General features: G+C 54.3%; 35 protein-coding genes, 1 tRNA gene and 2 pseudogenes. 24 read left to right on the top strand and 14 right to left on the bottom strand.

Translation table 11 applies throughout. The features are described 5' to 3' along the window. Positions 1-1,071: 1,071 nt before the first annotated feature. Positions 1,072-1,962: a methylenetetrahydrofolate reductase gene (gene metF, locus ACMHXE_RS19410; RefSeq protein ID WP_101056402.1), complete on the top strand. Its 891-nt coding sequence runs from the start codon at positions 1,072-1,074 to the stop codon at positions 1,960-1,962. Positions 1,963-2,025: 63 nt separating this feature from the next. On the opposite strand, the gene ACMHXE_RS19405 is transcribed toward metF, so the two are convergent. Further along, positions 2,026-3,873: a methyl-accepting chemotaxis protein gene (locus ACMHXE_RS19405; RefSeq protein ID WP_413733122.1), complete on the bottom strand. Its 1,848-nt coding sequence runs from the start codon at positions 3,871-3,873 to the stop codon at positions 2,026-2,028. 351 nt (positions 3,874-4,224) lie between these two features. Between ACMHXE_RS19405 and slyA the strand changes: the two genes are divergently transcribed. The 5 genes from slyA to ACMHXE_RS19380 all read left to right on the top strand — a co-directional run bounded on the left by slyA (position 4,225) and on the right by ACMHXE_RS19380 (position 8,700). Then, positions 4,225-4,692, top strand: coding sequence for a transcriptional regulator SlyA (gene slyA, locus ACMHXE_RS19400; protein WP_413733119.1), 468 nt, complete (start codon positions 4,225-4,227; stop codon positions 4,690-4,692). A 10-nt stretch (positions 4,693-4,702) separates the two neighbouring features. Further along, on the top strand, positions 4,703-5,761 hold the full coding sequence (locus ACMHXE_RS19395) for an HlyD family secretion protein (RefSeq protein WP_101056400.1): 1,059 nt from the start codon (positions 4,703-4,705) through the stop codon (positions 5,759-5,761). An 8-nt stretch (positions 5,762-5,769) separates the two neighbouring features. Further along, entirely contained in the window at positions 5,770-6,798 is a 1,029-nt protein-coding gene (locus ACMHXE_RS19390; protein ID WP_165564381.1) for a DUF2955 domain-containing protein, read from the top strand. Between the two features lie 288 nt (positions 6,799-7,086). Beyond that, complete coding sequence (locus ACMHXE_RS19385) at positions 7,087-7,641, top strand: c-type cytochrome (RefSeq protein ID WP_224866007.1); 555 nt, start codon at positions 7,087-7,089, stop codon at positions 7,639-7,641. 9 nt (positions 7,642-7,650) lie between these two features. After that, on the top strand, positions 7,651-8,700 hold the full coding sequence (locus ACMHXE_RS19380; protein WP_224865847.1) for a c-type cytochrome: 1,050 nt from the start codon (positions 7,651-7,653) through the stop codon (positions 8,698-8,700). A 223-nt stretch (positions 8,701-8,923) separates the two neighbouring features. Here the strand turns inward: ACMHXE_RS19380 and ACMHXE_RS19375 are convergent, their stop codons facing one another. Next, positions 8,924-9,319, bottom strand: a complete 396-nt coding sequence (locus ACMHXE_RS19375; protein ID WP_413733116.1) for a hypothetical protein — start codon at positions 9,317-9,319, stop codon at positions 8,924-8,926. Positions 9,320-9,961: 642 nt separating this feature from the next. On the opposite strand from ACMHXE_RS19375, the gene ACMHXE_RS19370 reads away from it, so the two are divergent. Next, on the top strand, positions 9,962-10,342 hold the full coding sequence (locus tag ACMHXE_RS19370) for a GFA family protein (protein ID WP_413733114.1): 381 nt from the start codon (positions 9,962-9,964) through the stop codon (positions 10,340-10,342). Further along, a complete protein-coding gene (locus ACMHXE_RS19365) occupies positions 10,339-10,545 on the top strand; it encodes a cysteine-rich CWC family protein (protein WP_101056395.1) in 207 nt (68 codons plus the stop codon). Before ACMHXE_RS19370 ends, ACMHXE_RS19365 begins: the two co-directional genes overlap by 4 nt. Positions 10,546-10,580: 35 nt before the next feature. On the opposite strand, the gene ACMHXE_RS19360 is transcribed toward ACMHXE_RS19365, so the two are convergent. The 4 genes from ACMHXE_RS19360 to uvrA all read right to left on the bottom strand — a co-directional run bounded on the left by ACMHXE_RS19360 (position 10,581) and on the right by uvrA (position 16,856). Beyond that, on the bottom strand, positions 10,581-12,401 hold the full coding sequence (locus tag ACMHXE_RS19360; protein WP_413733112.1) for a DEAD/DEAH box helicase: 1,821 nt from the start codon (positions 12,399-12,401) through the stop codon (positions 10,581-10,583). Positions 12,402-12,570: 169 nt separating this feature from the next. Further along, positions 12,571-13,602, bottom strand: a complete 1,032-nt coding sequence (locus ACMHXE_RS19355; RefSeq protein WP_229839754.1) for a M28 family peptidase — start codon at positions 13,600-13,602, stop codon at positions 12,571-12,573. 73 nt (positions 13,603-13,675) lie between these two features. Continuing rightward, positions 13,676-14,026 carry a hypothetical protein gene (locus ACMHXE_RS19350; RefSeq protein ID WP_146225990.1) on the bottom strand — a complete coding sequence of 117 codons (351 nt, stop codon included), beginning with the start codon at positions 14,024-14,026 and terminating at the stop codon, positions 13,676-13,678. Between the two features lie 7 nt (positions 14,027-14,033). After that, entirely contained in the window at positions 14,034-16,856 is a 2,823-nt protein-coding gene (gene uvrA, locus ACMHXE_RS19345) for an excinuclease ABC subunit UvrA (protein WP_224865855.1), read from the bottom strand. A 221-nt stretch (positions 16,857-17,077) separates the two neighbouring features. On the opposite strand from uvrA, the gene ACMHXE_RS19340 reads away from it, so the two are divergent. The 8 genes and pseudogenes from ACMHXE_RS19340 to selB form a co-directional block, all read left to right on the top strand. After that, the gene (locus ACMHXE_RS19340; RefSeq protein ID WP_101056391.1) at positions 17,078-18,445 is read left to right on the top strand and encodes an MFS transporter; all 1,368 of its coding nucleotides are present in this window, start codon (positions 17,078-17,080) and stop codon (positions 18,443-18,445) included. Between the two features lie 33 nt (positions 18,446-18,478). Beyond that, entirely contained in the window at positions 18,479-19,195 is a 717-nt protein-coding gene (ssb, locus tag ACMHXE_RS19335; RefSeq protein ID WP_226563586.1) for a single-stranded DNA-binding protein, read from the top strand. Between the two features lie 893 nt (positions 19,196-20,088). Further along, a complete protein-coding gene (gene fdnG, locus ACMHXE_RS19330; protein ID WP_413733109.1) occupies positions 20,089-23,103 on the top strand; it encodes a formate dehydrogenase-N subunit alpha in 3,015 nt (1,004 codons plus the stop codon). A gap of 2 nt (positions 23,104-23,105) precedes the next feature. Further along, the gene (gene fdxH / locus ACMHXE_RS19325; RefSeq protein WP_071238702.1) at positions 23,106-24,029 is read left to right on the top strand and encodes a formate dehydrogenase subunit beta; all 924 of its coding nucleotides are present in this window, start codon (positions 23,106-23,108) and stop codon (positions 24,027-24,029) included. After that, positions 24,026-24,667, top strand: a complete 642-nt coding sequence (locus ACMHXE_RS19320; protein ID WP_039033519.1) for a formate dehydrogenase subunit gamma — start codon at positions 24,026-24,028, stop codon at positions 24,665-24,667. Before fdxH ends, ACMHXE_RS19320 begins: the two co-directional genes overlap by 4 nt. Then, on the top strand, positions 24,668-25,582 hold the full coding sequence (fdhE, locus tag ACMHXE_RS19315; RefSeq protein WP_413733106.1) for a formate dehydrogenase accessory protein FdhE: 915 nt from the start codon (positions 24,668-24,670) through the stop codon (positions 25,580-25,582). A 67-nt stretch (positions 25,583-25,649) separates the two neighbouring features. Beyond that, positions 25,650-27,071 (top strand): L-seryl-tRNA(Sec) selenium transferase, encoded by a 1,422-nt coding sequence (gene selA, locus ACMHXE_RS19310; protein WP_071238746.1) that lies wholly within the window; start codon positions 25,650-25,652, stop codon positions 27,069-27,071. Continuing rightward, positions 27,068-28,903: pseudogene (gene selB / locus ACMHXE_RS19305) on the top strand (selenocysteine-specific translation elongation factor); the annotation flags it as partial. The gene selA and the pseudogene selB, both read left to right, overlap by 4 nt. 69 nt (positions 28,904-28,972) lie before the next feature. Here the strand turns inward: selB and ACMHXE_RS19300 are convergent. Continuing rightward, positions 28,973-29,067, bottom strand: a tRNA-Sec gene (locus ACMHXE_RS19300). Positions 29,068-29,208: 141 nt separating this feature from the next. Here ACMHXE_RS19300 and fdhD point away from each other — a divergent pair. From fdhD to ACMHXE_RS19275, 5 genes are all read left to right on the top strand, one after another. Then, positions 29,209-30,045: a formate dehydrogenase accessory sulfurtransferase FdhD gene (fdhD, locus tag ACMHXE_RS19295; RefSeq protein ID WP_071238705.1), complete on the top strand. Its 837-nt coding sequence runs from the start codon at positions 29,209-29,211 to the stop codon at positions 30,043-30,045. Positions 30,046-30,349: 304 nt separating this feature from the next. Further along, positions 30,350-31,564 (top strand): selenium metabolism membrane protein YedE/FdhT, encoded by a 1,215-nt coding sequence (gene yedE / locus ACMHXE_RS19290; protein ID WP_101056387.1) that lies wholly within the window; start codon positions 30,350-30,352, stop codon positions 31,562-31,564. Then, positions 31,564-31,797, top strand: a complete 234-nt coding sequence (gene yedF, locus ACMHXE_RS19285; RefSeq protein ID WP_025010175.1) for a sulfurtransferase-like selenium metabolism protein YedF — start codon at positions 31,564-31,566, stop codon at positions 31,795-31,797. The genes yedE and yedF overlap by 1 nt, the downstream gene beginning before the upstream one ends. Positions 31,798-32,039: 242 nt before the next feature. Then, positions 32,040-33,020: an NAD(P)H-quinone oxidoreductase gene (locus ACMHXE_RS19280; protein ID WP_101056386.1), complete on the top strand. Its 981-nt coding sequence runs from the start codon at positions 32,040-32,042 to the stop codon at positions 33,018-33,020. A gap of 425 nt (positions 33,021-33,445) precedes the next feature. Next, a complete protein-coding gene (locus tag ACMHXE_RS19275; protein WP_071238709.1) occupies positions 33,446-33,850 on the top strand; it encodes a hypothetical protein in 405 nt (134 codons plus the stop codon). Between the two features lie 95 nt (positions 33,851-33,945). Here the strand turns inward: ACMHXE_RS19275 and ACMHXE_RS19270 are convergent, their stop codons facing one another. The 6 genes from ACMHXE_RS19270 to cutA form a co-directional block, all read right to left on the bottom strand. Further along, entirely contained in the window at positions 33,946-34,404 is a 459-nt protein-coding gene (locus ACMHXE_RS19270) for a DUF2391 family protein (RefSeq protein ID WP_373296803.1), read from the bottom strand. Then, on the bottom strand, positions 34,341-35,372 hold the full coding sequence (locus tag ACMHXE_RS19265; protein WP_101056384.1) for an aldose epimerase family protein: 1,032 nt from the start codon (positions 35,370-35,372) through the stop codon (positions 34,341-34,343). The genes ACMHXE_RS19270 and ACMHXE_RS19265 overlap by 64 nt, the downstream gene beginning before the upstream one ends. Positions 35,373-35,404: 32 nt before the next feature. Beyond that, positions 35,405-36,556, bottom strand: a complete 1,152-nt coding sequence (galK, locus tag ACMHXE_RS19260) for a galactokinase (protein WP_413733103.1) — start codon at positions 36,554-36,556, stop codon at positions 35,405-35,407. Between the two features lie 232 nt (positions 36,557-36,788). Further along, the gene (locus ACMHXE_RS19255) at positions 36,789-38,408 is read right to left on the bottom strand and encodes a cation:proton antiporter family protein (RefSeq protein WP_101056382.1); all 1,620 of its coding nucleotides are present in this window, start codon (positions 38,406-38,408) and stop codon (positions 36,789-36,791) included. A gap of 220 nt (positions 38,409-38,628) precedes the next feature. Then, on the bottom strand, positions 38,629-40,437 hold the full coding sequence (locus ACMHXE_RS19250) for a protein-disulfide reductase DsbD (protein ID WP_101056381.1): 1,809 nt from the start codon (positions 40,435-40,437) through the stop codon (positions 38,629-38,631). Next, the gene (gene cutA, locus ACMHXE_RS19245; RefSeq protein ID WP_096141068.1) at positions 40,434-40,766 is read right to left on the bottom strand and encodes a divalent-cation tolerance protein CutA; all 333 of its coding nucleotides are present in this window, start codon (positions 40,764-40,766) and stop codon (positions 40,434-40,436) included. The genes ACMHXE_RS19250 and cutA overlap by 4 nt, the downstream gene beginning before the upstream one ends. Positions 40,767-40,966: 200 nt before the next feature. Between cutA and ACMHXE_RS19240 the strand changes: the two are divergent. Beyond that, positions 40,967-41,524, top strand: a pseudogene (locus tag ACMHXE_RS19240) (FxsA family protein); the annotation flags it as partial. A 341-nt stretch (positions 41,525-41,865) separates the two neighbouring features. Here ACMHXE_RS19240 and ACMHXE_RS19235 read toward each other — a convergent pair. After that, positions 41,866-43,230: an MATE family efflux transporter gene (locus ACMHXE_RS19235; RefSeq protein WP_101056379.1), complete on the bottom strand. Its 1,365-nt coding sequence runs from the start codon at positions 43,228-43,230 to the stop codon at positions 41,866-41,868. Between the two features lie 249 nt (positions 43,231-43,479). Between ACMHXE_RS19235 and ACMHXE_RS19230 the strand changes: the two genes are divergently transcribed. Together ACMHXE_RS19230 and groL are read left to right on the top strand one after the other, a co-directional pair. Further along, a complete protein-coding gene (locus ACMHXE_RS19230; protein ID WP_025010152.1) occupies positions 43,480-43,770 on the top strand; it encodes a co-chaperone GroES in 291 nt (96 codons plus the stop codon). 57 nt (positions 43,771-43,827) lie between these two features. After that, on the top strand, positions 43,828-45,468 hold the full coding sequence (gene groL, locus ACMHXE_RS19225; RefSeq protein WP_039033505.1) for a chaperonin GroEL: 1,641 nt from the start codon (positions 43,828-43,830) through the stop codon (positions 45,466-45,468). Positions 45,469-45,863: the final 395 nt, after the last annotated feature.

Below are 45,863 nucleotides of genomic sequence, written 5' to 3'. Positions count from 1 at the left end.
CCCGCTGGCTTATGAAACAAATTGGCTACACTCAGGACTCGCCAAATGCATCCATGCATAACGGCCAGCTCGCCTTCCTTGGCTCGCGCTCATAAACACACTCGCCACCAGCGAGCATTCGCCCTCAGCCACGTTATTTGCGCCAACGGCTTTCGGCGACACCGAGGGGGAATAGGTGCAACTCTGTTAGTCCTGAGCGGCTTGAAATATTTGAGCGATTTGCAGACATACGCCTATTTCCAGGCACAGGCGGGACTGTGACCGTCGAAAACAAGGATGTTTTCGTCGAGGCTACATGGACGTATTCACGCCGTGTCACAGGCTCGCCTGTGCATAAGCCTGCGGCAGGCAATGGGAGACATCCGTTGCTGGAAGTTCAATCTATGTTATTTGGCTATTTTGAGCTGAAAACAATGATAGCCGCTGTTCCAGCGGCCTAAAGTCGTGGTGTAAATGCCTCCATGCATAAGGGCCAGTTCGCCATCCCTGGCTCTCGCTCGAAAGCACGTTGCTACGCAACTCTCGCCAAACCACACCGGGCAAGGGGCTTTGCTTGTCCAAAGCCCCTTGCATCCCCAAGGACACCCCAACGTAGCCGAAATCCCCGCTGGCTTATGAAACAAATTGGCTACACTCAGGACTCGCCAAATGCATCCATGCATAACGGCCAGCTCGCCTTCCTTGGCTCGCGCTCATAAGCTTGTTGCCTAGCAACATTCGCCTTGCTCGACCTTCGAGCCTCGACATCCCTGTCTCGGCTACGCCAATTTGCAACAACGCCAGCGGCGGCTCCGAAGGGGGAATTGGTGCAATTCTGCAATCATAGCGTTGCTTGAAATTGCTTATATACCTGCAGAGATACGCCTATTTTCCAGGCACAGGATCACCTGTTCGAAAGCTCTCCCCAGGCGTAAAGCCGAGGCTTGCAGAAACACTCATTAGTGGCTTTTATACCGATTAAGATAAATACATCTTTGAAGCCATTTTTGGGCTTGACTTCAATGACAGTTTCTCTAGTATGTGGACATATAGACGTCCAAACGTCCAGATAGACAGTTGAGGGAATTTTCAATGGCTTTTCATCACGCACAACATGCGCACTCGCTGAACCAGAGCTTGTCCGAGCTCAACGGCGACATCAATGTTTCTTTCGAGTTCTTTCCGCCCTCAACACCTGAGATGGAAACTTTATTGTGGAACTCAATTCAGCGCCTGGAGCCACTGAATCCCAAGTTTGTTTCTGTCACCTATGGTGCCAACTCAGGAGTGCGGGATCGCACTCACAGCGTGATCGAGCGGATCCAGCAGGAAACCGAGCTGGTGGCGGCGCCGCACCTGACATTGGTGGATGCCAGTGATGAAGAGTTACTGGAGTTGGCGCGTCACTACTGGAACAGCGGTATTCGTAACATAGTGGCGCTGCGAGGCGATCTGCCGGAAGGCAGCCCCAAGCCGACACGTTTTGCCTCGGATCTGGTGCGTTTGCTGCGCTCGGTCGCCGACTTTGATATTTCGGTGGCTGCCTATCCTGAGGTGCACCCGGATGCGACCAATGCTCAGGCCGACCTTATCAACCTGAAGCGCAAGATTGAGGCCGGTGCCAGCCGTGCCATCACCCAGTTTTTCTTCGATGTGGAGTCTTATCTCAGGTTCCGCGACCGTTGTGTGGCCGCCGGCATTGATGTGGAAATTGTTCCCGGGATATTGCCTGTGGGCAACTTCAACCAGCTTAAGCGTTTCGCCGCCATGACCAATGTGTCTTTGCCGGGATGGCTGCACCGCCAGTTTGAAGGTTTGGATAACGATCCCGGTACCCGGGCGTTGGTGGGCGCCAACGTGGCCATCGACATGGTCAAGGTGCTTTCCCGTGAAGGAGTGAAAGATTTCCACTTCTATACCCTGAACCGCGCCGAGCTCACCTATGCCATCTGCCATACACTGGGAGTGCGTCCAGGCAAGTGATGGCCTCTCAGTGAACCTTTGATAAAAGGAAGCCCACCAACAGGTGGGCTTGTCTTTAGTGAGTTAAACCTTGAATTGGCTGACCAACTGCTTGAGGCGTACCGACAGCTGCGCCAGCTCTTCACCGGCGACGGCTATCTGGGCTGCGCTTTCACTGCCCTGAGCCACGCCATCATTGATATTATTGAGATTGCGATTGATCTCGGCCGAGACGGCGCACTGCTCGTTGGCGGCGCTGGCTATCTGGATATTCATCTGGGTGATGGCGGAAACCGCGGCGCGGATCTCATTGAGAGCCGCATCGGCGTTTTGCACTTCGGCAACACACTTATCCATGGTTTGATTACTGCTCTGCATCACACCGACGGCTGACTGCGCCCCTTGTTGCAGGGTTTCAATCATCTGTTGAATTTCGGTTGTCGATGCCTGGGTGCGGCTCGCCAGGGTGCGTACTTCATCGGCTACCACGGCAAAGCCCCGTCCCTGCTCGCCGGCCCTGGCCGCTTCAATGGCGGCATTGAGTGCCAGCAGGTTGGTTTGATCGGCAATGTTGCGGATCACTTCCAACACTGAGTCTATCGCCTGACTGTCCTGCTCTAGCTGGTCGATAGCTGCCGCGGCGCCGCGGATCTCTGACTCCAGCCCGGCCATCAGCTCAACCACACTGTTGACCACCTGTTTACCTGAATCTGTGGCGGTATCGGCTTGCTCTGCCGAGTCGGCGGCAACAGTGGCATTTTGGGCGACCTCCTGAACCGTGGCGGCCATCTCGTTCATGGCGGTAGCCACTTGTTCGGTTTCCCTTTGCTGCCGCTCGGCGCTGTGGCGGCTGTCGCTGGTGATGCCGGACATCTCTTCGGCCGAGGTTGCCAGTGAGTCCGTGGCTTGAGTCACTTGCTGAATAGTTTGCTGGATTTTGGCGACAAACAGATTGAATGCCCGCGCCAGATCGGCAATTTCATCCTTGCTGCTCACCTCGATACGCTTGGTCAGGTCGCCTTCCCCTTGAGCGATATCTTCCATGGCGCTGGTGGTTTGCGCTATAGGGCGGGTGATGCTGCGGGCGATAAAGAAGGCGATAACGGCGCCCGCCAACAGCGCTATGGCACCAATGGCCACCAACTTGAGTTTGATATACCAGAGGCTGGCTTCCGAGTGGCTGCGATCCATGGCGATCGCCAGTACGCCAATGGGGTTATCGGAAAAGTCAGTCACCTGATGCAGGTAGAGGACATAACTATTGTTATTCAGACTTATCAAAGACTTGTCAGCTTTCCCCTGTTGTACTTTCTGCAGCAGCGCCGCGTCTTTGAAAGCCGCTGTTTCAAAGGTTCCGCCAAAACGGCGGTAACCGCTGCTGTCAGGTGTCAGCAGGGCAATTTCGGCCTGGTAATTCTGTTTGAAGGCATCGAAGAAAGGCTGGCCGAATGACATACCAAACTCCACCGAGCCTGTGTGTTGTCCCTGATAAGTCATAGGAGCCAGGCCACGGATCCCGAGGCCGGCCACCCCCTTCTCGAGCCCCATTATCGGCTGCTTGCTGTTGTTGGTCTGCACTACGGTTTGGCGAAACCCAGAGAGATCGTCACCGAACTTTTCCGGCTTATGTACCCTGAGGAAGGAGGTGGCCGGTGGCAGATGGAATTGAAACTGCTGCACGGCAAAATCCCGCTTCAACGGGACAAACAGTTGTTGGCTGCGGTTGTTGAGTGAATCCCTTTCGCCGAAGGCGAATTCCTGTTGCATTTCCGGGGTATTGGCCACCACAGTGGCCAACGCCTCGGCCAATTTGCCTGAAGAGTCTATTTCAGCAATCGCGGTTTGATATAGCTTATGCAGTTCACGCTGCTCGGCATTATCAATTTGGTCGGAAAATTCCGACAGTACCAAGGGCATGATAAAGCTCATCATGGCGATAAGCACGGCGCAGATCCCCAGCACGATTCGAGTGCCGATTTTTAGATGTGAGAACAAGTTAGCCTCCAGGCATGGGAGTGATGAAACGAGTGCGGCGGCTTGACGTGGCCTGGTAATCGCCACGATCTTGCGCCGGGCTCATTGTACCTTCCCAGGTTCAAACAAGGTTGAATAATTATAGTGAGCCAGGTGTTAAGCAATTGCGACTTATGACAAATTTTTGCTCCGATCCGTTTACTTACTGAGCAGATGTGCGAGGCAGATCGGGTTTATTTTCGATCGGCTATTTACTTAGCAGGCTAAATAAATAAAATGCTTAGCCTGCTAATTAATTAGTGAGTCGAGATGCACAGATATATAGAACAGCTGACCGAGACCTCTCTGGGAGAGCGCTTGGGGCGTTTACACCGTTTATGGCGCATGGTCGCCGACAATGAATTGGCTCCTTTGGGGCTGACCCATCCCCGTTGGACCGCGCTGTGGAAGTTGAGACGCATGGGCGACCACATCAGTCAAAAGCCGTTGGCCGAGTCGCTGGAAATTGAATTGCCTTCTTTGATGCGGACCCTGGGTCAGTTGGAGCAGCAAGGGCTAATCTCCCGCCACAGCTGCGAGCATGACAAAAGGGCTCGCATCGTTTCCATGACGGCTGAAGGTGAAGAAGTTATTCGCTCCATGGAGGCCAGAATCATCCAGGTACGGGCCAAGTTGTTGGCGGGCATAGATCCGAATGAGCTGGCTCATTTTGAAGCTGTGATCACCAGGATTTGCGATAACGCCCAACATCAGCTGCAGCAAGAGCAAGCGAAATGAGAGAGACTTTATGACGCCAGATCAACAATTTGCCAGACTCGTTAAATTTTCCATGGTGGGCTTTGTGCTGGTCTTTGCCTATTTCATGTTGGCGGATCTGGAGATGCCGCTGACGCCACAGGCGATGGCGACCCGCACTGTGGTCAAGGTAGCCCCCCAAGTGAGCGGCCCGGTGCAATCTGTGGCCGTAGCCAACAATCAACATGTAGAGGCCGGGCAGTTACTCTTCGCCATTGACCCGGCTCCTTTTGAGCTCGCGCTGGAGCAAGCCAAACTGGCGCTGGAGCAGGCGGTGCAGGATAACGCCGAGCTGGATGCTGCCATAGAGGCTGCCAGCGCCGATGTCAGCGCCAATGAGGCCATGTTGCAACAGAAACAACGTGAGGCCAGGCGCCTGGATGCCCTCTATGCCAGTAATGGTGTGTCACGCCAGCTCAAGGATCAGGCCGATACCGATGCCAGCTCGGCACAAGCAAAGTTGGTGGCTTCCAAGGCGCAGTTGGCTAAACTCAAGGTTTCCCGGGGAACAGCCGGGACAGAGAACCTCAAGTTACGTCAGGCCCGCAGCCGTTTGGCTCAGGCTGAATTGGATCTGAGTTACACCAAGGTGCTGGCAGAACACGAAGGCATAGTGACTAATCTGCAACTGGCGAGTGGCAGCATGGCCAACAAGGGCCAACCTGTATTGGCCCTGGTGTCGGAGCAGATGGATATCATTGCCGATTTTCGCGAGAAAACTCTCAGGGGAGTTGAGCCGGGCACTGAAGCCTGGGTGGCGTTCGATGCCGAACCAGGCAGACTCTACCCCGCCAGAGTCAGTAGCCGCGATGCCGGTGTCAGCGCCGGACAATTCGATGCTAACGGCATGTTGGCGACGCCGACCGAGTCGGATCGTTGGGTGCGGGATGCTCAGCGTCTGCGATTGCACTTTGAACTTCTGAGTGAAGAACACCCCATGTTGGCCGCTGGCTCCCGTGCTACCGTACAACTGCTGCCGGACAATAGTTTCTATCGTTTCATGGCCAAGCTGCAGATCAAGGCAGTCAGCCTGCTGCACTACATTTATTGAGGTGGCCGATGATCTTGCGTCACCACCCCTTGACTCAGAATGAGCTGCGCCAGTGCCTGCGCATCGCCACAGGTGCCAGTCTGGGCTTTCTGATCTGTAAGCTGATGAATTGGAACTATGGGGTGTTTTACACAGTTACCCCCATGTTGTTGCTGGGGCTGGTGCCAGTGATGAACGGCCATGCCGCGCGCCAGTTGCTGGCCGCGGCTGTTGTCTGTGGGATCGAGGTGGGCATCATAGGCGGTTTGTTTGGCAGCCATCCGGCACTGATGACCTTGATTGTCTTTGTGCTGTTTCTGTATCGCTTTGCCTGTATGTCCCGTGGCGCCCTGTTTCTGTTTGGTGCCAATGGAGTGATCAGCCTCAGCATCATGCTGCATTTTGCCAGTTATCCGGATACCGATCTTAACGATCTCATCTTCGGTAATTTTTGGGCCAGTGTGCTGTCTGTGCTGATAGCTTATTTGATGACAGTGCTGATCCCGGATGTTGAGCCTCGCAGTGCTTATGTGCCCGGGCCCAAACAGCCCCACAGAATGCGCCATGAAGCTTTGATGGGGGCCAGCGTCGCAACCCTGTCGTTTCTGATATTCCAGGCTTTCGATCTGCGCGATTCCATGTCGGCGCAGGCTACTACACTGCTGTTGCTGTTTCCCATGCATTGGAACGGTGCCCTCGACTACGCTCGCAAACGGGCAATGGGCACTGTGCTCGGGGTGGTATACGGGATGGCGGTGCAGCTGTTGCTGTATGACTGGTCAGGTGTGCTTTTGTTGGTTGTACCTATGCTCTGGTTCGGTACTTTGTTGTTTGCCCAGGCTCATGTCAAAGAGGCCAGTGGTTCGGCGGTGGGCTTTGGTGCCATGACCACCTTAGGGATATTGTTCGGTCAATATCTGACTCCGGGTAATGATCTGATCTTCAGTGCCCTGTATCGGGTGAGTAGCATTCTGGTGGCCATAGTCGGTACCCTGTTGGCTTGTTATCTGTTACATCATTTCCTCAATAGCTTTGAGACGACCCGCTTTGGAGAGTAACTACCTCTAAACGAGAATCGTTATCCAATACATTGTTAGAAAAGGGTTTTTTATAAAACTCAAATCGTAAGCAAATATTTCAAAGCTTGGGATTTATTTGAGCTGCAAACCTTATGGCATCTGGATTATGTCCGATCTCTCCGGTTTTTTGATGTTTATCGCAAACTTCTCATATATGTGATTTGGATCTATGCTATAGCACTTACTCATTTTGGGGGATAACAGATGAAATCAATCACGCTCGCCGCAGGTGGTCTGCTGCTGTTGGTTCAGTCCATAGGAACCGCTATGGCAGCAGAGCCGGCTATGCCACCGCAGGCCGCGCTTTGTGGCAGTTGCCACGGCCCTCAGGGACAGGGCGTAGAGCCGTTGGGCCCAAGACTCGCCGGACTCTCAAGCCAATATATTCAACAACAAATCAAGCTGTTTCAGGCAGGAACCCGCCAAAACGCTACCATGATGCCTATGGCCATGACCCTGCAAGGGGATGAGGTTATCGGCCAGGTGGCGGATTACTTCGCGGCCCAGAGTGTCGCTGAAGTCAAACCCCAGCTCAGAGGTGAGCAAGTGGTATTTGCCGATCCGACCGAAAAACTGGTGTACCAGGGCGACTGGACCCGGAACCTACCCGCTTGTGTGACTTGTCATGGCCCTTCCGGCCTGGGTGGCGGCACTTTCCCCAGGCTTGCCGGTCAGCAAGCCAGTTATATCAAGACTCAACTGCACGCTTGGCAGGATGGCAGCCGTAAAGGCGATGTCGATGGCATGATGGAGCATGTTGCCAAACAGCTCAGCAGCGCCGAAATTGACGCTATTGCCAGTTATTTTGCCAATCTCAAGTAAGGACGCAGCATGAAAAAATCTACTCTGTTTATCATGGGTGCTGTGGCCGCAATTACAGCTCAGGCCCAGGCCGAGAATCTGCCCGATCGTCAGGCGCAACTGCCTTCTTCACCCAAGGTTCAAGGGCAGGAATATCTGATCCCCAGACCTCTGGATGCGATTCCGGCCGGTGCTTTTGGTGATAAGGTACGTCAGGGCTATCAGCTGTTCGTCAATACTCAGCAACTGCGCGACAAATACGTCGGCAATGAGTTGAACTGTGTCAACTGCCATATGGATGCCGGTCGTAAGCCCAATGCTTCTCCTATCTGGGGCGCTTACTTCGCTTATCCTGCCTATCGGAAGAAGAACGATAAGGTCAACAGCTTCGAAGAGCGTATTCAGGGCTGTTTTACCTATTCAATGAACGGCAAGGCGCCAGAGAGCGGCAGCCCTGAGTTGGTGGCCTTGTCTGCCTATGCCTATTGGCTTGGGGTAGGTGGCTTGATGGATCAATACGGCGTCAAAGGCGAAGTGCCTGAACTGGCCGATGCCGAGCTTATCAAGGGCGGCAAACGGGAAGACTTCCCCATCCCTGAAGCTATTAAGCAGCAGTTGACGGTAGAGCAACGCGCCAATTTGCCGGGCAGGGGTTACCCTTCAATCCCCAAACCTGAATTGGCTTATGATCCAGCCCGTGGTGAGCAGGTTTATCAGGCTCATTGCCAAGCATGTCATGGCGCCGATGGTCAGGGCCAAGCGATAGCCGGTGTATATGCCTTGCCACCGCTTTGGGGGCCTCAGAGCTTTAACTGGGGCGCCGGAATGCACAGGGTTAACACGGCGGCCTTCTTTATCCACGAGAATATGCCGCTGGGCAAGAGTATGCAGCTAACCACTCAGCAAGCCTGGGATGTGGCCGCCTATATCAACTCCCATGAGCGTCCTCAGGATCCCCGCTTCAAAGGAAAGCTCGAGGAAACCCAAGGCAAGTATCACAAGCATGCCGGTTACTACGGCAAAGAGGTAAAGGGTACCTTGCTGGGCCAGGAGGCTTATCCCATCTTCCCCAAGAAGTAGTAAGGCAAGAGCCTTAATCTATTCGGCGCGCCATCAGGCGCGCTTTTTTTGTTTGGCAGTACAGGGTTGGGAACTTGACTCTGTGGCTTTAGCCCTAGGGGCTGGCAATGGACTGGCTTAAGCCATTAAAAAGTAAAAGGCCGGTCTCAGGGGGAGGACCGGCCTTGGATACAGATGGGCCTCAAATGGAGATGAGCCCAGGTATCACGCTCTGCTTAGATGATCAGAGGTTGTTTTCCAGGTACTGGCGGATAGCTGTGTCGTTGAAGACACAGGCATGGTTGCCGCCGAAACCGACTTCGAGAGCGAAAACGCCATCGCCGATACGCATGTTCTTGGCTTCTTCGGCATTGTCGTTGATGTTCTTTATATGCAGGGTTTTGATCTGCGCAACAATCTCTTCCTTGGCGTCCTGGTCGTTGGCGAGTTCTCTGAACGCGGATTTGACACTATCCAGTGCATAGGTGGGCACGTACATGATCTCTTTGGCGCTGTCGAAGCTGTCCCAGTCAAAGGTTACGTCCAGGTCGGCATCCAGAATGCTTTTTATGTCCTGCTTGAACTCAACCACATACTGCTCTTCGATAGAGCGCTTCCATTGTTTTTCTTGTAAACCCATTATTTCCTTCTCTATAAGTTGAGGAGAGCGCGTACTGGCTACTCAAGCAACCGATTTACGCCCCCAAATCATATCCCTTGGTTTGTTTCCAAGGAGGTAAACCGGGGCCAGTCTACCTATTTTGTGGCATGGGATCCATAGGGTTATAACCGAAAAATGCTTCCTTAAAAATAAATTAAAAACTCAGCTAATCAATGAGATTGGTTGTTGCTGTCTGGTGACAGGCTATTTGTTCGCGAATAGAAACACTCGTTGGCAACTCTCTTGCGGCGATGACAAATCCTCGCTGTTATAGGGGCGGTAAGCAGCTTGGCCGCTATGCTTAGCGTCATACTGAGGCAGTGGTCGCCGCGCCTTATCACTGACTCCTGGGGGGGGAATTCGGCATTGACTTGAGCTGGGGCGCAGTAGATGTGGGCCGCAGTTTGCTCCATTATGATGGGGAGTCTTGGCTATTGGCTGCAGCAATATCGGGGGAAATGCTTACTCTTTGTTGGGAAGATTACTTTCTTTAGCTTGGCAGTTCAGCTGCTGTCTATTGGCAAGCTGCGTACCCTGGGGCAAGATGAATTCAGCCGTATGCCGTTTTGCTCGAATTTTCAGCATAAGCTTGCCCGTTCAATCAGGATTACAAGGATTGTCATGACTCAGACTCACTATATTGCCCGTTGCCATTGTGGCGGGGTTCAGTTGGCGCTCACTTTTCCCGAAGGAGTGAACAATGTTCGCCGTTGTGATTGCTCCATGTGTCGCCGCCGCGGTGCGCCGGTAGCTTCTGTGTCCTTGGCCAATCTCAAGCTGGTTAGCGGTGCAGAGCTGCTCAGCTGTTATCAGTTCAATACCCATACCGCCAAACATTATTTCTGTAGTCGCTGCGGTATCTATACTCACCATCAAAGGCGCTCGAATCCAGAGGAGTATGGCGTTAATCTGGGGTGCATCAACGACTTGGATCCTTTTACCTTCAAGGATGCTCCCGTGATGGATGGCATCAATCATCCCGCTGACAGGGAGGCTTCATGACCGAAAAGTCCGCTGCTCGCTGCCCTGTATGTCAACAAGCCAACCAATGCGCCATGGCGGCAGGTACAGATCCTGCGCTTTGCTGGTGCATGAAGGCTGATTTTAGTTACCTGGAACTGACCCTGCGGGATATTCCCAAGCACAGTTGTATCTGCCGACACTGCTTAATCAATATAAAGAAAAACGCCGCTCACCATGAGTGAGCGGCATTTTTACCGAGTTGATTTAATCCGCTGGATCAGCTGCGGTCATCACGACGACGGGGCTTACGATCCGGACGGCGTTCGCCCGAGTGCTTGCGAGGGCGACGAGCAGGGCGCTGTTCACCTTCGAAGCTCTGGCTACCTGCTTCACGGATATTGATAGGCTTGCCGCATACCCGAACTTTCTTCAGGTGCGCCAGTACGTCTTTAGGCATACCGGCAGGCAGATCGACTGTAGTCAGAGAGTCAAACAGTTGGATTTGGCCTATGTAACGGCTGTCTATGCTGGCTTCATTGGCGATGGCACCCACGATATTGCCCACACCCACTCCGTGCTCACGACCCACATCCAGTACATAACGGCACATCTGCAGATCCGGGTTATCCTTCAGGGAATCGGCCTTGCCGAGATCGCCGGGAACCGGACGAGAGTCACGACGGCGCGAACCACGATCTTCCCGTGAACCACGATCTTCCCGTGAACCACGATCGTCGCGTGAGCTACGATCATCACGGCTGTCACGCTGACGCTCCTGGATCGGAGGCAACTGCAGCGGACGCTCCTGCTGTACTTGTTGCAGCAGTGCGGCCGCCAGAATATCTGTGTCCACTTCCAACTGCTGACACAGTTGAGCCACGGCGCCCTTCATAAAGTCCAGCTCTTCGTTGGCTATGGTGGCAGCTACCTGATCGCCCAAACGTGACAGACGGCGCTCGGCCACAGTCTCAGGGCTTGGAACCTTCATTGGAGAAATACGGCTGTTGGTGGCACGCTCAATGGTGCGCAGCATGCGCATCTCTCTGTGAGTCACAAACAGAATCGCCATCCCGGTACGACCGGCGCGGCCGGTACGACCGATACGGTGTACATAGGCTTCGGTATCGTAAGGGATGTCATAGTTGACCACGTGACCGATACGCTCAACGTCCAGACCACGGGCAGCAACGTCGGTGGCAATCAAAATGTCCAGCTTACCGGACTTGAGTTGATCCACGGCGCGCTCACGGGCCTGTTGATTCATATCACCGTGCAGTGGTGATGAGGCGTAACCGCGGGCTTCCAGCTTCTCGGCCAGTTCCACACAGGAGTTACGGGTACGCACGAAGATGATGATACCTTCGGTGTTTTCCACTTCGAGCACACGTACCAGGGCTTCCAGTTTATTGTGCTGAGACACCTGTACAAAACGCTGCTCAATGGAGTCAACCGTGGTGTGGCTGGCGGCAATGCTGATGGTGGCAGGGTTGTTCAGGTGCTTGTTGGCAACCCGCTTGATCTGCTCAGGCATAGTGGCAGAGAACAGTGCCAGCTGACGCTCGGCCGGAGTATGATCCAAGATCCACTCGATATCGTCGATAAAGCCCATTTTCAGCATTTCATCGGCTTCATCCAGCACCAGAGCCTTGAGGCTATCGAGCTTGAGGGTGCCACGGCGCATATGGTCCATGACTCGGCCTGGAGTACCAACGACTACCTGAGGGCCGCGACGCAGCGCCTGCAGCTGTTGGTGCATGCTTTGACCGCCATAGATAGGCAGTACATGGAAACCTTTCATGAATTTGGCATAGCTTGAGAAAGCTTCAGCTACCTGTACCGCCAGTTCGCGGGTCGGTGCCAGCACCAGAATTTGCGGTGCGTTGAGGTTATGATCTGTTGCATTAAGCAGAGGCAGAGCGAAGGCACCGGTTTTACCTGTACCTGTCTGTGCCTGGCCAAGAATATCCTGGCCCGCCATCAGGGGGGCGATACTCGCGGCTTGAATTGGGGTCGGGTTCTCGTAGCCGAGCTCATCTAGAGCACGCAGCAATGCCTCGGAGAGGCCGAGTTCTCGGAAAGTTTTTTCACTGGATGACATGGGTTGTAGCCTTGTGGACGCGTCTGGATGACGCAGAAAGTTTCACAGACAGAAAATCAACCCCGTGTCGATTTCCCGCACCGAAAACGCCAGATTATAACAGCGAAATCTGCTATTTTCCACGACTAAAGGTGTTTTTATGGCAAATTTAAAGCAAATAGTAGGCCAACTATCGGTTTTGTAGCTGTTCCGATGGCAGTCGCAGCAGCAGATCGGCTGCTTCGGTCACGGCGCCGATAAAAGGATAATCCAGTCTGTCGGGCGTGTCATCACGGGTATGGTACTGGGCGTGGGCGGGAACGCCGAAATAGAGCCAGGGGATCCCAGCCTGGTGGAAGGGATAATGATCCGAGGCCCTGAGCCAGTCGCTGCGCTGCACGCTGCGACCAATAGGGCGCGGATGACTGGGGCGAATGCACAGCCCTGTGCCCGCCATCAGATAGGCGCTGAAGTCATCATAGTGGCGGAAATAGCGGCTGCCTTCGAGGTAGATGGCATAGGGAAGCCCGGGTCTGCCTATCATATCCAGATTGACCGCCAGCGAGATGTGCTCGGCAAAACCGCTTTGTTGCAATGCGCTCACCAAGGCCTTGCTGCCATAGAGTCCGGGTTCTTCGGCGTCACTGGCAATAAATAGCAGGTTATAGCGACTGGGCGCTTGTTTGACTCTTCGGGCTATGGCCAACAAGGCCGCCACGCCAGAGGCGTTGTCGTCGGCTCCCGGATAAAAGCCCGGGCCGCGATCGCCCAGGTGATCATAGTGGGCAATCAGCAGGCGCCACTCAGTGGTCGGTTCGGCAGCCGGCAGCCAGCCCAAAAGGTTGATGCCCCGAGCGTCGGCAAAGCCATCGACATAGTTGAATGAGTGTTGAAAGCCGCTCAGAGTCTCGGCCAGGGGCGGAAATACCGAAGTGAGCGGCTGCAGGCCGATTTGTTCAAAGCGCTCTGTGAGGTACTCGCGGGTCAGCGCAGCGCCTTGGGTGCCGCTGCGCCGACCTTGCAGCCTGGGCGAGGCAAGCATTTCGATATCCTGTTGCAGCTGCTTTGTCTCGGCCCAGTTCAGTTGAATCTCAGCGCCGCAGCGTTCGGGCGAACTGCTGCAACCGGCAGCAAGCATCGGCAATATCAATAGGAGTGCCCACAGCGGAGAGCGAATAGAGAGTGCCCACAGCGGCGGGTGGATAGAGAGTGTCATCGGCATCCTGCCTCCGGCAAGGGTAATCAACTCAAGCTATGTTGCAGTTTATACCATTCTCCGAGACAGGTTTGCCTGCTTATTTCGCGGCTTGTGCCACGCCGCCCTGATAGCCGGGCGGTAGGGGATTGCCGCCATGGCTGGCCGAAGGCGTATCTGCCTCTGCTCGGCCTTTGAGCTTGAATACCTCTATTCCCGATACCAAATGACGCTTGGCGCCTATGGTGACCAGGGTCGCCGGGGGCAGGGCACTGGGTTCAACCAGCGCCGTGCGGCCATCGGGCAGGGCGACGGTAGTGCCATCCGGGCCGGAATGGACCACTTCACCCAAATAGCGTTTGCAGTTGCCTACCAAGGGGTCCAAGGCTGCCAGTAATAAACCCGCCATACAGATAACCAGGGCCAATAACAGTAGTCTGTTGCCTGTCACAGTCACCTCACAGCATAGGTTTAAGGAAGCGGGCGGTATGGGACTCTGGATGCTCGGCTACCTGCTCCGGGGTGCCGGCCACCAGAATAGTGCCGCCACCCGAACCACCTTCCGGCCCCAGATCCACTATCCAGTCGGCTGTCTTGATCACATCCAGATTGTGTTCAATCACCACTATGGTGTTGCCCTGGGACTTGAGTCTGTGCAGTACATCCAGCAGCAGTTGGATATCGGCAAAGTGCAGCCCTGTGGTGGGTTCATCCAGAATATAGAGGGTCTTACCTGTATCCCGCTTCGACAGCTCTTTAGCCAGTTTGACCCGCTGAGCCTCGCCGCCGGAAAGGGTGGTGGCGCTCTGGCCCAAACGTATATAAGACAGACCGACATCCATCAGGGTTTGCAGTTTACGGGCTATGGCCGGCACCGCATCGAAGAACACACGGGCTTCCTCGACCGTCATCTGCAGCACTTCGTGAATGTTCTTACCCTTGTACTTCACTTCCAGCGTTTCACGGTTGTAGCGCTTGCCCTTACAGACATCGCAAGGCACGTACACATCCGGCAGGAAGTGCATCTCTACTTTGATAAGGCCGTCACCCTGACAGGCCTCACAGCGGCCGCCCTTGACGTTGAAGGAGAAACGCCCCGGCTGATAGCCGCGGGTACGGGATTCCTGAGTCGCCGAAAACAGCTCGCGGATCGGGGTAAATATGCCGGTGTAGGTGGCCGGATTGGAGCGCGGCGTGCGGCCTATGGGGCTTTGATCTATGTCCACCACCTTGTCGCACAGCTCCATGCCCTCGATACGCTCATAGGGCGCCGGCTCTTCGGCGGTGGCGCCGTTGAGCATGCGATGGGCAATCTTGAAGAAGGTGTCGTTGATCAGGGTGGACTTGCCTGAGCCGGATACCCCGGTGACACAGGTCAGCAGTCCGACAGGGATCTCCAGATCCACCTGCTTGAGGTTGTTGCCGCTGGCACCGAACAGCTTGATCATCTTGCCGGGATCGCAGGGCACCCGACCTCCGGCCACAGTGATTTTTTTCTTGCCGGACATATATTGGCCGGTAACAGATGCTTCACAGGCCATGATGGCGTTAATGTCACCGTCACAGATCACTTCACCGCCATGCACCCCGGCGCCGGGGCCGATATCAATAATATGATCCGCCATGCGGATGGCGTCTTCATCGTGTTCAACCACAATCACAGTGTTGCCCAAGTCCCGCAGGTGAGTGAGGGTGTTGAGCAGGCGCTCGTTGTCGCGCTGATGCAAACCAATCGAAGGTTCATCGAGTACATACATCACCCCGACCAGACCGGCGCCAATTTGGCTGGCCAGACGGATCCGCTGCGCCTCGCCACCTGAGAGGGTTTCTGCCGAACGAGACAAACTCAGGTAGTTGAGGCCGACATTGACCAAAAAGCCCAGGCGATCGCCCACTTCCTTGAGGATCTTCTCGGCTATCTGTGCCTTTTGCCCCTCAAAGCTCAGGGTGGCGAAGTAGTCGCTGGCCTCGCCAATGGACCAGGTGGTCAACTCCGGCAGATTGATATTGCCGATAAATACGTTGCGGGCCTCTTCGCGCAGGCGTGAGCCGCCACAGCTGGAACAGGCCTGGTTGCTGATATATTTGGCCAGCTCTTCACGCACCGAGTTGGACTCTGTCTCCCGGTAGCGTCTGTCCATGTTATTGAGGATGCCCTCGAACGGGTGGTTGCGAACCACTACATCGCCGCGGTCGTTGATATAACGGAAGGCGACATTCTCTTTGCCTGAGCCATAGAGCACTATCTTCTTCACTTTGGCGGGGAGATCGCCAAAGGGGGTTTCCACATCGAAGCCGTAATGCTCGGCCAGTGAGGTGAGCATCTGGAAATAGTAGAAGTTGCGTCTGTCCCAGCCACGAATGGCGCCGCCGGCCAGCGACAGCTCGTCGTTGGTGATCACCCGATCGGGATCGAAAAACTGCTGTACCCCGAGGCCGTCACAGGTCGGGCAGGCACCGGCGGGGTTGTTGAAGGAAAACAGCCTGGGTTCCAACTCGGCCATGGAGTAACCACAGTGAGGGCAGGCGAAGTTGGCGGAGAACAGTAACTCTTCATTGCTGCCTTCCTCCATGCTGGCTACAGTGGCCACACCGCCGGACAGCTCCAGTGCGGTTTCGAAAGATTCCGCCAGCCGCTGCTGCAGATCTTCGCGTACCTTGAAGCGGTCAACCACCACATCGATATTGTGTTTTACATGCAGATCCAGTGGCGGCGGGTCGGACAGATCGCACACCTCGCCATCGATCCGGGCGCGAATATAGCCCTGGGCCGCCAGGTTCTCCAGTAATTTGACATGCTCACCCTTGCGGCCCTGCACTACGGGAGCCAACAGCATCAGGCGCTCGCCTTCGGGGCGCTCCAGTACCTTGTCTACCATTTGGCTAACAGTTTGTGCCGCCAGCGGCTGGCCGTGAACCGGGCAGCGGGGCTCACCCACGCGGGCAAACAGCAATCTGAGATAGTCGTAGATTTCGGTAATGGTTCCCACGGTAGAGCGCGGGTTGTGGGAAGTGGACTTCTGTTCAATCGAGATCGCCGGGCTCAGGCCTTCGATATGATCCACGTCCGGTTTTTCCATCAGACTCAAAAATTGGCGGGCATAGGCCGACAGGGATTCCACATAGCGCCGCTGACCTTCGGCGTAGAGGGTATCGAAGGCGAGAGAAGATTTACCCGAACCAGATAAGCCTGTAATAACAATGAGTTTGTCTCGGGGAATGGTCAGATTGATGTTCTTGAGATTGTGGGTTCTGGCACCGCGGATGTCTATCTTGTCCATCAGTCTCTACTTTGGCTAATCACTGGAGAAAAAGAGCACAAGTATCACATATTTTGCGCTGTGCCGATAGCGGCGGCGCATTTGTCCTACTGACAGCATACTGTCAGTAACAAGCCCTCAGTCGTGGGCTGAGGGCGACTTGGGTTTTTCTCTTTGAGCTGTTCAAAACCTTCGTGGTAACATGCGCTCCCTTAAAAAATTCTTAATCCAGGGCATAAACTATGGCCAACGGTGGACTTTCCGGCACAGAAAGAAAAGTCGCGTTCTCATTAGCCAGTGTATTTGGGCTGCGCATGATGGGCTTGTTCATGATCATGCCTGTCTTCGCGCTCTATGGACAAGATCTCAAAGGCTTCTCACCTCTGTGGGTGGGTATTGCCATCGGCGCCTATGGTCTGACTCAAGCGATACTGCAGATCCCCATGGGGATACTGTCAGACAGAATTGGCCGCAAGCCGGTTATCCTCGGCGGCCTGTTGGTGTTTGCCCTCGGCAGTGTCCTGGCGGCTATGTCCGACAGTATTTACGGCGTTGTCGCCGGCCGTGCTCTGCAGGGTATGGGCGCCATCGCCGCCGCGGTGCTGGCATTGGCGGCGGATCTTACCCGGGATGAGCAACGCACCAAGGTGATGGCTATCATAGGTATGTGCATAGGTTTCTCCTTTGCCTTGTCGCTGCTGGTGGGGCCTGTGGTGGCGCAGCATCTTGGGCTATCGGGCTTGTTTGCCCTGACTGCTGGCCTGGCGCTGCTGGGTATGCTGATAGTGCAACTGCTGGTGCCCAACCCTGTGGCCCATGCGCCCAAGGGCGATACCATGGCGGAACCGGGCAAGCTGAAAAATATGCTTAAAGATCCGCAGTTGTTTCGCCTCGATGCCGGTATTTTTATTCTGCATTTGGTGCTGACGGCGGTATTCGTGGCATTGCCGCTGGACTTGGTGGACGCAGGTCTTGTTAAAGAAAAGCACTGGATGCTGTATTTTCCGGCCTTTGTCGGCGCCTTCTTTTTGATGGTGCCGCTGATCATCATCGGCGTGAAGCGCAACAATACCAAGGGGATGTTTCAGTTTGCTTTGTTGATCATGCTGGCCTCTTTGCTGGCGATGGCGCTGTTTTCCCATAGTCTTTGGGTGTTGGCGTTGGCCATAGTGGCCTTCTTTACCGGCTTTAACTACTTGGAAGCCTCGCTGCCCAGCCTGATCGCCAAATTTTGTCCCGTGGGAGCCAAAGGCTCTGCCATGGGGGTGTATTCCACCAGTCAGTTTCTCGGCGCCTTCTGTGGCGGTTTGCTCGGTGGTGGCGCCTATCAAATCATGGGCGCTGCCGGAGTGTTTAGCGTGGCAGTGGTGCTGCTGATTATCTGGCTGGCATTGACCCTGGGAATGAAAAATCCTGTGCTGCTCAAGAGTTATACTCTAGAGGCCCAAGTGAGTGGCCGTGAGCAGGCGCAGAAGATGGCCGCCGAGCTTTCTCAATTGCCGGGGGTTGCCGAAGCCATAGTGGTTTTGGAAGAAAGAGTCGCTTACCTCAAGGTGAACGATCAATTCGATTTAAGACAAGCCAGAGCTGTGTTAGGCTCTGTCAATTAAGCTAAGTTTAAGTGAAAATCGCAGGAGATTTCGATGGCCAGTCGTGGTGTTAATAAGGTAATTCTGGTGGGCAATCTGGGGCAGGACCCAGAGGTGCGCTACATGCCAAACGGCAACGCCGTAGCGAATATCACAGTGGCCACCAGTGAGTCATGGAAGGACCAACAGGGCCAACAGCAAGAGCGTACCGAGTGGCACAGGGTTGTCATGTTCGGCAAGCTGGCTGAAATTGCCGGTGAGTACCTGCGCAAAGGCTCACAAGTGTATCTGGAAGGCAAGCTGCAGACCCGCAAGTGGAAAGATCAGAGCGGTCAGGATAAGTACACCACTGAAGTGGTTGTCGATATGGGCGGTACCATGCAGATGCTGGGTGGCCGTAACCAAAATCAAGGTGGTATGAGCCAGGGCGGCAATCAGGGCGGTATGAACCAAGGTGGTATGAACCAAAACCAAGGTGGTTACGGCGGTGGTCAGGCACAGTCTCAATACAATGCGCCACAGCAGTCCGGCGGCTATCAGCCCAAGCCTGCTCAGCAACCACAACAGCCGCAGCAACCACAGCAGCAGTACAACGCGCCGCAGCAGCAAAGCTATGGTCAGCAGCAGAACTCAGGTTATGCGCCCAAGCCACAGCAGCCAGCGCCACAACAGGCGGCTCCACAGCAGCGTCCGGCACCACAGCCTCAGCCACAACAGCAGAACTACACGCCGGATCTGGATGACGGCTGGGATGATGATATCCCATTCTGAGGTCTATTGGAGATAGGCACTTGTGCTTGATACCAGAAAAAGCCACTGCAACTGCAGTGGCTTTTTGCTTGGCGCCTCTCGAGCGATAGGTGCTGTTCTTTTGCGGTAATAGTTTGAAGCTCGAAAACGGGCCATTGCTTGTTTGGCTCCGTCTCCTTGAACCTGACCAGGCCTTTAGCAATATCATCCGCAGCCGAGGACGGTTTACTGAGATGCTTTCCTGATAGGTACAGATGAGCTTTGGGTCTCAAGTCAGTGCCCGCTATGCCTGATTCGCCAATAGCGGCAGGATATTTTTGATAAAAATTGACAATCTTTACATTTGTGAGTGGCTTATCTGTTGTTTAGTGTTTGATGGTTTTTTAGGCGGTGGGTCAATTTGACTTGATGGCGGTTATTCTGCTCCCCCGGTTGGCTACTGCAGATAGTGTAAAGGTGTTACTGATGTAATACTTTGTTTTATCTGTTATATTCGTTCATTCAGTTATTTCCCCTTGTCTTAGTTGTCGGCTTTTTTAGCACTATCCTTTTCTCTTTCCCGTCGATTGAACCTCAGTTAATGGTGCTTTATCCTGCCTTTTTCGCTGTTGGGACAAAATTTACCTATATGTTTGGACAAAATGTCTTTTGGTGTATTTTTTGTTCGTTTTGGTGGTATAGGCTATTTCTTGTTTGATTTTTGGGTTTTAATTCTGATCTTTATTATGTTTGTGGTTCAATTTGTCATAGCTACCCCTTTGTGATCTTGGTCTCGTGTCATTATTTGTTATCCTGAGTGTCTTTAAGGATAATCTTACACAGAGTGTGGTCTTTGATTCGACTGCACTTGGCTGGTCGCAGCCAAGGGTTGCGACCCCAATCAAAACTCATAACGACAAGAGTGTGAGGACGCTATGAACAGACGTCAGTTTTTCAAACTGTGCGCTGCCGGGGCGGCAACTTCAGCCATATCTGCGCTGGGGTTGTTGTCCGAGAAGGCTTATGCTGCAGTTCGGGAATTCAAACTACTCAGAGCTAAAGAGACCCGCAACAACTGCCCGTATTGCTCGGTGGGTTGTGGCTTGCTTATGTATAGCCAAGGCAGCGGTGGCAAAAACTCTGAACATGCCATTTTTCATATTGAAGGTGATGCCGATCATCCGGTAAACCGTGGGGCGCTCTGCCCTAAAGGCGCAGGCCTGGTGGACTATGTCAACAGTCCGCACCGTCTGCAGTACCCTGAGTATCGCGCTCCGGGCAGTAATGAATGGAAGCGCATCAGTTGGGGCGAAGCTTACAAGCGTATTGCCCGTTTGATGAAAGACGACCGTGATGCCAACCTGATTGAGAAAAACGCCGATGGCGTAACAGTCAACCGTTGGTTGACCACAGGGATGATGACCTCATCCGGAATGGCGAACGAGAGTGGTTTTGCGACTCAAAAGTTTGCTCGTTCTCTTGGCTTAGTCGCCATCGATACCATTGCACGTAACTGACACTCCCCAACGGTAGCAAGTCTTGCTCCAACATTTGGGCGCGGTGCCATGACCAACCACTGGATCGACATCAAGAACTCTAATGTAGTGATCATTATGGGCGGTAATGCTGCAGAAGCGCACCCTGTCGGTTTCGGCTGGGTCACGGAAGCTATGCAACATAACAATGCCAAATTGATTGTGGTTGACCCTCGTTTCAACCGTAGTGCTGCTTTGGCCGATCACTATGCTCCTATCCGCTCAGGCACAGACATTGCGTTCTTGCTGGGTGTGATCCGCTATCTGATCTCCACCAACCAGATCAACTTCGATTATGTGAAGGCCTATACCAACGCCAGCTATCTGGTGCGGGAAGACTTTGAATTCCACGAAGGTCTGTTCTCAGGTTTTGATGAAGAGAAGGGCGACTACGATAAAGAATCCTGGTTCTATCAACTCGACGAAAACGGCTATGCCAAGGTGGATGAATCCCTTGAGCATCCACGTTGTGTGTGGAACCTGCTGAAACAGCACGTAGAACGTTACGACTTTGCCACTGTCAGCAACATCACAGGGACACCGGTAGACGACTACCAAGTGGTCTGTGAGGCGATTGGCAGCACTTACACCAAAGACAGGGCGGCGACCTTTATGTATGCCCTGGGCTGGACTCACCATAGTAAGGGTGCGCAGAACATTCGTACCATGGCGATGGTGCAGTTGCTGTTGGGTAACATTGGCCAGTTGGGCGGTGGGGTTAACGCCTTGCGTGGTCACGCCAACGTTCAGGGCTCGACCGATATGGGTCTGCTGTGTCAGAGCTTACCGGGCTACCTTAAGCTGCCCAATGATAAAGACGTCAATCTGCAGACTTATCTGGGCCACTATACGCCTAAGCCGTTGCGTCCGGGTCAAACCAACTATTGGCAAAACTATCCCAAGTTCTTTATTTCGCAAATGAAGGGCTTCTGGGGCGAGCATGCCACAGCTGAAAACGACTTTGGTTATGACTGGTTGCCTAAGTGGGATCAGATGTATGACTTTGGCCGCTATCTCGACATGATGTATCGCGGTCAGATCAACGGTTGTATTGTGCAGGGGGTTAACGCGATTAACTCTATGCCTAACCGCAACAAGAACCTCAAGGCGCTGAGCAAGCTCAAGTACCTGATCGTATTGGATAACTTGGCATCTGAAACTGCAACCTTCTGGCAAAATGAGCCGGATTACAACGAAGTTGATACCGCCAGTATCCAAACGGAAGTGTTCCGTCTGCCCACAACCTGTTTTGCCGAGGAAGAAGGTTCTATCGTCAACTCGGGTCGCTGGATGCAGTGGCATTACAAGGGTGCCAATGCTCCCGGTGAATCCATGCCTGACTCGGAAATCGTGGCCGGCATTTTGCTGGAGCTGAAAAAGCTGTATCGCGAAGAGGGCGGCAAACTGCCTGAGCCTGTGGAAGCGGTCAAGTGGGACTATGCCGATCCGCATAACCCAAGCTCGGTGGAGCTGACCAAAGAGTTGAACGGATACGATGTTAACACCGGCCGTCAACTGAGCAGCTTTAGTGAACTCAAGGACGATGGCAGCACCGCCTGTGCCTGTTGGATCTATGCCGGTTCCTGGACCGAAAAAGGCAACCAGATGGCACGCCGCGACAACCATGATCCATCCGGCAAGGGGGTTACCCCGGGATGGGCATTTGCTTGGCCTGCCAACCGCCGAGTGCTCTACAACCGCGCCTCTTGTGATGTCAACGGTAAGCCTTGGGATCCAAACCGCACCATAGTCGAGTGGAAAGATGGCAAGTGGGAAGGCATAGACGTGCCTGACTTCAACGCCAAGCTCAATCCACAGGACAGCGCGCACCCATTTATCATGCAGGCAGAAGGCGTGGGCCGTTTGTTCGCCCTGAAGCTGCTGAAAGAAGGGCCGTTCCCTGAGCACTATGAGCCGGTGGAATCACCAATCGGGACCAACCCATTGCATCCTAAAGTGGTGCACAGCCCAGTGCTGCGTTGGTTTGAGGGTGTGAAAGAAACCATAGGCACCAAAGAGGAGTTCCCTTACGCCTGTACCACATACTCGCTCACTGAACACTTTAACTTCTGGACGACTCACTGCCGTTTGGCGGCGATCTCCATGCCAGAGACCTTTGTGGAAATGAACGAGCAGTTGGCAGCAGAAAAAGGCATCAAGAATGGTGATTTGGTGAAGGTGAGCTCCAAGCGTGGCCACATCTTTACCAAGGCTCTGGTGACCAAGCGTTTGCAGCCACTGCAAGTCAATGGTCAAACGGTACACACCCTGGGTATTCCACGTCACGGTAGTCATAACGCCCTCACCAAGAAGGCATATACCTGTAACGTGCTGACCACAGAGATGGGTGATGCCAACACGGGTGTTCCTGAGTACAAAGCGTTCCTGGTGAACGTTGAGAAGGCGGAGGTCTGATAATGGCAACACAAGATATTATTCGACGCTCAGGCACCTCAGCGGCAACGCCGGCATCGCAAACTCGGATTGGTGATATCAAGCAGGTTGCAAAACTGTTTGATGCGACCAAGTGTAACGGTTGTAAGGCCTGTCAGGTGGCGTGTTCCGAATGGAACGATCTGCGTGAAGAAGTGGGCAGTTTCGAGGGAAGTTATCAAAACCCGATGAAACTCTCCGGCCAGGTCTGGACCTTGATGGAGTACAACGAGGTGATGGACGAGCGCAACAAGTTGCGCTGGCAGTTCACTCACTCAGCTTGTATGCACTGCGCCGATCCCGCCTGTCTCAAGGCGTGTTCGACCGCAGGCGCCATTGTGCAGCACGCCAACGGGGTAGTGGATTTCGATTCAGACAAGTGTGTTGGTTGCGGTTACTGCGCCAGTGCCTGTCCGTTCGATATCCCTAAAATCGACCCCAAGGACAACAAGGCCTACAAGTGCACCATGTGTTCCGACCGCCTGGCGGTCGGGCTGGAGCCTTCTTGCGTCAAGACCTGTACCACAGGCGCACTGCGCTTCGGTACTCGTGAAGACATGTTGTTCTATGCCGACAAGCGGGTGGCCGAGCTCAAGGAGCGTGGCTTTGCCAAGGCCGGGTTGTACAACCCGGAAGGTGTGGGTGGCACAGCGATGATGATGATATTGCACGATGTCACTCAGCCTGAAAGCTACAACATGCCGGAAGATCCGCAGATCCCACTGTCTGTCACTCTGTGGCAGGACTGGGTCAAGCCTTTGGGTACAGTTGGGATCCTGGCAACCGCCGCCGTGGCTTGTCTGCACAAGATCACCGTTGGCCGCAACATAGTCGAAGAGGATCAACCCGGTTATCAGCCGCCTGAGGAAGATCAGCAAGCGGCTCAGAAAGAGGAGGACGGCAAATGAGCAAGCATCACAAGCAAGAGATGATAGTGCGTCATAAGCTGTTTGACCGCATCTGCCACTGGTTCATTGTGGCGGCAGGTTTGGTCACCTTTCTGACCGGGTTTTCGTTCTTTTATCCTTCCTTCCAGTGGATGGGGGCTATTGCGGGCACGCCTCAATTGGCGCGCTTCGTTCACCCCATTGCCGGGTTGTTTATGTGTCTGCCGCTGATGTTGATGTTGGTGCGTTACTACCATCACAACAAGTGGGAGAAGAACGACCTGAAATGGATGCTGTCCATCAAGGATGTGATGTTTGAGAACGAGGACAAGATCCCGCCTATCGGCCATTACAACCCTGGGCAAAAGGTGCTGTTCCGTGCTTTCGTGGTGACCTCCATCGGACTGACGGTGACAGGCTTCATCATGTGGCAGCCCTATTTTGCACCTTATTTCTCAGCCACAACCATTGGCTGGGCGATTTTGGTGCATGCCATCTGTGCCCTCATCATGCTGATTTTCGTGATGGTGCACTTCTGGATGGCGACCTGGGTAGAAGGTTCGGTTGCGGGCATGCTCTACGGCAAGGTCTCCAAGGCCTGGTGCCGTAAGCACCACCCCAGAATGCTGGAAGAAGATTCGGAAGCGGAGAAACACTAAATGAGTCAAACAGCCGAGATACCCCTGGCCCCCGGCAGCGAGTCGCCGCTGGAGCTCAAACCTCTGAAAGCCGCCGATCCTGTCAGCGTTTATCTGCGCAGAGCCAAGCGTCTGGAAGTGTTGGCCAAGGACTCGCCGCTGGCTGATTACCTGGAGCTGTGTCGCCGTTTGGTCGCCGTACAGGCCAAACTGGCGGTGGAGGAAGACTTCGGCCTTCCTCCCGCCTGGGACAAGTCCGAGGGATTGCCCCTCGCAGACTTGGGCCCCAGTGCCGACAGCTATTGGCAGAGTTTGCTGCAGCAACTGCTCAGTGAACTCCTGCCTCAGGTGGATGAGTCGGTCGCCCGGGTGCTGCGTCTTTTGATGCAACAGGCGCCCGAGCAATTGAGTGCCTGGGGGCAGGCGCTGCGTCAGGGCAACCTGAGTGCAGTGCCCGCCAGGTTCAGTCTGTTTCTGTGGGCTGCCATGGGGCTTTATTGGTCTCACTGGGCGCCGGCAGTCATTCAGCGCATGGATCAGCGCCAGGTCAAACAGCAGAGCCTGTGTCCGGTTTGTGGCAGTCATCCGGTTGCCAGCGTGATAGTCGATGAACCCAGAGCCGGTTTGCGTTATCTGCATTGCAGCCTGTGTGAGAGCGAGTGGCACTTCATACGTGCCCATTGCACTTGCTGCGGGCATGACAAGGAAATGACCCTCTGGTCTTTGGACGACTATCAGGCCGAAGTTCGCATCGAAAGCTGCGAGGCTTGTCATGGTTATACCAAGATGATGTTCCTCGAAAAGTCACCGCTAATGGATGTGGCCGCCGACGATTTGGCAACCCTGATGCTCGACAGTCAGCTCAATGAGAAAGGCTATGGTGCCACCACAGTCAATCCCTTGTTGCTGGCTCACGAGACGGAAGACAGCGAGTAACTAGCTCGTTAGTAACGAAAGCCGGGAGGGCTTAGGCCCTCCCTTTATTCAGTCAATGATGAAACAGATGATGACCCAAACTGCCGATACCCTCAAAGACCTCTATCGGGCTTTGCCTTCCATGGATAGCCTGCTGGCCGAGCCAGCACTGGCTCCGCTGCTGAGCCGCTTTGGCAAGGCCGCCGTCAAACAGGCGCTGGATGGACAACTTCGGCTGGCAAGAGCCGGGATAGGCCGTGAGCAACGCCTGCCCGACTGGTGTCACTCACACCAAGCCTTGTATGGCATTTTGGTTGATCAGCTGTCCAGCGATTATCGCCACAGTTTAAGGCCGGTATGGAACCTCACCGGCACCCTGCTGCACACCAACCTGGGACGGGCGCAGCAGTCCGAGGCGGCCATCGAGGCCGTTACTTCTGTGATGCGTTACCCGACCCCACTGGAATTTGAGCTGCAGGCCGGCAAGCGCGGCCATAGAGACAATGCCGTCAGCTCGCTTATTCACCGCCTCACCGGCGCCGATGCTTGCTGTGTGGTTAACAACAATGCCGCCGCCGTGCTGTTGATGCTGTCGGCGGTGGCCGCCGGTAAAGAGGTGATAGTTTCCCGCGGTGAGCTGGTGGAAATAGGCGGCGCCTTCCGGATCCCCGATATCATGCGTCAGGCCGGAGTGACGTTAGTGGAAGTGGGCAGCACCAACCGAACCCATCTCAGGGATTACGAGCAGGCGATAACCGACAACACCGCCGCCATCATGAAGGTGCACACCAGTAACTATCATATTCAGGGCTTTACCGCCTCGGTGGAAGAGTCACGGCTGGCGACATTGTGCCGCGAGCACGATATTTCGCTGATCTCGGATCTCGGCAGCGGCTCGCTCACCGACTTGCGCCGCTTCGGGCTCAAGCAGGAACCTACTCCGCAGGCGATGCTGGCCGATGGCGTCGATTTGGTGAGCTTCTCCGGCGACAAGCTGCTCGGTGGCCCTCAGTCGGGATTAATAGTCGGCAAACAGTCGCTTATTAATAAGTTGCAAAGCCATCCGCTCAAGCGGGCGCTGCGCTGCGATAAGCTGATTCTGGCGGCGCTGGAAGCCACACTGATCCACTATCTCAACCCTGAAACCCTGGATACTGAACTGCCTATGATGGTCAAGTTCGGCCGCAGTCAGCAGCAACTCAAGCTGCTTGGCAGCCGTTTGCACCAGGCGTTGCAGCCCCTGTTTGCCCCCGGTTATCAACTGCAGCTGGTGGAGTGCCGCACCCAGGTGGGCAGCGGCTCACAGCCGGATACCTTCCTGCCTTCGGTGGCACTGGCGTTCAGTGCCAATCCGGGGGCTAGCCTGATTGAGCTTGAGCAACATTTCAAGCAGGCCGAACGGCCGGTGATCGGCCGGATCAGCAATGAGCAACTGCTGCTGGATCTGCGCGGGGTCGACGATGAAGCCGAGCTGCTGGCCGAGCTGAGCACCTTGGGAGTGTCGCTGTGATCTTGGTAACCGCTGGCCATGTAGACCATGGCAAGACCAGTCTTATTCGGGCCTTGACAGGGCAAAATACCGACAGATTGCCGGAAGAGAAACGCCGCGGCATGACCATAGATCTGGGTTATGCCTTTATGTCGTTTGCCGACGAACAACGGCTGGCCTTTATCGATGTGCCGGGTCATGAAAAGTTTATCAACAACATGCTGGTGGGCGTCAGTCATGCCAGACACGCGCTCTTGGTGCTGGCCTGTGATGACGGCGTGATGCCGCAGACCCGCGAACACCTGCAGATTTTAGCCATGTTGCCGCTTGAGAGCCTGACACTGGTGCTTACCAAGAGTGACCTGGTGGAGCGGGCCCGCATCGATGAAGTGGTTGCAGAGAGTGAGGCTCTGCTCTGTGAGTTTGCCCTCAAGGCCTCCGGTGTGTTTAGCGTTTCGGCCAGCAATGGCCAGGGGATTGAATCGCTGAGGGACCATATTCTGGCGCTGGCAGCGAGCGAGCTGCAGCATGAGAAGGCTTGCGTTGCCGCAGACGCGCAGCAGGCCTTTCGCCTGACCCTGGATCGCGCCTTCAGTGTCAAAGGCGCCGGTTGGGTGGTCACGGGCACAGTGATCAGTGGCAGTGCCAATGTTGGTGATAACCTTTATAGCTCGGGTCAGAAAGACAAGCTGAGGATCCGCGGCATTCACTGCCAGGGACAGGAGTCGCAGACGGCGTTGCCGGGCACCCGGGTCGCCCTCAATCTCAGTGGTGTTGATAACCACAGGGCGCCGCAACGCGGCGATTGGCTCAGTAGTTTGCCCCAGCCGGACGCCTGTGGTCGCCCTGTGGTGCAGATCCGCGCCTTTGAACCTGTGACTCACTGGCAGAGCGTACATTGCCACCACGGCGCCGATCATACTCTGGGACGCATATCCCAGTTAACCGAGGCCGATGAGCGCGGCTACTGCCTGGCTGAGCTGGTGCTGGATAAGCCGCTGTTGTTATGTCAGGACGACCCTATAGTGCTGCGTCACGCCAGTGGCAAGCACACCCTGGGCGCCGGTAGAGTGCTGGCGCTGACAGTTCCCAATCGCAAGAAACGCACCGACGAGCGGCTCGCTCTTATTGGCTGTCTCGCCGATGCCGAAACACCGGCCACTGCACTGGCTTACCTAGGTAAACAGCAGGCCTTGGCTGTGGCTGACTTGGCCTGGCGCTGGCAACTGACTGAAGCCGGTCTGACTCGACTCATTCAGGAGGCCGGACTCAGCCGCCACGGCGGTTTCCTGTTGGCACCTGAACTGCTGGAAGCCGAGCAACAGCTCTATTTGTCACTGCTGGAGCAATACCATCAGCAGCACCCGGATCAATTGGGGTTGGGGCGCAATCGCCTGTTGCGTATGAGTCACAGCAAGTTCCCCTTGCCACTGGCCAGTTTGATCCTGGAGCGCCTCTGTCGCGATCGCCGCATGGTGCTGCGCGGCGCCTTGTTGCAGTTACCGCAGCACAGAATGACCTTGGACCCTCAAGCCGAAGCCTGTTGGCAGCGTTTATCCCCCTGGCTGGAACAGCAGGATACTCCTGTGTGGGTGACTGAGATGGCCGAATATCTTGAGCTGGAGCCGGGTGAGCTGCGGCCGCTGTGTTTCCAGTTGGTGCAGCAAGGGTTTATTACCGCCGTGGTGAAAGACAGATACCTGCTCAGCAGTAAGCTGTGTCACTACGCCGATCTTATTCGCGGTCATTTAGCGCAAAAGGGGCAACTGGAAACCGCTGAGTTCAAGGCGATGATAGGTCTTGGTCGCAAAGTGAGTATCCAACTGTTGGAGTTTTTCGATCGCAGCGGTTTTACCCGCAGGAAATATCGCAGTAACAGTCGGGAGATCCGGGACGCTGAACTTTTCTGGTCCCATGAAGATTGGCGGAAGAACATAGGAGTCGAACCTACCCGGGACTGCTGGCAGCCCCACCCGGATTTGAAGTCCGGACGCCTCACCGGAGACGACGTTCTTCCATCGAAAGACAGGGAGATAATAGAAAATGAATTCAGTTGAAGCAACCCTGTTTTTATTTACTTTATGAGTTTGTGATATAGCTCTTATTTTATTTTAAAGTCTGTAAATTTTTATTATTTAGATAGGTTCAGAGGGTACTTATGGATTATTATTCGCATGACGTTGTCACCGAGAAACAAGTCACCCTTATGGAACAAGGGCAGGCTTCGGAATTAACTGACTATTTAGCGAACGAAGTGAGAATCGCCCTGGTATATAACGGCATTTCCCATACAGTAATGTTGGCCAGTCCGCAGGATCTTGAAGCCTTTGCTATCGGCTTTACTCTGTCGGAGCGCATAGTTAGAAACATAAATGAAATCAAGGGTGTTGAGCTGGAATATACCGAGGAAGGTGTGCTGGTTCAGATTGAGATAACCCAAAGATGTTTCATGGAATTAAAGCAACAAAGACGCAATATGGCCGGTAGAACCGGTTGTGGACTTTGCGGTGTTGCCCAACTTGAAGAAGCGGTTAAACCTGTTATTCGAGTTGATAATGGTGCCGAGTTTAATATCAACAATTTAAAGGTTGCTTTGAATTTTGTTAAGGACAATCAACAGCATTTTAAATTAACTGGCGCCACCCATGCTGCAATGGGTTTAAATAATGATGGGCATATTATTGATGCCTATGAAGATATTGGAAGACATATAGCACTGGATAAGTTAATCGGTGCCTTTTCACAGAAACATGCCGAGCGGCCAATCGCGGTTTTATTGACCAGCAGAGCCAGTTTCGAGATGGTGCAAAAGGCTGCCAGTGCCAATATTCAGATTCTTTTTGCCATGTCCGCCGTGACCTCACTGGCGTTGGAGTTGGCCGAGAAGAGCAACATCACGCTGGTGGGCTTTTGCCGCAACGGTCGTGCGACGCTCTACACCCATGGTCACAGACTGACGGGGTTGAGCCGCGATCGCCTGGCCAAGGCCATTTAAGTAAGTAAAGACAAAGTCCTCGCGGGACTTGTTCGCCCTTTCTTTAGCACAGCGCCTACTGTCTGCTCATCATCGTTGTTAAACACTGTTTATGGCCGGTCGGAACCCAGTTTCGGCCGGTCTTTAGTGCTTTGATGATGCCAGACAGCCGTCGTTTGCTGCACTCCAGCGGTTTTATCGCCGTAAAGGCATGAAATAAGGTGCGACAGGTCAGTTGCTGTGGGCTGTTTGTTCGCACCTTACAAAATGGTTGACGGACACCCAGTGTCCGTTTTGGCAAGGTCTCGTTCATTAGGGTAATGACATGACATGGCAACAATTTAAACAACAATATCTGGTCCGTTTTTGGGCTCCCATGCCGGCTGTTATCGCTGCTGGTATTCTTTCCACTTACTATTTTGGTCTGACCGGTACCTTCTGGGCCGTGACCGGCGAATTCACTCGCTGGGGTGGCCACTTGCTGCAAATGTTCGGTGCCGAGCCGGAAACCTGGGGTTATTTCAAGGTGATAGGTCTGGCCGGTACGCCGCTGGATCGTATCGACGGCATGATGATTATCGGCATGTTCGGTGGCTGTATCGCCGCGGCGCTATGGGCCAATAACGTCAAGCTCAGAATGCCACAGAGCCGGGTGCGCATCATGCAGGCCCTGGTTGGCGGCATCATTGCCGGCTTCGGCGCCCGTTTGGCCATGGGTTGTAACCTGGCGGCCTTCTTTACCGGTATTCCGCAGTTCTCGCTGCATGCCTGGTTCTTCGCGCTGGCCACTGCCGCCGGTTCTTACTTTGGCGCCAGGTTCACCTTGCTGCCCATGTTCCGCATTCCGGTGGCGCTGAAGAAGGTCACCAAGGCCAGCTCGGTCAAGCAGGATGAAAACCAGGCCAGAAGGCGTTTTCGTATCGGTATGCTGGTGTTTATCGGCATAGTCGGTTGGGGACTCCTGACCCTGTTCAACGCACCCAAGCTGGGTATTGCCATGCTTTGCGGTGTCGGTTTCGGTCTGCTGATTGAAAGGGCACAGATCTGCTTTACCTCGGCATTTCGCGACATGTGGATCACCGGCCGTACCCATATGGCCAAGGCGATCATCATAGGTATGGCGGTCAGTGCCATAGGGATTTACAGCTATGTGCAACTAGGGGTTTCACCCAAGATCATGTGGGCTGGTCCCAACGCGGTTATCGGTGGCTTGCTGTTCGGTTTCGGTATAGTGCTGGCCGGTGGCTGCGAAACCGGTTGGATGTACCGCGCCGTGGAAGGGCAGGTGCACTTCTGGTGGGTTGGCCTGGGTAACGTCATTGGCTCCACTATTTTGGCCTACTACTGGGACGACTTGGCCGAACCACTGGCCACCAGTTGGGACAAGGTCAACCTGCTTTCCAGCTTGGGGGACAAGGGCGGCTTGCTGGCCACCTACCTGATGCTGGGCCTGGCGTTTGTCGCCATGCTCGCCTGGGAAAAACAATTCTTTGCCCGTAAAGCCAAACGGGATGCACAACTGACTGCGGAGGCCGCGTAATGAGCCAATATACTCCTGATTACCAATTGGATATGGTTGGTGAACCCTGTCCTTATCCCGCCGTTGCCACCCTGGAGGCCATGCCCCAGCTCAAACCCGGTGAAATTCTGGAAGTGATCAGCGACTGCCCACAGTCGATCAACAATATTCCATTGGATGCCAAGAACCACGGTTACAAGGTGCTGGAGATAGAACAGAACGGCCCGACTATCCGTTATCTGATCCAGCGCTGAATTAACATTAATTTCCGCTGTTTCAATCGTTCAAAGACGCTGCTTTTGCAGCGTTTTTTTATGCGGGTTTAACGTATGGCGGTTGCGAGGCTTGGTATTGGGGCATCATAACTGTTCAAATATTGAGATTGCCGAACGCGGCGAGACAATGGCCGCCATGACTCTATGCCAGATTTGCACTGAACCGAGTTAAAGGCAAATATAAGCTGTGGTTCGGCTCTTCCCTACATCAAGGAGCAGTAATGAAACAGGTTATTTTTGATACTCCAGGGCAACCGGAAGTGCTCTATTTGGCTGATGCCGAGATCCCTACTCCCGGCCCGGGGCAGGTGTTGATCAAGGTGGCTGCGGCCGGTGTCAATGGTCCGGATTTGGCCCAGCGCAAGGGCAACTATCCGCCCCCTGCAGACGCTTCTCCCGTGCTGGGACTGGAAGTAGCCGGTGAGATAGTCGCGTTGGGGCAAGGCGTAGACCAATGGCAGACCGGACAAGCGGTCTGTGCCCTGGTGCCGGGTGGTGGTTACAGTGAGTATGTGCTTACCTGGGCGGGTCATTGCTTGCCTGTGCCCAAGGGCTGGAGCTTGGAAGAGGCCGCTGCGATTCCCGAGACCTTCTTTACCGTGTGGGGCAATCTGTTTATGCGAGCCAGGTTACAGCCAGGCGAGACAGTGCTCATTCACGGCGGTTCGGGCGGCATCGGCAGCAGCGCCATTGCCCTGGCCAAGGCTTTTGGTGCCAGAGTACTGGTGACTTCCGGGAGCCCGGAGAAATGCGCCTGGTGTCGGCAACTGGGAGCCGAGCTGGCGATCGATTATCGACAACAAGATTTTGTTGAACCTGTACTGGACTGGACCCAAGGCAAGGGGGTCGAAGTGGTGCTGGATATGGCTGGCGGCGACTTTGCCAACAAGAACCTCAAGGTACTCGCCTGTGATGGCCGCATGGTGTCTATTGCCATGCAAAGGGGAGCCAGGGCTGAAGTGGATATCTTTCGCCTGATGGCCAAACGCATTGTTTGGACCGGCTCAACCTTAAGGCCTCAAAGCGTCGCGGCCAAGGCGGCAATTGCTGCCGAACTCAAGGCCAAGGTCTGGCCGTTATTGAATGAAGGTGCCCTGAAGCCCCATATCTTTGCCCGTTTTTCGCTGCAAGATTGCGCTGCTGCACATCACTTGTTGGAATCCGGCAATCACTCGGGCAAGGTGGTGCTGACACTGAAGTAAGTAGCTACTGACGCGCCACTCCCTATGGCTGCTGAATATTCCTTCGGCAGCTTTTTCTTCATTGTTGCTGGTTGGCTGTAACATGCAGCCTTAAGGCGTTTGCGTGCAAAATTCAACTTGCCCTGGTGGAAATTTCGGCTAAAGTCCTTTGTGAGAGCACTCTAGGGTGCTGTCATGAAAAATTAATCGTTATTTAGTTGGAAAAATCACGGTTTGCAGCATTGATTCTCGGAAAGATTCTGTAAGAATACGCACTTGAAAACGCCACCTTCCAAAGGTGGAAACCTATTTGTGGCAAAGTGAGCAGTAGTGCGCTTCTTTGGCCGAAAAACTTTAGGGAAGGCGTGAGCAAGTCTAGGCACAAAGCGCAGCGACTTATTGGCAACTTCTCTGGTGTATGTGTTGATTTAAGGGTATTGGCATATATGTATAACACTGCAAAGAAACAAGTTTGGTATGGCGAGCTCAGAACCGCACGTGGCAATGCTATCGTCGTCCATGACAATCAGTTACCCGAAGCCTCTCCTGGACGTATCTACCTGTTCAACTCTCAGCGCAATGCGATTATTGAATATGTGGAAGATATAGTTAAACCCAACTTGCATGAGCTGGGTGAGGATGAAGCCAAGGCTGCCGAGCGTGAGTTCGGTAGTGCGTTCAAAGCGGTCCGCAGCGAGTTTATGCAAAAGCAGCAGGCCAGAGTCAATCTGAACAACGTCAAAGACAGCGCTCCGGCGCGTAAGCCCAAGCCGGAACCTGAGGTCGAGGTTGAAACCGACAACATGGGTGATGATTTCGATGACGATTGGGATGACAGCTTCGACGACTGATATCCTTCTGCCCGGCCGTCCGTCTTCAGTTTACTGAAGCGGTGGCCCGGGTATACCGGACAGTCGAATACTGACATTAGCTATTGGATAGCCGATTATTCTTTATCGAAGCTATCGACTATGATGGCGCCCATAGAGGCAGGCATGGCGATCAGCAGGGTGCGCTTCAGCGCCAGTAAGGGATCGCTCAATAATGGCCATTTATCCAGGGCCAGTAAGACGACACTCACCACCAGCAAGGTCAGGGCATAAGCCAGCAGGATCCGCAGCCAAAATCCCCACACCCTGGCCTTGATATTGGCCTGAAACACACTCTGATAGGCAAACAGGGCGATAAAGCTCAGGCTTAATACCACCACCAGTACCAGATTCAGCACCGGCAGATTGGCCGCCAGCATCCAGGCTTCCTCGGAAAAGGAGATGGGCACGGACAAGGCAAAGGCGCCTATGCTGATCTGGCCGAGATCCTCGGCGTTGAAATAGAGTTTGGTCATGCCTGGGTGTCGAACTCGTAGCGGCTCAAATGATGATAGATTTGTCCGGGCGTTATCCAGGGATCGCCGTGCAGCTGTGGCTGATTGGCGCCGTCCGGCAGCATTTGTGGCTCGAGACAGACCCCTTGCCAGGCCTTCATCGCCTGGCCCTTACGACCCTTGACGCCTTCGAGCCCGGCGCCTGTGTAAAGCTGCACTCCGGGTTGATTGGTATACAGTGTCAGGCCGCGACCGGATAGCGGCGCGCTCAAACGGCCCACACGCCAGAGCTCATCTTTCTGTTGCCGGCTGATAAAGCAGTGATCCAGCCCTTGGCCGCCGGCCAGTTCCGGCTGTCCAAGCAGCATCTTGAGTGCCTTGCCCTGACTGAGATCCAATATGCCGCCTTGGGTATCGATTATACCGCTGGGAATGCCTTCAGAGTCGGTTGCCAGGGCTTTGTTGCTATCGAGTTGCAACTGGTGCTCACTGATATCTGCCCGGCCATCGAGGTTGAAATAGCTATGCTGGGTCAGGCTCACCGGGCAGTCTTGGCTGCTTGAGGCCATAAACTCCACAAACAGGTTGTTGCCCGCCAGGCGATAGTCCAGTTGTACCCGGCATTCTCCGGGAAAGCCCATGTCGCCATCCGGGCTTATCAGGCTAAGGCGCACCCCGTCCGGCAATGTGCCCAGTTGCCACTGGCGCCGATGAAAGCCTTCGCGGCCGCCGTGCAGACAGTGGCCGTTGAAGTTCTTATCCAGAGAAAAAGTCTTGCCGCGGTAGTTGATTTGACCTTGCTTGATGCGATTGGCGTAACGCCCTACAGCGGCGCCCAAACAGGCGTCCTGAGCCAGATAATCGGCCGCAGAGTCACAGCCAAGCACGATATTGGTTCGTTCACCGTGGCGATCCGGTGCCCACAGTGAGCGAATAATGCCACCGAGACTGAGCACTTCCAGTGCCAGAATGCCGTTATCGATTCTGAGTCTTTCTATCTGTCCGCCGCGGGGATCTTCCCAATTGTCGAGCGCGCTGAAACGTATCATCTGCTACTTCCTTTTGGCTTTAGGGCTACAACTCAGTCCAGGCGGCTGGCTCCGTCGCTGGGGCTGCACAGGTACACACTGACCTCCAGCTCGGTTTTGGCCGGATATTGCTGTTCGACGGCGGCGATCACCTTGTCGGTCAACTCATGTTCCACCAGGGCGATGACGCAGCCGCCAAAGCCCTTGCCTGTCATTCGTACTCCACCGCGTTCGCCGACGACTTCGGTTATCAATTCCACCAGGGTATCAATTGCCGGATGGCTGATTTCAAAGTCATCGCGCATCGAGCGGTGCGATTCGGCCATCAGTTTGCTGAGCCTGGCGATATCGCCCTGCTCCAGGGCGCGACAGGCGCTCTGGGTGCGTTGGTTTTCACTGATCACATGGCGGGCGCGGCGAAAGGCAACCGGGTCCAGTTCATCCTCGGCGCTTTGCAGCGCCCTGAGCGACAAGTGGCGCAGGGTATCCAATCCGAAATGTCCGGCCACCTGTTCGCAATGCAAGCGGCGCTCGCCAAACTCTTTGTTGTGAGCGATGGAGGGTAGGCCGGAATTGATGATCAGCAGACTGATATCCTCGGGGAAGGGCACGCTTTCGCAGTCCAGATCCAGGCAATCGATCAGCAGCGCTGCACCGGCTTCGGCCATGGCACAGGTGATCTGATCCATAATGCCGCAGCTATGGCCGACATAGTGGTTTTCACCCCGCTGTGCCAGTTGTGCTATGGCCAGTGGCGACAAGTGCAGTTGACTGGTGTCATTGATGGCGGTGCCGAAGGCGATTTCCAGCGAGGCCGACGAGGCCAATCCGGCGTTGGCGGGCACATTGCCGATCACTGCCAGGTCCAGGCCACGAGCCGGCAGACCACTTTGGGCCATGGCCGAGGTAAAGCCCTTGAGGTAGCTGACCCAGCCCTCATCCTCGTTCATGCTGCCTTCATCGCCATAGTGCCATTCAAAAATGCCGGGAAAGGCACCTGATACGGCGCGGAACTTGTCGTCGTCACGGCGCTTGACCGCGATCACTGTGTGAAAGTTGATTGCCGCCGGCAGCACCAGACCTTCGTTATAGTCTGTGTGTTCCCCGATAAGGTTGACCCGTCCGGGGGCCTGATACAGGGCATCGGGCTTGGTGCCGAAGGTTTTGACAAAGAGTTTTGTAACGTTGGGGGCAGGATTCGACATGCTCTTATGGATTCCGCAAAAAAACGCTCGAACAGCAACATAAATGACTGCTTTTTTGTTGTTATATCATTTCTGTCACTGAGGTGTAAGTGAGATTTTTATCCCGGTTGCATTCCAGGGGGGATTGGGGGTATTCGGAAAGATGAAAGGAAAAAGCCTCACCCGCCGTGAGTGGACAGGGTGAGGCTGAAAGCCGGTACTGATAAGTGGCGCTTGTCGCTTGCGCCGAGTATCAGGAAACCGCTTTCTTGGCGTCGGCTTCCTTGACGGTTTCGGCCGCCAGCAGTTCACAGACCACATGCTCGACGAAACCGGCACCGGCGGCTTCATAGAGGTTGTAAACACTGTGTACGCCGGATTCACGCAGCGCCACACCTTCATCACCATATTGCACTATGGCGCTGATTTTGCCTTGGTAATTCAGTTTCTTGAGTTGCTCAACCGCAAACATGTTACCCGCATGATACGGCATCGCCAGCAGCACCAGCTCAAGCCCTGGAGCTCGGTCGAGTTTTTCCCAGAAGTCGGTATCCGAGGCATCACCTTGCACTACGTTACGCCCTTGCTCGCGGTGGAAATCCACCAACTCCTGTTTGTGTTCAATACCCAGAATCTCGCCATCGAATCTGGCCTTAAGCTCATCATAGGCACCTGAGCCTATGCGCCCCATCCCCAGAATAAGGAAGCGCGGATTGCCCACGGGGATCTGCCTGTCTTCCGGGTGCAGCGGGTGCTTTTCGAGCTTCACCAGCTTCTGCTGGTACTTCTGGTAGATGTTGCCCACCATGGCGTTGAGTGGTGCCGCCAATACAAAACTGAAGCTCAGTGCCACGGCAATGATCACCAGCCACTGAGAGGGTAGCCAGCCTTTGCTGGTGGCCACCGCAGCCACAATCAGGCCAAACTCACTGAAGTTACCCAGGTTGAATGAGCCCAGCATAGAGGTGCGCGAGCGCAACTTGAAGCGGGTGAGGATATAGACAAACAACAGGATTTTCAGCGGGATCAGCGTCACCAGCAATACAGCCAGCATAATATCTGTCACGCTCGGCAGACCGTTGAGACCTATGGTGAGGAAGAAGGCCACCAGAAACAGTTCTTTAAAGTAGAACAGTGACTTGGCCAGTTCGGATGCCTTTTTGTGTCCTGCCAGCAGTATGCCTATGATCAGCGCGCCAAGATCCGGTTTTAGCCCCACAGACTCAAACAGCCAGGCGCCGACCACCAAAGCCATCACCAAGCCGAAGAGTACCAGGAGTTCACCGTGGCCGACCTTATCAAAGGCTCTGTATATCAAGGGTTTGGCTAACGGTAGTAACAGAAGTGCCAGCGCCCATATCGAGGGAAACTCGCCCTTGGAAATGGTCAGGAACAATACCGCAAAGATATCCTGCATAATCAGAATACCTATAGCGACCCGGCCGTAGAGGGATTGCATATCGCCCTTGTCTTCCAACACCTTGACCGCAAACACAGTACTGGAAAAGCTCAGGGCAAAGGCCAGCAGGGTCAGCTGTTCGACCGTAAGATTGGTCAATTGCACCAGGCCAACCAGCCCCAGCAGTTTGAGAATAGGGACAAAGATCACCATGGATAACATCAGGTGCAGGCTGGAGCCGGCCCAGACTTCGGCCTTGAACAGGCTACGGATATCCAGCTTGAGGCCTATGGCAAACAGCAGCAGGGTAACCCCTAAGTTGGCCAGTTCGTTAAGCATTGGCAGGCTGTCATTGTCTACTCCCAAGGTATAGAGCACAAAGCCGGCAGCCAGATAGCCGATAAGCGGTGGTAAATTGATGCGGTTGACCAGCATGCCGCAGGCCAAGGTAATAACAAGAATTGCTGGTTCCATTTTTATTCTTTCGGGAAAAATGATGGCTATTTGAAGGGTATTCTATAAGAAGAGCATTAAATTTAAATAAAAAAGCGAACTTATCTGCTGATAAGTTCGCTTTTCCAAAAGTATTGGTGCTTAAGTAAGGTGTCTGCAAGTCCCATATCTGCTTCGGGTGGGCCTACAGACTAGTGCTCCTTAGTAAAGAGCCTAGATCCTTTGCCAAGGTCCCTGAACACTAATTTTCGAGCAGTATGTCCAGGTGGGCGGCAAACTCTTTCGGGGCCATGAAACCTGTCACTCTCAGCTCATTTTTCAGCTGGCCCTGCTCATCGATAAACAGCAGTGTCGGCAGCCCCAGCACATCGTAGGCTTCCAGCAGGGCGACATCGGTTTCATCCATGGCGGTCACATCGGCCTGCAGCAGCACCATCTGTTCCATCCGCTGTTTAACCTCGGCATTCTTGAAGGTGATCTGCTCAAACTCCTTACAGGCCACACACCAATCGGCATAGAGATCCAACATCACCGGCTTGCCGGCGGCCTTGGCATCCGCCAGTTCGCTCTTGAAGTCTTCAAGCGACTTGATCCGTTTGAAGGTATGATGCTCGGCTTGCTGCTGCCCCATGAAGTGGTAGCCCATGGCGCTCATAACCGCCTGGAAGCCATAGGAGAAGCTCGACAGCAACAGCAGGGTCAGGAGCACGCTGCGCACTGTCTGTTTCCAGTTGAACTGGCTCAGCTTGTTCTGGTGCATCAGGTAGCCGACAAAGACGATGGCCCACACAGACCACATGAGATCCGACACCAATCCAGGCCAGATACGGCCCAGCATTATGATGGACACGGCCACCAGCAGGAAGCCGAACACATGCTTGATTATGTTCATCCAGGTGCCGGCGCGCGGCAGCAACTTACCGCCCGAGGTGCCTATCAGCAGCAGTGGTAGTCCCATCCCCATGCTGAGAATATAGAGGGTTAAAAAGCCCTGCAGCAGATCGCCGGTTTGCGCCACGTACACGAGTACTGCCGATAAAGGCGCCGTGGTACAGGGCGAGGCCACCAGGCCCGAAAGCACACCCATGACGAACACGCCCAACAGATTGCCACCCTTTTGTTTATTGGAGAGGCTGTTCATCCTCTGCTGCCAACTGGCGGGCAGGCGCAGCTCATAGAGACCAAACATAGACAAACTGAGTACTACAAACAGTATGGCTATGGTGATCAGCACAGCCGGGTGTTGCAGCGCCGCCTGATACTTGAGGCCGGCCGAAGCCACCACCAACCCCAGCAGCGAATAGGTAATAGCCATACCCTGCACATAAGCCATCGACAGGGTAAAGGCCTTGCCGGTGGAGACTTTCTGCCCCTGGCCGACAATGATCCCCGATAGAATGGGATACATGGGGAACACGCAAGGAGTCAGTGCCAGACCTATCCCCAACACGAAGAAGGTCAGGTAGTTGAGTAGGGTGCTGTCGCCGGAGAGCAGTTTATCCAGCAGGTTATCCTGTTGGGTTACCGCCTGGCCCTTGGGAGCCGGCGCTTTTGCATCGGCACTCTTGTCGGTATCGGGCAGTATGCCATCATTGGCCGCCACAGGTTTAAGCAGGGCGTCTCTGGTGGTCGGCGGGAAGCAGAGCTTGCCCTCGGCGCAGCCCATAAAGGTGACGGATAACTTGGCGGCTTCACCTGCCTCTTTGATGGCAACTGGAATTTCGATGAAGGAGTAGTACACCTGCTGCTCACCGAAATACTCATCCGTGTGGCCCTTGCCCTGGGGCAGGGCTATCTCGCCCAGTTCACCGCCATCTATGCTGAACTTGAGTTTGTCGCGGTACATGTAATAGCCGTCGGCTATCACCCAACTGAGCTTGACCTTATTGCCTTGCTGACTGAAGTCGAAGGCAAAGGCCTGATCCACGGGCATCAGCTCAGGTTCACTCTTGAGAAAATCGAATTGCTTATTGCCAAAGATCCCATCGGCCTGAACCAGTGGGCTGAGAAGCAACAGGCTGCCTAGCAGCAGGGTAAGTATTTTCTTCATAGCTTAGTGTTGTCTTTTATCCAATCCAGATAGGCGGGCAGCCCATGACTGATGGGCACAGCAATAATTTCAGGTACTTCATAGGGATGCAGCTCGAGTATTCTCTGCTCCAGCCTGGGGTAGGCGCTAGCCAGACACTTGAGCTGCAGACTGACTTCAGCCTCCTGGCAGAGTTCGCCCTGCCAGACATAAAAGGAATCCACAGTCTGGCTCACCTGAGCACAGGCCACCAGCGACTCGCGCACCAAGGTTGCGGCCAGGCTTTTGGCACTGTCTGTATCCGGGCAACTGCAAAAAACCAGCAGCGCTTGTTGAGATTTTATGTCCATAATGAGCGGGTTAAATTAAACCTGACTTAAGCCAAGGGGATTAAAATCGAGCGTCTACTTTACGTGTTTTGCCGCAGGCTTGCATTAAGGCTTTGCTGAAACAGTGAGCTTAAGCGCCAAACCCGCTGCAGGCTGCGGACTTGAAATCAGACCGGGTTATCCCCATTTAGTTTTCAACTACTGCAAAAAATGAGGCCTACATGCCATTTCTGATAATGTTGATCATCTTTGTGCTGATCCCTGTCGTCGAACTCTCGGTGCTTATCCGGGTTGGCGAAGTCCTGGGCAGCTGGAACACTGTGGCATTGGTGATCCTCACCGCGGTGGTCGGTGTTTCTCTGGTTCGTAGCCAGGGCTTGAGTACCCTGATGTCGGTACAGAAAAAATTGGCCGTCGGTGAAGCGCCGGGGCAAGAGATAGTCGAGGGCATGATGCTGGCCATGGCCGGTATTCTGCTGCTTATTCCGGGGTTTGTTACCGACCTTATCGGTCTTATTCTACTGACCCCTATCACTAGGGCACCGCTGGCGCGTTATTTCTATCAGCGGATGCAGCTCAAGGTGGTTGCCAGCGCTCAATTCAGAGCCGGTCCGAACCCCTTTGAGCCACCTCATCAAAGAGGTCAAGGCGGTGATGTATTCGAGGGCGAGTTTGAGCGCAAGGCCGACCCTTCCGATAAGCGTCCTGAGAGCCATCAGCTGGAAGAAGAGAGCCCTCAGCTGGAAGAAGAGAGCCCTCAACGAGGTGAAAATAGCCCTCAACGAGGTGAAAATAGCCCTCAGCGTAATGAAGGCCATCAGCAGCAGGATACGGAAGATAAAACAGACCAAGATGATAGTCGGCCCGGCAGCGCAGGTGATCGGCACAAACACTGATAAAAAAGACCTTCCGCTCGGAAGGTCTTTTTTATTCACCCCTCATAACTTGCAGCGCTGGCTGGAAAAATTTATCACTTATTTATCAGTGGTTTATCACTGTATCAGTGGCTACTGCAGCTCTTTGAACAGGCGCCGTAACAGTGGCCGCGGCGTCAGTTTTCGGATACTGTGGCGGCAACCACAGCCGTACATACTCTCAGCTCTCTGGCGTCGCCAAGCGCTTATCCCTCGTTGGGGCAGGGAGATTTGATTTTCTGCGGCTCGCTGATATTGCTGGCCAGATAATAGCTGGCAATGCCCATGAGTATGTTGGTTACCGGCAGCGCCAGCATCAGGCCTTTTACCCCACCGAGGAAGGCGCCCAGCGCCGCCAGTGGCAGCATCAACAGGAACAGGCGACACAGGTTCAGCACCAGTGAGGCCATGGGTCTGTGATAGGCGTTGAGCGAGGTGGCCACTATGATCACCACGCCAAGAGGGCCGTAAGCGGCGGGCAACACCAGAATATAGAAGCTGAGCCATTCCAGCACCTGAGGGTCGGTACTGAACAGGGCGGCAATTTGCGGCGCCAGCAGCGCCAGCGGAATATACAGCAGGGTCTGGAACAGGAGCACAAACTTCAGCGCCAGCAGCAATGCCTCACGGGCACGCTCTTTCTGACCGGCGCCCAGATTCTGGGCGATAAAGGGCACCAGGCTGGAAGAGAGCCCCATCACCACAATCAGCAGCAAAGATTCCAGCCGGGTACCGGCACCGAAGGCGGCTACGGCGGCGTGATCTATCCTGGCCAGCATGGCCATCATCACGGCATTGGCCAGGGGGTTGATCATATTCATCAGCGCCGCCGGTTGGGCGATATGGGCCAGCTGTTTCCAGTTATCGACAAAGCGGCTGAAACACCAACCCGCGGCCACCAACATATGGCGTTTGACCACCAACAGATAACTGGACAGCGACAGCGCCATCAGCCAGGAGATCAGGGTCGCCACGGCGGCACCTTGAATTTCCAGCCTGGGGAAAGGGCCGATACCAAAGATCAGCAGCGGATCGAGGATCAGGTTAATCAGCGCCGCCAGCGACAAAATCGCCGCCGGTGAACGGGTATCGCCGGTGGCTCTCAGGCCCTGATTGCCCACCATCAACAGCACCAACAGCGGCGCCCCCAGATACCAGAGATTCATATACTCATGCACCAGCGGCAGTATGTCGTCTTTGGCGCCCAGCAGAGAAAACAGCGGCTCGATACACAAACTGCCCAGCAAGGATAGCCCGGCAGTCAAAATAAAGGTCAGTAGCAGGGCGTCGTGCAGAAACACCTTGGCCTTGGGGGCGTGTCCGGCGCCAATCAGGCGCCCCAGATTGGTGGACACTCCGGCGCCTATGCCGATGGCAATACTCGACACCACCAGGGTCACGGGGAAGGTGAAGCTGATTGCCGCCAGCGCCTCTGTGCCCAGCTTACTGATGAAGTAGGTGTCTACCAGGTTGAAGCCCAGCACGGTGAGTATTCCTAACATATTGGGAACACTCATATTAAGCAGTACACGACCTATCGGCTGACTGAGCAGCCCGTGTCTGTCTCTCATGGCCCGTATCTGCCTCTTGTGAAATGGATGAAGTCAATCGTGCGGAAGCGCGATTCTAACAGGATTGCCCTGGCTTTAAAAAACGAGGCTCAAAAATTTTCAAAAAATTTTGAGCTGTCCCCTTGGAAGTGCCAAATACGGCCCCCATATAAGCCAACATCAAGCGGCTAAAGCCCGTTGGCACGGCCGCCTTTTACATCAACCATGAACCGCCTCATATTGGGCAAAAATCATTAGGAGAATCCATCGATGAATATTCGTCCATTACATGACCGCGTGATCGTCAAACGCCTGGAAGTTGAAAGCACTTCGGCCGGTGGCATCGTACTGACCGGCAGCGCAGCCGAAAAGTCTACCCGTGGTGAAGTACTGGCTGTTGGCAATGGCCGTATCCTGGAAAACGGTGACATTAAGCCATTGGACGTGAAGGTAGGTGACGTAGTGATCTTCAACGAAGGTTACGGTGTCAAGAAAGAGAAGATCGACGGTGAAGAAGTCCTGATCTTGTCAGAAGCTGACCTGATGGCCGTAGTGGAATAAACCACTCGAACCATTAAAGACCTTCCAAAGTAATCGAAAAATTTAAGGATAATCAACATGGCAGCTAAAGAAGTAAAATTTGGCAATGACGCTCGCGTAAAAATGCTGGCGGGCGTGAATGTTCTGGCTAACGCAGTTAAAGTCACACTGGGCCCTAAAGGCCGTAACGTCGTTCTGGACAAGAGCTTCGGCGCACCACTGATCACCAAAGACGGTGTTTCAGTCGCCAAAGAGATTGAACTGGAAGACAAGTTTGAAAACATGGGCGCGCAAATGGTTAAGGAAGTTGCTTCCAAGGCCAACGACGCAGCCGGTGACGGTACCACTACCGCCACAGTACTGGCCCAGGCTATCGTGACCGAAGGTCTGAAAGCCGTTGCCGCCGGTATGAACCCAATGGATCTGAAGCGCGGTATCGACAAGGCTGTAATCGCCGCCGTTGCCGAGCTGAAAGCCCTGTCTCAGGATTGCTCCGACTCCAAGTCTATCGCTCAGGTAGGTACTATCTCTGCCAACTCTGATGAGTCTATCGGTGAAATCATCGCTACCGCGATGGAAAAAGTGGGCAAAGAAGGCGTGATCACAGTTGAAGAAGGTCAGGCGCTGGAAAACGAACTGGACGTAGTTGAAGGTATGCAGTTCGACCGCGGTTACCTGTCTCCTTACTTCATCAACAAGGCGGAAACCGGCTCTGTTGAACTGGACAACCCATTCATCCTGCTGGTTGACAAGAAGATCTCCAACATCCGTGAGCTGCTGCCTATCCTCGAAGGTCTGGCCAAGACAGGCAAGCCACTGCTGATCGTTGCCGAAGACGTTGAAGGCGAAGCCTTGGCGACTCTGGTGGTCAACAACATGCGCGGTATCGTTAAAGTGGCTGCCGTTAAGGCGCCTGGTTTCGGTGACCGTCGTAAGGCCATGCTGCAGGATATCGCTATCCTGACCGGTGGTACTGTTATCGCTGAAGAGATTGGCCTGGAGCTGGAAAAAGCCACTCTGGAAGACCTGGGTACCGCCAAGCGCGTGGTTATCACCAAAGACAACACCACCATCATTGATGGCAGCGGTGAAGAGTCTCAAATTCAAGCCCGTGTTGCCCAGATCAAGCAGCAGGTTGAAGAATCGACTTCAGATTACGACAAAGAGAAACTGCAAGAGCGTATGGCCAAGCTGGCCGGCGGTGTTGCGGTAATCAAAGTCGGTGCCGCTACCGAAGTGGAAATGAAAGAGAAGAAAGCCCGCGTTGAAGATGCGCTGCACGCTACCCGCGCCGCCGTTGAAGAAGGTGTGGTTCCTGGGGGCGGTGTTGCCCTGGTTCGCGTTGCCTCCAAGATTGGTGAGCTGGACGTGAGCAACGAAGATCAGAAGCACGGTGTGGTTATCGCCCTGCGCGCCATGGAAGCCCCACTGCGTCAGATCGCCACCAACGCAGGTGAAGAAGCCTCTGTTGTTGCCAACAACGTTAAGAACGGCAGCGGTAACTATGGTTACAACGCCGGTAACGACACTTACGGCGACATGCTGGAAATGGGTATCCTGGATCCAACCAAGGTTACCCGCTCTGCGCTGCAGTTCGCGGCCTCTGTAGCCGGTCTGATGATCACCACCGAAGCCATGGTAGCCGAGCTGCCAAAGGAAGAGGCTGCGCCTGATATGGGCGGTATGGGTGGTATGGGCGGAATGGGCGGCATGATGTGATCCTAGCTGGTTAAAATCGTCTATAGCGGCGTTATCTTGCCACTCGTTTAGTTCACTAAACGTCGCGGCAAGATGCCTGGCTCTAAAACGATTTTTCCTGCGCTAGACGCAATGTCGGTCTTAAGCTCAGAAGCTTAGAACTTAAAAAAAGCCCCGATACTTAACAGTATTGGGGCTTTTGTTTATTCCGAGAAAGGAAAAGGCTCGCGCCTCGAACGCGGGCCTTTTCCATTTCAGCGGTTTCTGCCAAGGGCGGGGGAGTGGTTTGGGTTTGGAATGGCTTCCGGCTGATTGTGCTATTCATTGCCTGCCGCAGGCCTTATGCATATGCACCTCAGTGACACGCTGTGAATACATCCTTGTAAGCTCGGCGCCAACATCCATGTTGGCGACGG

The organism is Shewanella sp. BJSY2023SW007 (assembly GCF_047314525.1).
Lineage (GTDB): Bacteria > Pseudomonadota > Gammaproteobacteria > Enterobacterales > Shewanellaceae > Shewanella > Shewanella chilikensis.
The sequence above is the reverse complement of the archived record's forward strand: the minus strand, read 5'-3'. Positions and strand labels throughout refer to the sequence as shown.

What these genes read in the sequence shown, in the direction of transcription:
- ACMHXE_RS19375 (WP_413733116.1), bottom strand. Translation starts at nt 9,319, where the DNA reads ATGGGTTTACAAGAAAAACAATGGAAGCGCTCTATCGAAGAGCAGTAT.
- ACMHXE_RS19355 (WP_229839754.1), bottom strand. Translation starts at nt 13,602, where the DNA reads ATGCCGATGACACTCTCTATCCACCCGCCGCTGTGGGCACTCTCTATT.
- metF (WP_101056402.1), top strand. Translation starts at nt 1,072, where the DNA reads ATGGCTTTTCATCACGCACAACATGCGCACTCGCTGAACCAGAGCTTG.
- ACMHXE_RS19395 (WP_101056400.1), top strand. Translation starts at nt 4,703, where the DNA reads ATGACGCCAGATCAACAATTTGCCAGACTCGTTAAATTTTCCATGGTG.
- ACMHXE_RS19405 (WP_413733122.1), bottom strand. Translation starts at nt 3,873, where the DNA reads ATGATGAGCTTTATCATGCCCTTGGTACTGTCGGAATTTTCCGACCAA.
- ACMHXE_RS19255 (WP_101056382.1), bottom strand. Translation starts at nt 38,408, where the DNA reads ATGGAACCAGCAATTCTTGTTATTACCTTGGCCTGCGGCATGCTGGTC.
- fdxH (WP_071238702.1), top strand. Translation starts at nt 23,106, where the DNA reads ATGGCAACACAAGATATTATTCGACGCTCAGGCACCTCAGCGGCAACG.
- ACMHXE_RS19340 (WP_101056391.1), top strand. Translation starts at nt 17,078, where the DNA reads ATGGCCAACGGTGGACTTTCCGGCACAGAAAGAAAAGTCGCGTTCTCA.
- ACMHXE_RS19390 (WP_165564381.1), top strand. Translation starts at nt 5,770, where the DNA reads ATGATCTTGCGTCACCACCCCTTGACTCAGAATGAGCTGCGCCAGTGC.
- slyA (WP_413733119.1), top strand. Translation starts at nt 4,225, where the DNA reads ATGCACAGATATATAGAACAGCTGACCGAGACCTCTCTGGGAGAGCGC.
- fdhD (WP_071238705.1), top strand. Translation starts at nt 29,209, where the DNA reads ATGGATTATTATTCGCATGACGTTGTCACCGAGAAACAAGTCACCCTT.
- yedE (WP_101056387.1), top strand. Translation starts at nt 30,350, where the DNA reads ATGACATGGCAACAATTTAAACAACAATATCTGGTCCGTTTTTGGGCT.
- selA (WP_071238746.1), top strand. Translation starts at nt 25,650, where the DNA reads ATGATGACCCAAACTGCCGATACCCTCAAAGACCTCTATCGGGCTTTG.
- ACMHXE_RS19320 (WP_039033519.1), top strand. Translation starts at nt 24,026, where the DNA reads ATGAGCAAGCATCACAAGCAAGAGATGATAGTGCGTCATAAGCTGTTT.
- ACMHXE_RS19370 (WP_413733114.1), top strand. Translation starts at nt 9,962, where the DNA reads ATGACTCAGACTCACTATATTGCCCGTTGCCATTGTGGCGGGGTTCAG.
- ACMHXE_RS19365 (WP_101056395.1), top strand. Translation starts at nt 10,339, where the DNA reads ATGACCGAAAAGTCCGCTGCTCGCTGCCCTGTATGTCAACAAGCCAAC.
- ACMHXE_RS19360 (WP_413733112.1), bottom strand. Translation starts at nt 12,401, where the DNA reads ATGTCATCCAGTGAAAAAACTTTCCGAGAACTCGGCCTCTCCGAGGCA.
- ACMHXE_RS19250 (WP_101056381.1), bottom strand. Translation starts at nt 40,437, where the DNA reads ATGAAGAAAATACTTACCCTGCTGCTAGGCAGCCTGTTGCTTCTCAGC.
- yedF (WP_025010175.1), top strand. Translation starts at nt 31,564, where the DNA reads ATGAGCCAATATACTCCTGATTACCAATTGGATATGGTTGGTGAACCC.
- groL (WP_039033505.1), top strand. Translation starts at nt 43,828, where the DNA reads ATGGCAGCTAAAGAAGTAAAATTTGGCAATGACGCTCGCGTAAAAATG.
- uvrA (WP_224865855.1), bottom strand. Translation starts at nt 16,856, where the DNA reads ATGGACAAGATAGACATCCGCGGTGCCAGAACCCACAATCTCAAGAAC.
- galK (WP_413733103.1), bottom strand. Translation starts at nt 36,556, where the DNA reads ATGTCGAATCCTGCCCCCAACGTTACAAAACTCTTTGTCAAAACCTTC.
- ACMHXE_RS19275 (WP_071238709.1), top strand. Translation starts at nt 33,446, where the DNA reads ATGTATAACACTGCAAAGAAACAAGTTTGGTATGGCGAGCTCAGAACC.
- ACMHXE_RS19235 (WP_101056379.1), bottom strand. Translation starts at nt 43,230, where the DNA reads ATGAGAGACAGACACGGGCTGCTCAGTCAGCCGATAGGTCGTGTACTG.
- ACMHXE_RS19280 (WP_101056386.1), top strand. Translation starts at nt 32,040, where the DNA reads ATGAAACAGGTTATTTTTGATACTCCAGGGCAACCGGAAGTGCTCTAT.
- ACMHXE_RS19230 (WP_025010152.1), top strand. Translation starts at nt 43,480, where the DNA reads ATGAATATTCGTCCATTACATGACCGCGTGATCGTCAAACGCCTGGAA.
- ACMHXE_RS19265 (WP_101056384.1), bottom strand. Translation starts at nt 35,372, where the DNA reads ATGATACGTTTCAGCGCGCTCGACAATTGGGAAGATCCCCGCGGCGGA.
- ACMHXE_RS19385 (WP_224866007.1), top strand. Translation starts at nt 7,087, where the DNA reads ATGGCAGCAGAGCCGGCTATGCCACCGCAGGCCGCGCTTTGTGGCAGT.
- ssb (WP_226563586.1), top strand. Translation starts at nt 18,479, where the DNA reads ATGGCCAGTCGTGGTGTTAATAAGGTAATTCTGGTGGGCAATCTGGGG.
- cutA (WP_096141068.1), bottom strand. Translation starts at nt 40,766, where the DNA reads ATGGACATAAAATCTCAACAAGCGCTGCTGGTTTTTTGCAGTTGCCCG.
- fdhE (WP_413733106.1), top strand. Translation starts at nt 24,668, where the DNA reads ATGAGTCAAACAGCCGAGATACCCCTGGCCCCCGGCAGCGAGTCGCCG.
- ACMHXE_RS19380 (WP_224865847.1), top strand. Translation starts at nt 7,651, where the DNA reads ATGAAAAAATCTACTCTGTTTATCATGGGTGCTGTGGCCGCAATTACA.